Origin of the sequence: Halobacillus seohaensis, assembly GCF_042663045.1 — a bacterium.
GTDB lineage: Bacteria > Bacillota > Bacilli > Bacillales > Halobacillaceae > Halobacillus_A > Halobacillus_A seohaensis.
Window position 1 is genome coordinate 115,343 of the sequence record NZ_JBHSZV010000025.1, and the last position, 57,671, is coordinate 173,013.

General features: G+C 39.4%; 56 protein-coding genes and 1 pseudogene (1 of these 57 cut by a window edge). 8 read left to right on the plus strand and 49 right to left on the minus strand.

The genetic code is table 11. The annotated features are described in order from the left end of the window. The 14 genes from araD to ACFQIC_RS10135 form a co-directional block, all read right to left on the minus strand. On the minus strand, nucleotides 1-503 hold the 5' portion of the coding sequence (gene araD / locus ACFQIC_RS10070) for an L-ribulose-5-phosphate 4-epimerase (protein WP_204708131.1). It extends 187 nt beyond the left edge of the window; the window shows 503 of its 690 coding nt (coding positions 1-503); the start codon lies at nucleotides 501-503; its stop codon lies beyond the left edge, outside the window. Nucleotides 504-523: 20 nt separating this feature from the next. Continuing rightward, nucleotides 524-1,480: a sugar phosphate isomerase/epimerase family protein gene (locus tag ACFQIC_RS10075; protein ID WP_204708132.1), complete on the minus strand. Its 957-nt coding sequence runs from the start codon at nucleotides 1,478-1,480 to the stop codon at nucleotides 524-526. A 114-nt stretch (nucleotides 1,481-1,594) separates the two neighbouring features. Next, entirely contained in the window at nucleotides 1,595-2,659 is a 1,065-nt protein-coding gene (locus ACFQIC_RS10080; RefSeq protein ID WP_204708133.1) for an autoinducer 2 ABC transporter substrate-binding protein, read from the minus strand. A gap of 90 nt (nucleotides 2,660-2,749) precedes the next feature. Further along, a complete protein-coding gene (locus ACFQIC_RS10085) occupies nucleotides 2,750-3,718 on the minus strand; it encodes an ABC transporter permease (protein WP_204708134.1) in 969 nt (322 codons plus the stop codon). Between the two features lie 5 nt (nucleotides 3,719-3,723). Beyond that, nucleotides 3,724-4,710, minus strand: coding sequence for an ABC transporter permease (locus tag ACFQIC_RS10090; RefSeq protein WP_204708135.1), 987 nt, complete (start codon nucleotides 4,708-4,710; stop codon nucleotides 3,724-3,726). 3 nt (nucleotides 4,711-4,713) lie between these two features. After that, a complete protein-coding gene (locus ACFQIC_RS10095; RefSeq protein ID WP_204708136.1) occupies nucleotides 4,714-6,270 on the minus strand; it encodes a sugar ABC transporter ATP-binding protein in 1,557 nt (518 codons plus the stop codon). Beyond that, nucleotides 6,263-7,237, minus strand: a complete 975-nt coding sequence (gene rbsK / locus ACFQIC_RS10100) for a ribokinase (RefSeq protein ID WP_204708137.1) — start codon at nucleotides 7,235-7,237, stop codon at nucleotides 6,263-6,265. Before rbsK ends, ACFQIC_RS10095 begins: the two co-directional genes overlap by 8 nt. A gap of 20 nt (nucleotides 7,238-7,257) precedes the next feature. Next, nucleotides 7,258-7,947 (minus strand): ribulose-phosphate 3-epimerase, encoded by a 690-nt coding sequence (gene rpe / locus ACFQIC_RS10105; RefSeq protein ID WP_204708138.1) that lies wholly within the window; start codon nucleotides 7,945-7,947, stop codon nucleotides 7,258-7,260. A 212-nt stretch (nucleotides 7,948-8,159) separates the two neighbouring features. Then, nucleotides 8,160-8,963, minus strand: coding sequence for a DeoR/GlpR family DNA-binding transcription regulator (locus ACFQIC_RS10110; RefSeq protein ID WP_204708139.1), 804 nt, complete (start codon nucleotides 8,961-8,963; stop codon nucleotides 8,160-8,162). Between the two features lie 304 nt (nucleotides 8,964-9,267). Further along, complete coding sequence (locus tag ACFQIC_RS10115; protein WP_204708140.1) at nucleotides 9,268-11,334, minus strand: bifunctional aldolase/short-chain dehydrogenase; 2,067 nt, start codon at nucleotides 11,332-11,334, stop codon at nucleotides 9,268-9,270. Nucleotides 11,335-11,354: 20 nt separating this feature from the next. Next, on the minus strand, nucleotides 11,355-12,617 hold the full coding sequence (gene rhaA, locus ACFQIC_RS10120; protein WP_204708141.1) for an L-rhamnose isomerase: 1,263 nt from the start codon (nucleotides 12,615-12,617) through the stop codon (nucleotides 11,355-11,357). A 14-nt stretch (nucleotides 12,618-12,631) separates the two neighbouring features. Beyond that, nucleotides 12,632-14,047 (minus strand): rhamnulokinase, encoded by a 1,416-nt coding sequence (gene rhaB / locus ACFQIC_RS10125; RefSeq protein ID WP_204708142.1) that lies wholly within the window; start codon nucleotides 14,045-14,047, stop codon nucleotides 12,632-12,634. Between the two features lie 118 nt (nucleotides 14,048-14,165). Further along, on the minus strand, nucleotides 14,166-15,137 hold the full coding sequence (locus ACFQIC_RS10130; RefSeq protein WP_204708143.1) for an AraC family transcriptional regulator: 972 nt from the start codon (nucleotides 15,135-15,137) through the stop codon (nucleotides 14,166-14,168). Between the two features lie 354 nt (nucleotides 15,138-15,491). After that, on the minus strand, nucleotides 15,492-15,830 hold the full coding sequence (locus tag ACFQIC_RS10135) for a sugar phosphate nucleotidyltransferase (protein WP_390217069.1): 339 nt from the start codon (nucleotides 15,828-15,830) through the stop codon (nucleotides 15,492-15,494). 187 nt (nucleotides 15,831-16,017) lie between these two features. Between ACFQIC_RS10135 and ACFQIC_RS10140 the strand changes: the two genes are divergently transcribed. Continuing rightward, entirely contained in the window at nucleotides 16,018-16,944 is a 927-nt protein-coding gene (locus ACFQIC_RS10140) for a prenyltransferase (RefSeq protein ID WP_204708144.1), read from the plus strand. Nucleotides 16,945-16,949: 5 nt separating this feature from the next. Here the strand turns inward: ACFQIC_RS10140 and ACFQIC_RS10145 are convergent, their stop codons facing one another. From ACFQIC_RS10145 to ACFQIC_RS10165, 5 genes are all read right to left on the minus strand, one after another. After that, a complete protein-coding gene (locus ACFQIC_RS10145; RefSeq protein WP_204708145.1) occupies nucleotides 16,950-17,093 on the minus strand; it encodes a hypothetical protein in 144 nt (47 codons plus the stop codon). A 254-nt stretch (nucleotides 17,094-17,347) separates the two neighbouring features. Beyond that, nucleotides 17,348-18,091: a PRC-barrel domain containing protein gene (locus ACFQIC_RS10150; protein WP_204708146.1), complete on the minus strand. Its 744-nt coding sequence runs from the start codon at nucleotides 18,089-18,091 to the stop codon at nucleotides 17,348-17,350. A 109-nt stretch (nucleotides 18,092-18,200) separates the two neighbouring features. Continuing rightward, the gene (gene safA / locus ACFQIC_RS10155; RefSeq protein WP_390217070.1) at nucleotides 18,201-18,824 is read right to left on the minus strand and encodes a SafA/ExsA family spore coat assembly protein; all 624 of its coding nucleotides are present in this window, start codon (nucleotides 18,822-18,824) and stop codon (nucleotides 18,201-18,203) included. A gap of 196 nt (nucleotides 18,825-19,020) precedes the next feature. Next, a complete protein-coding gene (locus ACFQIC_RS10160) occupies nucleotides 19,021-19,320 on the minus strand; it encodes a VanZ family protein (protein ID WP_204708147.1) in 300 nt (99 codons plus the stop codon). A 265-nt stretch (nucleotides 19,321-19,585) separates the two neighbouring features. Further along, entirely contained in the window at nucleotides 19,586-20,482 is an 897-nt protein-coding gene (locus ACFQIC_RS10165) for a DUF6612 family protein (RefSeq protein ID WP_204708148.1), read from the minus strand. Between the two features lie 308 nt (nucleotides 20,483-20,790). Between ACFQIC_RS10165 and ACFQIC_RS10170 the strand changes: the two are divergent. Next, nucleotides 20,791-21,471: pseudogene (locus ACFQIC_RS10170) on the plus strand (transposase); the annotation flags it as partial. A 412-nt stretch (nucleotides 21,472-21,883) separates the two neighbouring features. On the opposite strand, the gene ACFQIC_RS10175 reads toward ACFQIC_RS10170, so the two are convergent. Beyond that, a complete protein-coding gene (locus tag ACFQIC_RS10175; protein WP_390217081.1) occupies nucleotides 21,884-22,156 on the minus strand; it encodes an endo-1,4-beta-xylanase in 273 nt (90 codons plus the stop codon). Beyond that, a complete protein-coding gene (locus tag ACFQIC_RS10180) occupies nucleotides 22,096-22,404 on the minus strand; it encodes an endo-1,4-beta-xylanase (RefSeq protein ID WP_390217071.1) in 309 nt (102 codons plus the stop codon). Before ACFQIC_RS10180 ends, ACFQIC_RS10175 begins: the two co-directional genes overlap by 61 nt. 61 nt (nucleotides 22,405-22,465) lie before the next feature. On the opposite strand from ACFQIC_RS10180, the gene ACFQIC_RS10185 reads away from it, so the two are divergent. Next, nucleotides 22,466-23,191, plus strand: a complete 726-nt coding sequence (locus tag ACFQIC_RS10185) for a metallophosphoesterase family protein (RefSeq protein WP_204708150.1) — start codon at nucleotides 22,466-22,468, stop codon at nucleotides 23,189-23,191. Nucleotides 23,192-24,689: 1,498 nt separating this feature from the next. Further along, on the plus strand, nucleotides 24,690-24,914 hold the full coding sequence (locus ACFQIC_RS10190) for a DUF3892 domain-containing protein (protein ID WP_204708151.1): 225 nt from the start codon (nucleotides 24,690-24,692) through the stop codon (nucleotides 24,912-24,914). Nucleotides 24,915-25,214: 300 nt separating this feature from the next. Here ACFQIC_RS10190 and ACFQIC_RS10195 read toward each other — a convergent pair whose 3' ends face one another. The 4 genes from ACFQIC_RS10195 to ACFQIC_RS10210 form a co-directional block, all read right to left on the minus strand. Next, a complete protein-coding gene (locus ACFQIC_RS10195) occupies nucleotides 25,215-26,432 on the minus strand; it encodes a M24 family metallopeptidase (RefSeq protein ID WP_390217072.1) in 1,218 nt (405 codons plus the stop codon). An 83-nt stretch (nucleotides 26,433-26,515) separates the two neighbouring features. Continuing rightward, nucleotides 26,516-27,226: a GntR family transcriptional regulator gene (locus ACFQIC_RS10200; RefSeq protein WP_390217082.1), complete on the minus strand. Its 711-nt coding sequence runs from the start codon at nucleotides 27,224-27,226 to the stop codon at nucleotides 26,516-26,518. 323 nt (nucleotides 27,227-27,549) lie between these two features. Then, nucleotides 27,550-27,882: a helix-turn-helix domain-containing protein gene (locus tag ACFQIC_RS10205; protein WP_390217073.1), complete on the minus strand. Its 333-nt coding sequence runs from the start codon at nucleotides 27,880-27,882 to the stop codon at nucleotides 27,550-27,552. Between the two features lie 1,016 nt (nucleotides 27,883-28,898). After that, entirely contained in the window at nucleotides 28,899-29,228 is a 330-nt protein-coding gene (locus ACFQIC_RS10210) for a helix-turn-helix domain-containing protein (protein WP_204708154.1), read from the minus strand. 405 nt (nucleotides 29,229-29,633) lie between these two features. Here ACFQIC_RS10210 and ACFQIC_RS10215 point away from each other — a divergent pair, with 405 nt between their 5' ends. Both ACFQIC_RS10215 and ACFQIC_RS10220 read left to right on the plus strand, forming a co-directional pair. Continuing rightward, nucleotides 29,634-30,356 carry a CBS domain-containing protein gene (locus ACFQIC_RS10215; protein ID WP_204708155.1) on the plus strand — a complete coding sequence of 241 codons (723 nt, stop codon included), beginning with the start codon at nucleotides 29,634-29,636 and terminating at the stop codon, nucleotides 30,354-30,356. A 57-nt stretch (nucleotides 30,357-30,413) separates the two neighbouring features. Further along, nucleotides 30,414-32,072, plus strand: coding sequence for an ABC transporter ATP-binding protein (locus ACFQIC_RS10220; protein WP_390217074.1), 1,659 nt, complete (start codon nucleotides 30,414-30,416; stop codon nucleotides 32,070-32,072). Nucleotides 32,073-32,336: 264 nt separating this feature from the next. Here the strand turns inward: ACFQIC_RS10220 and ACFQIC_RS10225 are convergent, their stop codons facing one another. The 3 genes from ACFQIC_RS10225 to ACFQIC_RS10235 form a co-directional block, all read right to left on the minus strand. Then, the gene (locus tag ACFQIC_RS10225; protein WP_204708156.1) at nucleotides 32,337-35,411 is read right to left on the minus strand and encodes an efflux RND transporter permease subunit; all 3,075 of its coding nucleotides are present in this window, start codon (nucleotides 35,409-35,411) and stop codon (nucleotides 32,337-32,339) included. Beyond that, the gene (locus tag ACFQIC_RS10230) at nucleotides 35,412-36,740 is read right to left on the minus strand and encodes an efflux RND transporter periplasmic adaptor subunit (protein ID WP_204708157.1); all 1,329 of its coding nucleotides are present in this window, start codon (nucleotides 36,738-36,740) and stop codon (nucleotides 35,412-35,414) included. Nucleotides 36,741-36,900: 160 nt separating this feature from the next. Beyond that, nucleotides 36,901-37,524: a hypothetical protein gene (locus ACFQIC_RS10235; protein ID WP_204708158.1), complete on the minus strand. Its 624-nt coding sequence runs from the start codon at nucleotides 37,522-37,524 to the stop codon at nucleotides 36,901-36,903. Between the two features lie 197 nt (nucleotides 37,525-37,721). Between ACFQIC_RS10235 and ACFQIC_RS10240 the strand changes: the two genes are divergently transcribed. Further along, nucleotides 37,722-37,907 carry a YjfB family protein gene (locus ACFQIC_RS10240; RefSeq protein WP_204708159.1) on the plus strand — a complete coding sequence of 62 codons (186 nt, stop codon included), beginning with the start codon at nucleotides 37,722-37,724 and terminating at the stop codon, nucleotides 37,905-37,907. A gap of 104 nt (nucleotides 37,908-38,011) precedes the next feature. Here the strand turns inward: ACFQIC_RS10240 and ACFQIC_RS10245 are convergent, their stop codons facing one another. The 3 genes from ACFQIC_RS10245 to fabZ form a co-directional block, all read right to left on the minus strand. Further along, on the minus strand, nucleotides 38,012-38,275 hold the full coding sequence (locus ACFQIC_RS10245; protein ID WP_204708160.1) for a hypothetical protein: 264 nt from the start codon (nucleotides 38,273-38,275) through the stop codon (nucleotides 38,012-38,014). 96 nt (nucleotides 38,276-38,371) lie between these two features. Beyond that, nucleotides 38,372-38,662: a hypothetical protein gene (locus ACFQIC_RS10250; RefSeq protein ID WP_204708161.1), complete on the minus strand. Its 291-nt coding sequence runs from the start codon at nucleotides 38,660-38,662 to the stop codon at nucleotides 38,372-38,374. 168 nt (nucleotides 38,663-38,830) lie between these two features. Beyond that, nucleotides 38,831-39,253, minus strand: coding sequence for a 3-hydroxyacyl-ACP dehydratase FabZ (fabZ, locus tag ACFQIC_RS10255; protein WP_204708162.1), 423 nt, complete (start codon nucleotides 39,251-39,253; stop codon nucleotides 38,831-38,833). Nucleotides 39,254-39,392: 139 nt separating this feature from the next. Here fabZ and ACFQIC_RS10260 point away from each other — a divergent pair, with 139 nt between their 5' ends. After that, nucleotides 39,393-39,539 carry a lmo0937 family membrane protein gene (locus ACFQIC_RS10260; RefSeq protein ID WP_204708163.1) on the plus strand — a complete coding sequence of 49 codons (147 nt, stop codon included), beginning with the start codon at nucleotides 39,393-39,395 and terminating at the stop codon, nucleotides 39,537-39,539. Nucleotides 39,540-39,739: 200 nt separating this feature from the next. Here the strand turns inward: ACFQIC_RS10260 and ACFQIC_RS10265 are convergent, their stop codons facing one another. The 18 genes from ACFQIC_RS10265 to atpF all read right to left on the minus strand — a co-directional run bounded on the left by ACFQIC_RS10265 (nucleotide 39,740) and on the right by atpF (nucleotide 57,450). Further along, on the minus strand, nucleotides 39,740-40,012 hold the full coding sequence (locus tag ACFQIC_RS10265; protein WP_204708164.1) for a DNA-directed RNA polymerase subunit beta: 273 nt from the start codon (nucleotides 40,010-40,012) through the stop codon (nucleotides 39,740-39,742). A gap of 27 nt (nucleotides 40,013-40,039) precedes the next feature. Continuing rightward, the gene (locus ACFQIC_RS10270) at nucleotides 40,040-40,858 is read right to left on the minus strand and encodes a flagellar hook-basal body protein (protein ID WP_204708165.1); all 819 of its coding nucleotides are present in this window, start codon (nucleotides 40,856-40,858) and stop codon (nucleotides 40,040-40,042) included. Nucleotides 40,859-40,873: 15 nt separating this feature from the next. Next, a complete protein-coding gene (locus ACFQIC_RS10275) occupies nucleotides 40,874-41,701 on the minus strand; it encodes a flagellar hook-basal body protein (RefSeq protein ID WP_204708166.1) in 828 nt (275 codons plus the stop codon). A gap of 15 nt (nucleotides 41,702-41,716) precedes the next feature. After that, entirely contained in the window at nucleotides 41,717-42,718 is a 1,002-nt protein-coding gene (mreB, locus tag ACFQIC_RS10280) for a rod shape-determining protein (protein ID WP_204708167.1), read from the minus strand. A gap of 174 nt (nucleotides 42,719-42,892) precedes the next feature. Next, a complete protein-coding gene (gene spoIIID / locus ACFQIC_RS10285; RefSeq protein ID WP_204708168.1) occupies nucleotides 42,893-43,171 on the minus strand; it encodes a sporulation transcriptional regulator SpoIIID in 279 nt (92 codons plus the stop codon). A 321-nt stretch (nucleotides 43,172-43,492) separates the two neighbouring features. Further along, nucleotides 43,493-44,368, minus strand: a complete 876-nt coding sequence (locus ACFQIC_RS10290; RefSeq protein WP_390217076.1) for a peptidoglycan DD-metalloendopeptidase family protein — start codon at nucleotides 44,366-44,368, stop codon at nucleotides 43,493-43,495. A 258-nt stretch (nucleotides 44,369-44,626) separates the two neighbouring features. Next, entirely contained in the window at nucleotides 44,627-45,637 is a 1,011-nt protein-coding gene (gene spoIID / locus ACFQIC_RS10295) for a stage II sporulation protein D (RefSeq protein WP_204708170.1), read from the minus strand. Nucleotides 45,638-45,806: 169 nt separating this feature from the next. After that, the gene (locus tag ACFQIC_RS10300) at nucleotides 45,807-47,108 is read right to left on the minus strand and encodes a murein hydrolase activator EnvC family protein (protein WP_204708171.1); all 1,302 of its coding nucleotides are present in this window, start codon (nucleotides 47,106-47,108) and stop codon (nucleotides 45,807-45,809) included. A gap of 31 nt (nucleotides 47,109-47,139) precedes the next feature. Next, the gene (gene ftsX / locus ACFQIC_RS10305) at nucleotides 47,140-48,033 is read right to left on the minus strand and encodes a permease-like cell division protein FtsX (RefSeq protein ID WP_204708172.1); all 894 of its coding nucleotides are present in this window, start codon (nucleotides 48,031-48,033) and stop codon (nucleotides 47,140-47,142) included. 1,126 nt (nucleotides 48,034-49,159) lie between these two features. After that, entirely contained in the window at nucleotides 49,160-50,470 is a 1,311-nt protein-coding gene (murA, locus tag ACFQIC_RS10310; RefSeq protein WP_204708173.1) for a UDP-N-acetylglucosamine 1-carboxyvinyltransferase, read from the minus strand. Nucleotides 50,471-50,504: 34 nt separating this feature from the next. Then, the gene (locus ACFQIC_RS10315) at nucleotides 50,505-51,224 is read right to left on the minus strand and encodes a YwmB family TATA-box binding protein (RefSeq protein WP_204708174.1); all 720 of its coding nucleotides are present in this window, start codon (nucleotides 51,222-51,224) and stop codon (nucleotides 50,505-50,507) included. Nucleotides 51,225-51,379: 155 nt separating this feature from the next. After that, complete coding sequence (locus tag ACFQIC_RS10320) at nucleotides 51,380-51,613, minus strand: DUF1146 family protein (protein WP_204708175.1); 234 nt, start codon at nucleotides 51,611-51,613, stop codon at nucleotides 51,380-51,382. A gap of 338 nt (nucleotides 51,614-51,951) precedes the next feature. Next, the gene (locus ACFQIC_RS10325) at nucleotides 51,952-52,356 is read right to left on the minus strand and encodes a F0F1 ATP synthase subunit epsilon (protein ID WP_204708176.1); all 405 of its coding nucleotides are present in this window, start codon (nucleotides 52,354-52,356) and stop codon (nucleotides 51,952-51,954) included. A gap of 85 nt (nucleotides 52,357-52,441) precedes the next feature. After that, nucleotides 52,442-53,854: a F0F1 ATP synthase subunit beta gene (atpD, locus tag ACFQIC_RS10330; protein WP_204708177.1), complete on the minus strand. Its 1,413-nt coding sequence runs from the start codon at nucleotides 53,852-53,854 to the stop codon at nucleotides 52,442-52,444. A gap of 40 nt (nucleotides 53,855-53,894) precedes the next feature. Continuing rightward, a complete protein-coding gene (atpG, locus tag ACFQIC_RS10335) occupies nucleotides 53,895-54,758 on the minus strand; it encodes an ATP synthase F1 subunit gamma (protein ID WP_204708178.1) in 864 nt (287 codons plus the stop codon). Nucleotides 54,759-54,859: 101 nt separating this feature from the next. Beyond that, complete coding sequence (gene atpA, locus ACFQIC_RS10340; RefSeq protein WP_204708179.1) at nucleotides 54,860-56,368, minus strand: F0F1 ATP synthase subunit alpha; 1,509 nt, start codon at nucleotides 56,366-56,368, stop codon at nucleotides 54,860-54,862. A 15-nt stretch (nucleotides 56,369-56,383) separates the two neighbouring features. After that, entirely contained in the window at nucleotides 56,384-56,932 is a 549-nt protein-coding gene (locus ACFQIC_RS10345; protein ID WP_204708180.1) for a F0F1 ATP synthase subunit delta, read from the minus strand. After that, nucleotides 56,929-57,450: a F0F1 ATP synthase subunit B gene (gene atpF, locus ACFQIC_RS10350; RefSeq protein ID WP_204708181.1), complete on the minus strand. Its 522-nt coding sequence runs from the start codon at nucleotides 57,448-57,450 to the stop codon at nucleotides 56,929-56,931. Before atpF ends, ACFQIC_RS10345 begins: the two co-directional genes overlap by 4 nt. Nucleotides 57,451-57,671 lie beyond the last annotated feature (221 nt).

Genomic DNA, 57,671 nt, shown 5'->3' on the forward strand with positions numbered 1-57,671 from the left:
TGTCCTTTTACTAATACCCCTGGAATTGTCATAGGATCTATATCAATAAACATCTCAATAATCACTTTCCCTGTTTCCCATTCGTAATCCCCATTAATTTCTTCGTCATTCATTTCACGAGTACAAGGAATCGCGCCGTAAAAATAATCAGCATGGGTGGTTCCTAGGACAGGGATTGATTTTCCCGATTGTGCCCAGCTCGTTGCCCAAGGAGAGTGAGTATGTACAATACCACCTATATCTTGAAATTTCTCATACAGGATACAATGAGTCGGAGAATCCGAGGAAGGTTTTCTTTTTCCTTCTATTATATTACCTTCCAAATCAATCACTACAAGATCATCCATTGTCATTTCTTTGTACGGGACACCACTAGGTTTAATGACAACCAAACCTGAATTTCGATCTATGGCACTAACGTTACCCCAAGTAAATGTAACGAGATTGTACTTTTCTAAAGATTGATTAGCTTCTAACACTTCTTGTTTTAAACCTTCCAGCATAATCAACACTCCTTTATCATTCAGGTACCTTCACTTTGAAGTAATTGTTTCTCTCTTTCTTTGAAATAACTAGCTGTTTGATTGACTAAGTAATTCAACTTCTCTCTGTTCGGCTTCGCATACATAGCTGGGTAAGGGTCACCACCTGGTCCTAGTGGTTCGGGTGTTACGAATTTTCCTTCTTGATTAAAGCCTATTAAATATAACGCCATAATAATGCTGTCTACGTCCATTTGACCGTCTCCAAGTGCTCCTCGATTACTATCGGCAACATGTAAATTCACTAATTGATCACCAGCCTGTAGGATAGCTTCTCCAATATGTGACTCTTCTGATTGCATATGATAAGTGTCACCATTAATATGATAAATTCCGTTATGGTTAACCGATTGTATATACTTCTGAGCTTCACTGATTGTATGAACAAAGCTAACCTCTGCTGCACGAACGGGTTCAATAGCTGCATGAATTCCTGTTTCATGAAATCTATCGCCAAGAGTACGAAGGGTCTGTACACTTCTTTCGAATTCCATTTCATCATAAGCATTAGGTCTTCCAACAGCGCCAGGGACAACTAATAAATAATTTCCACCTACTGAATGAGTGAACGCTAACTCTCGTTTAAGATAACTAATAGCCTCTTGTCTCTTTCTAGGGTCATTACTTGAAAGATCATTTTCAGCTGAAAACATCCCGCAAACTCCCGACACCTTCATTTGATGCTTTTCTAAGAGGTGCATAGTCTCGTTGACATCAGATCCTAAATCTTCGCCGTAATGGTTTCCATGTAATTCTATATAATCTATTCCTGCATTCTTTAATCGAAGAATTGAATCTTCTAAATCTTCTAAACCAAACCCCCAATTACTCCAGGATAAGTTCAATTTTTTACGAAATTTTTCAGGATTTTTTTGTTTTTCCTCGAAAAATTTTTGCTTAATTCTATTACTTTTCTGTTGATAATTTTGGTTGTTCATTAGGATCCCTCCAAGACATGTCGATGTAATTGGCCTACGTTATCCATTTAATAAAAAGAGCTCGACCAAACGAATATTTAGTTTGGCCGGCTCTTCTTAAGTTCTCACTACATATTAAAAATCAAAGTCAGCAGCATTTTCTTTCGTATAGTCCGCTGGTGGCCCCATGATGACTGTCTTACCGTCATCTTTCACAGTGATTTCTCCAACGTTCTCAATTTCTTGTCCATCTTCTGGCATTTCACCATTGGCTAACATTTGTCCCAAAGCAACAGACAAGTATCCTAGTTTATTCGGATTCCACAGAACAGCTGTATCTAGTGAGCCATCCTCAAGGAAAGGTGCAGAATCAGTTGGAAGAGCTGAACCTACAACAGAAACTTCATCTTGTAGCCCTTCTTCTTGAACAGCTTGAGCAGCGCCAAGTGGAGCAGGAGTTGAAACAGCTAGAACACCTTTCAGGTCTGGGTATGACTTAATGAGGTCTAGTGTTTTTTGATAAGCAACCTGTTGTTTCTCATCAGTTGGTATTTTCTCTGATACAATTTCGATTCCTGGATAATTTTCATCAAATTCTTTTTGTGCGGCTTCAATCCACAAGTTCAAGTTAGCTGCTGATAACCCACCAGTTAGAATAGCAATTTCACCTTCTTCAGTGCCCATTGCCTCTACTAGCTTTTGAGCCATATGACGTCCAAATTCTTCGTCATCTACTTGCTTTACAGAAAGATCAACAAGGTCTTTGTCAGCAGGCGTATCCCAGTCCATTACTGAAATACCCTCTTCTTTTGCTTTTTCAAGCACAGGCTTCACAGAAGCTGGGTCATTAGGTGCCACTGCAATTACGTCTACACTTTTAGAAATCAAATCCTCGATAACTTTTACTTGAGCAGAAGCATCAGCTTGCGTTGGACCCGTGTATTCAACATTCACACCGAGTTCTTCGCCTGCTTCTATTGCTCCAGTTTCTGAAGCATTGAAATATGGAATACCTACTAGTTTAGGTACAACAGCAATGTCTAACTCACCGCTATCCTCTGCCTCAGTGGAATCGGTGTTATCACCACCATCCCCACTTGTTTCAGAATCTGAACTACCACTATTTCCATCTGATACACAACCTGCTAGGATACCGACTACAAACAATACGGCCACTAAGCTTTTCCAAAAATTCTTCATGATTCTCCCCCTCAAAATAAATTTTATTATTATACCTAAATATCTAGGGTATAAACGAAGTCAATTGTTGCTAGTTTTCATTTAATTATGCTATGCCGCATGACCAGCACTTTTGGCATCTCGTTTTTGCTTAAACTTGTCAGAAAAGAAATTCATAGTTAATACGAGAATTAAAATACTTCCTATAACGACATCAACTAAAGATGAATGGAACCCTAACAAGTTTAATCCATTTCTAATAAATTGAAAGATAAGCACAGCGTATACGGTTCCCATTACTCTGCCATAACCACCGTGTATATTTGTTCCACCTAACACTGCAGCAGCAACGCTTTGTAATAAATAGGAAGACCCTAAGTCTACTTTCACTGAATTGTAACGAGATGTCATGATGATTGCCGAAATAGCAGCCAATAAAGCAGCATATAAATAAACTTTCATTAGCACTTTGCTATTCTTAACACCTGAGAACAATGTAGCAATATCATTACTGCCGTACATGTAAACTCTTCTACCCCAAGTTGTCTTATTAAGGAGGAGTCCCGTCAAGGCGGCAAATACTATGAAAATCACCATCGAAAAAGGGACGATCCCTAAGTAATATCCATTACCTATTAAGCTATAACTATCTGAGAATCCAGAAATGGAACTTCCACTAGTAATCGCTAATATAACTCCCTCAAATAAAACCATAGTTCCCAGTGTTACGAGAATAGGTGATACACCAATCTTCGAAATGACAAACCCATTAAATGCACCACAAGCTAAAGCAAACAGTATAGCGACAATAATTGCTGGTAAAATACCAAATCCATTTGTTAACATAAGGGCAGCGCCTACACCCGAAAGAGCAGCAATATAAGTTATTGATAGATCGATACCACCCGTAACGATGACCACCATCATTGCTATAGCTAAAAGTCCAAATTCTGGTAACTGAAACATCATACTATTAATATTTGTAGAAGATATGAAGCCAGGGGCCACTACGGTCATCAACACAAACGTTCCTAATGCGATTAGCCCCAATATGCTTTCTTTTGAGAGTTTTATGTTCATTTCCGTTATGCCTCCTCAACTTCTATTTTCGCGAGTTTATCTTGAGAACGCTTATAGCTAATTTGATCGTAGGAAACGGCAATAACAATAATGGCGCCAGTTACAACATTCTGCCAATACGTATCAATACGGGCGAGAATCATTCCATTTTGCATAATAGCTAATAAGAGTACTCCCAGTAGTGTTCCATGAATGGATCCGCGCCCACCGTGGATATTGGCTCCACCTAGAACAACAGCTGCAATAACAGTAAGTTCTAATCCTAGCATTCCGTTTGGATCCACTGCTTTGGTATAAGCAGTTTGAGCAATAGCTGCAATCCCAGCTAATACACCCATATAGGCAAAAACAAAGAGTTTAACCTTCTTATAATCAATCCCAACTCGTACGGAGGATTGAGCATTCCCTCCAATTGCTAGGACAGATCGCCCAATTAAAGTATGTTTTAAGATAAACCAAGTACCAATTGCTACTAAACCTAGCAAATATACTAAAATAGGAATACCTAATAATTCAAAGTTGGCAAACGTCATGAAAGAACTCGGGAAATTTGTGCTATTTATATAATTACCGTTCGTTATATACAACACCAAACCAGCAATAATATTTAAGGTTCCCAACGTCACGACAATTGCTGGAATTTCAATTTTTGATACCAATAAACCATTAAACAATCCCATAACCAAGCCAATTAATGGTGCAAATAAAAAGATTAATAGAACAGAAATCCAACTATCCGGTAAAAATTGAAAGAAGTATCCAATTGATACGGCTACAGCTGTTGTCACAGCGGCGACAGATACATCGATATCACTGGTAATGATAATTAACGTCATTCCGATTGCTAATATACCGATTACAGCGTTCCCTTCGATAATATCTAACCAATTTCCTACAGTTAGAAATACAGGGCTTATCGTGGAAAGAATTATACTAACTAAAATAACAATTGCTAGAATGCTCATTTCTTTCTGCTTCAAAATTGCCTTCACAATTCATACCTCCTGACCAAGCTTATCTTCCTCCGATACTTCAACATCAGGTTTGCGCTTTTGTTGCCCTTCAAGTGCATAATTCATAATTTTTTCTTGTGTAGCCTCTCCTACATTCATTTCTCCAGATATTCTGCCATTACGCATGACTACGATTCGATCACTGACGGCTAGCACCTCTGGTAACTCGGAAGAAATCATAATAACTCCTATTCCTTCGTTTGCTAACCTTCTTAACAATTTATGAATTTCTGTTTTTGCTCCGATGTCAATGCCATTAGTAGGCTCATCAATGATAAGAATTTTAGGCTGAGCCGATAACCATTTTCCAATAACAACTTTTTGTTGGTTACCTCCTGATAATTTAGAAGCTGGTAACTCTGGCAACGCAGGTCTGACATCCAAAGATTTGACATATTGGTTGGCCATTTCTACTTCTATATTTCTATCAATCAGTTTAAACTTGTTCCTTAATTTATCTATTATTGGAAGAGACATGTTATTAATTACTGATTGTCCTAAAACAAGTCCTTGGGTCTGCCTTGCTTCGGGAACATAAGCTACTCCTTTTTTAACAGCTTCCTCTGATGAATTAATATTGATTGGTTTGCCATAAAGAGCTAAGCTACCTTCATCTCGTTTGTTGATTCCAAAAATAGATTGGGCTAACTCCGTTCGTCCTGATCCTACCAACCCGGTAATGCCCAGGATCTCGCCTTCTCTCACTTGGAGTGAAATATCTTTAAAGTTCCCTTGCTTAGAAAAATCTTTTACTTCAAATATTACATCTCCAGGTTCTACTTCCGCCTCGTTCTTCTCATAAGTTACTTCACGTCCAACCATTAATTTGATCAACATCGATTCGTCGATATCTTCTATATCATAGGAACCGACGTATTTTCCATCTCGTAGCACAGTGAACCGGTCTGATACTCTGAATAGCTCTCTCAATTTATGACTAACAAAAATGATGGAAATACCTTTCGCACTTAATTTATCAACAATTTTATATAGTTTTTCGACTTCTCCAGAAGATAATGAAGAGGTAGGTTCATCCATTACAATTAGTTTTGAATCAAAGGCTAACGCCCTAGCGATTTCAATCATTTGCTGTTGAGCAATGCTTAATTGCTCTACTCTTGTATTCAGATCAATTTCTATATTCAATTCCTGTAAGGCCTTCTTAGCGGTTTCTTTAATCTTCTTCCAATTAACTTTTTTCCAAGGCATTTTCCCACTGTCATGTCCGATATAAATGTTCTCCGCTACTGTTAAATTTGGAAATAAACTTAAATCCTGATAAATGATTGATACGCCTTTTAACGTGGCATCAATTGGTTTATTGATTTCTGCCTTTTGCCCTTCAAAGTAAAATTCTGCTCCGGGATCCGGTTTATGAAGACCTGCCAGAATTTTGATCAATGTTGATTTACCGGCACCATTTTCTCCAATCAACGCATGGACTTCACCTTTTTTCACTTCTAGTTGAACTTCATCTAAAGCTTTGACACCCGGAAATGTTTTACTAATGTTTTTCATTTCTAAAATAGAATCACTCAATTTGAGAAGCCTCCTTTAGGAAGTTTGATTCTTTTGGTTGAGGATATGACAACCCTCTTTCCTTACAAAACTCTAGTACTTCAGCCTTTGTAGGAAGTCCTGATTGTGCTCCAACTTTTGTTACCTTTAATGCACCTACAATTGAAGCAAAACGAGCAGCTACTTCAATATCATGACCATCTAAAATGCTGCAGGCTAACGCGCCAGCAAATGAGTCACCAGCTCCTACTGTGTCAACGGCGTCCACAGGTATTGATTCTAAGTAAGTCCAATCTCCTTTTTGATAAACAACGGAACCTTTATCAGCCATTTTTATAATGGATTGGTCAACACCCATAGTCTCAAAGGCTCGTGCTGCCCTTAAAGCAGACTCCACATCAATTACATCTATATCCAGCATGTGTTTTGTTTCTTGCCGATTAGGTGTGATAATATCCGCATATTCCAACGCTTTTATTGTAATTCCTTCAGCAGGGGCTGGGTCTAAAATCACATACATGCCTTTCTCTTTAGCTAACTGCATCGACCGAATCACTGTTTCTTGGGGAACTTCCATTTGTACCAGCAAAACCCCACCATCATCCAGTTCTCTGAATGCGCTTTCAACATCATCCACATTTAAATCTTCATTTGCACTTTTTAGGACGAGCATTGTATTCTCAGCCGTTCGATCTATCGTAATAATTGCCGTGCCTGTAGCAAAGGAATCTGATTTTTTAACAAAGCGTGTATTTACTTTATTACTAGTTAGATTCTCAATGAGCTTATCTCCGTAATAATCACTTCCAACGGATCCAATCATATTCACTTCTTTTCCAAGCATCGCCGCTGCTGTAGCTTGATTTGCACCTTTGCCTCCAAATAAATAGTCTATTTTGTTTCCAAATTTTGTTTCTCCTCGTAATGGATAGTCATTCGTCATCGCTACGATGTCAATATTGATACTACCAACAACATTAATACTCATTTTGGGTCAACTCTTTCTTTTTAAGAATTTGTCACACGATTCGAATTAAACTCATTTAGAAAAGTATGCAGTTTTTCTGTTGACTCTTCCAACGATTCATCTTTTTTAAATAAGCAAGATGTGCCGCAAACAAGCATATCTGCTCCTCTCTCTAGTACTTTTGGTATGGTCTCGTAGCTTATGTTTCCATCTACCTGAATCTGAATGTCCAATCCTTGCTCATGAACCATATCTTTTAAACGACTAATTTTATCTAATGTCAGTGGTATAAACTTTTGTCCAGCAAACCCAGGGTTCACAGTCATTAATACTACATAGTCCATCATATCCCACACATAGTCCAAGTGGTTTAGGGAGGAGGATGGATTTAAAGCGACCCCAGCCTGTAACCCTTTATTTTTTATATTTGTTAACGTCCTTTGTAAGTGAATGGTGGATTCAGCGTGGACTGATATCATGTCAGCACCAGCATCAGCAAAGATATCAATATACCTTTCCGGTTCTTCAACCATTAAGTGTGCATCAAATGGCTTATCAGAGTGGGAACGCAAACTCCTAATCATGTCTGGCCCCATCGTAAAATTAGGTGCAAAGTTCCCATCCATGATATCGAAGTGGAAAAAATCAACATTTGATTGGTCTAATCTCACAATTGCATCCCTTAATTCTCCCATATTAGCGCACATTAATGACGGTCCAATTTGTCCCATATATATCCTCCCTCTTTTAAAAGCTCTGTGAAATCAACTTTTAAATTGTTTGTAAATAGCATAGTTCAAAGGAATGCACTTACTTTTTTAATTTTGATAATATTTAATATTTTTATTATAACAACACAAAGTCTGTTTTACAACATTATTTTTGTGGTTTACCAAAATAATGTTTGTGAAACAAAGAACAATCACACAAAAAAGACGAGAAGTCAATTTGACTTCTCGCCAACTATAGTGCGAGTACCTTTTTTATTAAGTTCATTTATTGTATTTATAGATACTTTATTATCAGTAATTAGATAATCGATGATCGACAAATCACATAAACGAAAGAGGGATTTCTCACCAAACTTACTATGGTCAACTAATAAAAATAGCTGATCAGAAATGGATAAAATTTGCTTTTTTACCAATGCTTGGTCTTCATGGATTTCACTTACACCTCTTGTTAAGTCTACTCCTAAACAAGAAAAGAAAAATTTATCTACATGATAATCCTGAACGACTCTTTCGGCAAAATTTCCTACAAGCGACATTGAACTCTCTGAAAGATACCCCCCAATTAGAATCAACCGAATATCTTGTTCATGAGCCAATTCAAGTGTAACCCCAATAGAATTAGTAATTACAGTTAAACTCTTTCCTTTTATGTACTTTGTCATTAGTACACTAGTACTACTAGCGTCAATAGCTATGATGTCTCCATCTTCTACATAAGAAGCAGCTGTGTTTGCAATCATTTCTTTTTCTAGGATATGTTTCGATTGCCGCTTCGGAAAAGGTACCTCGATTCCCTTTTCTACTCTAACAGCACCCCCATGTATTTTCTTAATTAGCTTCCGTTTTTCCAACCTTTCAAAATCTCTGCGTATTGTCTCTTCGCTCACTTTAAACTCTCTACTTAAATCTGATACGCGTACCGTTCCACTTTGATCCACCAAGGAAGCAATATTTTTTTGCCGTTCGTTTAGATTCACTAATGATCCGTTATTGTTGTTTGTATTTTCTTCCATTTTTCTCACGCGCCTTTTATTCTTGAAATTAAAAAACAGAAAAAACCAAATAAAAACATTTATTTTTGTGGTTTTACATTAAAATAATTGGTATATTTGTTGGTTAAAATTGTTGGTTACCACATTTGATTGTTTTGAAATAATGCCACACTTCCATTCTATACCATTTCAAACACCTTTGTAAGCCACTTATACAACTTTTGCTCTTTTGATAGTATATCATTCTTAGTTTCAATACAAAAAACCGCCCTTTATATAGAGTTCTATATAAAGCGACGGTTCTTTATGTTTTACATTAAAATTCTTATCTAGTAAAAGCTGCCGCAACCCCACCATCGACAGTTACCATACACCCTGTTGTTTTACTGGCTTTAGAAGAGGATAAAAATGCAATGGACTCTGCAATATCCTCAGGAAGAATATTCACATTCAAAATCGTCCGCTTACGGTAATGTTCTTCTAAGTCATCAGAATCTATTCCATAAGAAGACGCTCTTTCTTCTTTCCATTGGGAATCCCAAATTTTAGAGCCTCGAATAACAGCATCTGGAAGTACTGAATTAACTCTGATGCCATATTCTCCTCCATCAGCTGCTATTGTTCTAGCAAGATGAACTTCTGCGGCTTTCGCTGTACTATAAGCTGCTGCATTTTTACCAGCATAGATAGAGTTCTTAGAGCCTACAAACACCATATTTCCACCAATCTCTTGTGATTTCATCAGTTTGAACGCTTCTCTAGCAACTAAGAAGTATCCTGTAGCCAGTACATTCATATTTAAATTCCATTGCTCTGTCGTTGTTTCTTCAAATGGGCTAGAACTAGCTAGTCCTGCATTGTTGACAATGATATCTAATCCACCATATGTGAGTACCACATCCTTTAAGGCATCCATGACTTTCTCTTCACTCGTTACATCCATTTTTACGGCCAGTGCACGATTGGCACCATATAACTCATTGATATGGGAAGCTGTATTTCTTGCTCCTTCTTCGTTTATATCTGCTACGATAACATGGGCTCCTTCAGATACTAATCTATGACACACAGCAGTCCCAATGCCTCCAGCTCCCCCAGTTACAAAAGCAATTTTACGAGAGAATTCTGCTTCTGGTGGAGCTAGGCTTAATTTATACAACTCAAGGGGCCAGTACTCTATAGCAAATGATTCTTCTTCGCTTAACGAGACAAATTCACCTAGTACTGTTGCACCCCTCATTACAGAGATAGCACGACGATAAAGGGATTCACTTACATTAGCAGCACTCCAACTTTTTCCCGTATTTATCATTCCTATACCAGGAATTAAAATAACCCGAGGTACTGCCTCAAACATCTCATCCGCTTCATTCTTATTCTGTTCAAAATACGATTTATATTCGTTCTCAAAATCCAGCAACCCATTTTCAACCTTTTCTATTAACTCTTGTTCCCCTTCCTTCTCAGGGTTCCAATCAATAAAAAGAGGTGTTCTTTTCGTATGAACAAGGTGATCAGGACAAGCAGCTCCTACCTTTGATAGTTCTTTTCCCGCATTGCTATTTACAAATTCCAATACATTGTCCTCATCAGTATACGTAGCAATCATTCTTTTCTCAGCACTCACTTTACCTCTTATAACGGGTAATACATTCGCAAGAATATCCTTTCTATCCTGTTGAAAAATTGCTCCTACTTGTGCACCACCAAACATAGAAGTCTCAGATGCCTGCTTATTAATATAATTTTCAGCTTCCTGAATAACCGAAATCGTGTGGTCGTAGCTTTCTTTAGATGTTTCACCCCAAGTAACAAGTCCATGCTTCTCCATAATAACTAAATCAGCCTTTGGATTAGCTTCTACCCCTTCAGCTATCATTTTAGACAGCTTAAATCCTGGACGAATATAAGGAACCCAAACAAATCGGTCTCCAAATATCTGTGCAGCTATTTCTTTCCCATTTGATGCACAAGCAATGCTAATAATCGCATCAGGGTGGGTATGATCTACATGCTTGAAAGGTAAAAATGCATGTAATAAGGTTTCAATGGATGACCTAGGATGCTTCGAATCAATCATACAATGACTCAAATACTCAACCATGTCTTCGTCTGACATATTCTCTTTTTCTTTAAGGGGATGAATATCAGCGAGGTTTAGACCTGTGAAATTTCCATGTTTCATAGTAGCTAAGTCAGATCCACTGCCCTTTACCCACATGACATCAATTTCTTCCCCTTTAAAGTCTTGTTCGATGGTTTTCACTGAAGTGTTCCCGCCACCCCAATTTGCAACAGATCGATCGGAACCTAATAGATTTGAACGGTACACCAATTCATCCAACCCGTTTTTAGATCTTTCTTCATTATCATTCCATAAATTTCGGACCATAAGTCATCCTCCTCTATTTTTTAAACAGTAGTTCGCTTTAACGTAACTTCATCTTCATACTGCTTGACTTCATGTAACCAAGACTCTTGTATAGGCACACCCATTTCACTGCAGTAATGATCCCAAATTGCACCAAATGGATAAGTTTTAAATTCTTCCATTAGGGCTAACCTTTCTGTGAAATCACCGTCTTCTTGTAACTGTTTTAAATGCTCATGTGGTAAAAGCATGGCATAGAGCAATGATTTAAGCATATTACGAGTTCCTATCGTCCACGCTGCTACGCGATTAATACTAGCATCAAAGAAATCAAGACCTAGTTTAATTCGATCCAACGCCTTATTCCTGATAATTTCTAAGCCAATTTCTCTCAATTCATCATCTAAAGTCACCACATGGTCACTATCCCACCTTACAGGTCTAGAAACGTGCAAGGCTAATTGATCATGATATAGTAGCATAGATGAAAGTTTATCAGAGACTTTTTCAGTAGGATGAAAATGTCCGGTGTCTAGTAAACATAGTTTATTATTTGCTAATGAATAGTTCATATAAAATTCATGAGAACCTACAACAAATGCTTCCGATCCAATTCCGAACAACTTACTTTCAACTGCATCCAAGTTATACGAAGCTTCTGTCTCGACTTTAAAAATTTCATCTAGCGATTCCTTCAATCGTTTCCTAGGGGTAAGACGATCGCTAGGAATATCCTTATACCCATCTGGAATCCATATGTTCGTCAAAGAAGGAGTACCAAGCTCTTTACCAAAATATTCCGAAATTTTTCTTGAAGCGTTACAATGGTCAATCCAGAATTTCCTGATTTCCCTGTTTGGATGGGATAATGTAAGACCTTCTTCTGCTTTAGGATGTGAGAATAGAGTAGGGTTAAAGTCTAAGCCAAGTTCGTTCTCTTTGGCCCACTGCACCCAATTCCTAAAATGTTCCGGTTTAATTTCATCTCTTTCCACTACTTCTCCATTCGTTTCTGCATAAATGGCGTGTAAGTTCACTCGATGCTTTCCAGGAATTAAAGATAGAGCCTTTTCTAAATCCCCTCTTAATTGCTCTGGAGTTGTCGCTTTTCCGGGATAATCCCCTGTTACATCTATTCCACCTGATAACTCTTGCTGGTTCACCTCAAATCCACCAATATCATCCCCTTGCCAACAATGAATCGAAATGGACACCTTCTTCATCTGTTCTAACACATTGTCTACGTTGATATTCCACTTTTCAAAAGACTGCTTTGCTACTTCATAAACTCGATGATCTTTCATCCATTCTCTCCCCCTCACTCATTAATATTGCTTGGAGTATACGTAGTTATATCAAAAGAGTTCTTAATCATAGTTCTGGCTTCTCCCACATTCCTACACTTCCCAAGTGCAATCAGTTGAGATGCAATATTACCAATTGCCGTTGCTTCTATTGGTCCTGAATATACTGGTTTATTTGTTGTATTTGTAATTAACTGATTGATCAATTCGTTCTGGCTACCGCCTCCAATGATATTAATTTGTTTGAAGGTTTTCCCAGAAATTTCTTCAATTTGATCAATTGCCTGCCCATAGCTAAATGCTAAGCTATTAAAAATACAGCGACTTATCTCTCCCGGTGTTTGAGGCAAAGGTAGTTTGTTCTCAAGACAATAGTTTTGGACTTCTTCGATCATGCTCTCTGGTTTTAGGAATCGATCATCATTCACATTTACTTGAGAAGAAAATTCTTCTGTTGTTTTAGCCAGTTTCATTAATTCTTCGAATGAGTACTGATCGTTGTAGTTCCTTTTAACTTCTTGGATCATCCAAAGCCCCATAATATTCTTTAGAAAACGAAATCTATAGTCTAATCCGCCTTCATTCGTAAAGTTATATTTCAAAGCATCTTCATCACAATTTGGGTTATCATTCTCAGTCCCAATCAAAGACCAGGTTCCTGAACTAATATAAATCGTATCGTCCAACTCTGGAACCGATACAACAGCAGACCCTGTATCGTGAGTAGCAGGGAGAAATACTTTCATATCAAAACCGAACTCTGACACAAGTTCACCTCTTAAATTACCTACTTCATACATGGGTGGTTTAATTTCTTGAAACATACTCTCGTTAAAATCTAATGACTCAATCAAGTGTTGATCCCACTGCTTAGTGTGGGCATTAACTAGTTGAGTGGAAGTAGCATTTGTGTATTCATTAACCTTTTTACCAGTTAATAGATAATTGAAGTAATCAGGAATCATTAAAAATGATCTCGCACTAGCTAGAATTTCTGGGTTGTTTTTCTTCAAAGAGTAGAGTTGATAAAGAGTGTTAAATTTTTGAAACTGAATTCCTGTCCTTGAGTAAATTTCTTCTTTACTAATAGATTGAAAGACTTCTTCCATGACTCCGTCTGTTCGAGAATCCCGATACGAGACAGCGTCCGTTAGCAATTCATCATTTTCGTTAAGAAGAACGAAGTCAACAGCCCACGTATCAATTCCAATGCTTTCAGGCTGTAACCCTGCAGAATTACACTTCTTTATTCCATCTTTAATACCCTTAAATAATTCATCAATATTCCAACAAAAGTGATTACCTTTTTTTATCATTTGATTATCGAACCGATGAATTTGTTTTAAATGCATGTGTTCATCCTTAACATATCCAGCAAATACTCTTCCATTAGAAGCCCCAATATCGACAGCTAAATTGCACTTCCTCAAATGTTCACCTCATTTCGAAAACGCTTTCTATACTTATCATACTGCGATTCCACTCAATTCTTAATAACCAGGTTTGTTTTTTTATTGTCCTTATTTGCAATTACTACTCTAAATGTATTTATGATTTGTTATAACTTCTCCGTAAATTCTTAGGGGTATAGCCATACTTACGCTTAAAGATTCGATAAAAGTAACTAATATTTGAATAACCTACCTCCTCTATAATTGAAGCAATAGGAAGATTAGAATGGTGGAGAAGCTCTTTACTTTTGTTTAGCCTTTTATCTTGTAAAAGTTCTTTAAACGTGTGTTTGGTGGCTTGTTTAATCGCCTTGCTAAGCGAATAATGAGGCTGGTTCAATTTATCTGCTAAGTCGTATAAAGAAGCATTTTGATAATTTTGCTCAATATAGGTCAATGATTCCATTACAAATTGATAATCTATATATTGTTGACGTTGACTTTTCACTTTATCTGAATGTTTAATAAGCTCAATCATTAACAAGCCCATATACAATTTTATAGTGGATTCAGATAATACAGTAGGCTGCATGATTTCTTGAATAATTTTATGGACCCACTCTTGAATAGATTGAATCTCATCCACTACAAAGTGAAGGTATTGTCCAGCCTGAGTTTGATTAAATAAACTGCTTATGAAAAAATCTCCAATTTTATTTTCTATTGTTTCTGAAGACAAATACATGAGTACATCATCAAAAAATTGAGGATGAATGATGAAATTTATCACAAGATCTTCATTCCCACACGCCTCAATTTCATGTTCAATGTGTTGGTTTAAAAATAACAAGTCGCCTTGTTGAAGAGTTATTTTTTCTTCTCCAATCGTTTGTTTTAACTGGCCACTATATACATAGTTAATTTCAATATAGTTGTGTTTGTGGTTAGGAAAGTCAACGAACCTAGTGTGTTTTCGGACCATAATCATTTTCTCAGGACTTAAAAACTTTTCTCGTTGTATAACAAAGTCTTTTTCATCCGTATATAATCCTTTTTCAACTTTACGTCTATCTTTAAGAATCTTCTCTTCTTCTTCTGTTCGTTCCATTAATAGTTTATAAAGATCCATTTATGATCTCCTCCTTTCTTAAAACAATCTCCAATTGATTTATTTTCAATTGGAGATTGTTTTTTCACCATCATTGTATTTTTTTCGTACCCTACCATTGAACATATTTCCGTATACGTATTATAAATTATTGGAATTTCATAATAATGTTGCAACATAAGGTCATCTGACGATCTAATTATGTATTATTATAATAGATAACGCTTACACAGTATATAAAAAGCACTTCAATACTATTTCTTCAAAACTAGTAGGTTCTCTAATCTAGGGGGTTACGGACAATAGGAATATTTATAAACAATTAATGGAAATATTATTAACTTTTAAACGATATCTTTGAATGTAAAGCTAGCTTTACATGAGCCAATAATTCAATTTGAAAAATATATAGGGCAAAGGCGATAGGCCCTTAGATACTTTCAGGATAATCAATTTTATAAATGGTTCGCTAAGGGCATTTGCACTTTCAATCAATTTCTTAGTACTAATGATCAAAATCTCCTTGATACCATCAATACAGATAGAGGATAAATAAATCATAGACTTGTCAAATACAGAAAGTTTATTAACGCTGTACGTACTTGGAGATAAGCGTATACCACTGCCTCCATCGAGAATAATCCCTTGCTTACCTCTCTCCCTTAACTTTTTGAATATTATACCCCTATTACCTTTATGGTGAACCTTATTCAATTACATTTTATTTGGATGTTTAAATCTTTCTAGTTCCTATTATTTCTAATGATATCAAGCTCTCCTTTAAAATATTATTTCTCCCTGATAGATATTGATATGGCTCTTAATGTAGAATGGGTACAAAAAGGATGTTTAGATTTACATAATAATGATATTTCCATTCAGGAAAAAAGGAGTGGATAAAATGACAAACCTTGCTATTTCCAGCTTAAAGGGAAGCTGGCTGTTACTACGGTCGATCGCTGTCATTTCTTCAAGCGTGGCAACCATCGTTTCTACCGTTCTCCCCTTATATCTGTATTTACCGATTTCATCTAACGTAATAATTCCGTTGTTCCTACTGTTAGTTTTCAGTGCATTTTTGATCCATGGCGTACTTACACACATATTAAATGATTATATCGATGATTTATCAGGAACGGATACCTTTAGTCCTGCGATATTGTCAGGGGGCAGTCGAGTGATTCAAACAGGTCTTATTTCCTCATCCGCCCTTTGGCGATTTGGCAAAGGACTGATCCTTGTACTTAGTATGATTGTGCTAGTTTTTATACTTTTGGGTTACTATAAACTAGCGATCCTACTATTCATCGGATTGTGGGGAGCGATCTCATATTCGCTTCCTCCTTTCCAGCTAAGTTACCGTCCTTTCGTTGGGGAATGGTTTGCCACTTTTCCATCTGTACTTTTTCTTGGATTATCAGGTGCTTGGCTAGCGTTAGACTATATGCCTGAATGGGTTTGGCAAAATGCTGTGATCAATGCTTTATTTTGTATCGCTTGGGTGATGGTCCATCATATCCCTGATTTGGAAGCAGACAAACAAGCTGTTCCTATGAAGCAAACAAGTGTCGTGTGGGCTTCTGAAAAATTTGGAGTAGCGTTTAGTCGGTTGCCCGCGTTATTGTATTTTGGTCTAACTGGACTATGTGCTTTATGGCTAGGAATCGACCGACTGTGGGCCGCACTCGGAATGTTAACTTTAGTTAGCATAGCTACTTACTTAATCGTAATAATGCAGGTCAAGAATCATCAGCAAGTCTCTGCTTATGAAAAGGTTATTTTGATTTTAGCGATGGTTAATGCGGTTTGGCTCGGAGTTTTTATCTAAATCTTTCAGGATTCAACTTCTAATAACCAACTGTAAAATTCTCTACAATCCAAACATAGTTCCGCCCATAGCCTTTGATCCTTTGTGATCGGAACGAGTTTTAACTTATCCGTGTCTTTATTACAAAAAGCACATTTCGTTTCGATCAATTAGTTTCCTCCTCTAAAATATATGAATTCATCTTACCTGATTATCGTTTAAAAGGCGAAAAGGAGAAAATAGCTTTTCAACTATTGTTAAAGCTTAAAAAACGGAATTTATTAATCAGAAAGAGTCCCTTTCCTGATCAAATTATATGAACGTTTCCCTATAAATATGGAAAGTGGAGTTTTTCGGGATTTTCATAACTACAAATAAAAAGCAAAGCCATGAGTAGATTGAAGACTACTTGGCTTTGCTTTTTTTAAGACCAATAAGGTTCTTTACCGTAATTATGATACATTCTTTCTTCAAAATCTCGAGTGATTGGTTTTCTTTTTTGATACAGTGGACCCTTTTCGATGCCTTCCAAGGTCATATCAACATAGAATTCATCCTTCGTCCAGTTAGCGGATGTGATCCAATCAGGGGAAATAAGTGTTAATTGGTGTGTGGACCATTTCCCACAATTGATAACGAAGTAGCGAATACGCCATGTTTCTTTTTCAATAATAACATCGGCGACATAACCCATATCTCCATCTTCGGCAATAACGTTGGCGTGATTAAAAACACCTTTCATATGGTTTACACTGCGTAAATGATCCGTACGATCAGTTACAACCGAAGATGGCTTAACATCAGAAGTTGAGTTAAGAGGAGTAGCATGACGTCCCCACACTTCGTCACCGACCCAATACTGATTCCAGTTCATACTTGTCGTAAGCTCTTGTTCTCTTTGATGATTCATCTCTGATTCGTGCTTGACACCCGCCACCTCTCGCAATTCATCCTTAGTGTTATTGACCTTTATAACATTCTTCTCAAAGTCGATATGATCAATAGCGGAAGGAGATAAATAAATAATTTGGTCTGGAAACCATTTCTTAGATTCAACAGTCAAGTAACGGACCGTATAAGTCTGCTCATTAAAATAAAGATCCTTAGCTTTACCCATTTCTCCGTCCTGTGCCTTTAATGAGAATTTTTCGATAGTAGTTGCCTTCATGAACATCTTTCTTCACCTCTCCCAATAATTGACCTTTATAGGACTTTTCCCATGTAAAAATAAAAGTTAAACAAGGAATTTCCTTTGAAAGCCTTTATGAAATAGGCAACTATTTACTTATAAACATTTGTGTCCAATAGTGTCCATAACTTCCACCTTCAGAGTATCCAACTCCAATATAAGTTAAGTTAGCATCCAAAATATTTTTTCTATGTCCAGGACTATCCATCCATCCGTTAACAACTTCTTGGGCAGTGGACTGACCAGCTGCAATGTTTTCAGCTGCACGACTATAGGAAACATTAAAGTCACTCATCATTTGAAATGGGGAACCATAAGTTGGAGATTCATGTGAAAAGTATCCTTTATTTTCCATGTCTTTTGATTTATATCTAGCTACCCTTGATAATTCCCAATCCGCCCTAAGTGCAGACAATCCATTTTCAGATCGCTTTTGATTGGTTAAATCAATGACTTGCTGTTCTAAGGATTTTATTCCTTGTTTCAATGGAATGGTCACTCTATCACCTGGATAAATAAGGTCCGGATTACTTATTCCCCGGTTGGCATTAATAATTTCAGAGAGACCGATTTGATAACGCTGAGATATTTTCCATAACGTATCGCCACTTTTAACCGTATACGTATCGGTTTGTGCATGAGTAGTTTGCGGCATTTGAATAACCATAATCACCGTTAACAACAATGTTCCTAACCATATCCATAGTTTCACTAGTAAATGCTCCTTTATTGTTTTGTCTGGTATAGTTTAGACAAAAATAATTAAATAATGTATGGAAATTGGTTCTTTTTGCTGATTCGATAATATACAAAATAACTAGTTCGATAAATTCACGCAAAAAAAGCCTCGCAGAAACTACCTCACAAGGCTCTTCAAAAAATCAAATCATTTCGTTCGCATAGTTAAATCAGGCCGTACGAGTTTTAGATGTTTTAGTTTCCTTACTAAAACATATGTTATTAACGAACCACCAAACCACTAAGACACCTGTTACATCTTTCACTAAATCTATGATAGTAAATGATCTCCCAATCACGTGAAATTGGTGAATTTCGTCAACCAATCCATACGTCATTGCAATTCCAGCCGCTACGTAACTAGTGAATCTAGAAAACATATGGTTGGCTCGGAAGGCAACAATTAACAAAAGATACAGAACAGCAAATTCGACTACGTGTAAGCTCTCAAATAGAGCATTAATCGTCATTGTGCTACACCTAAGAATGTTTTAATCGCTTCTATCGAGTGGCTTGATTGAATCCAAATAAGTACCATATAAAGTATGGGCAGTGCTGTTAGTAAAATTCTTTTTAACATTGTATACCTCTCCTTTACTATCTACTTTCATTATGGAAAGATATACGATTTTTTATACTAGTTTTATAGATTTTATAATTTCAGCCACTTTAATAATGGATTAGCTCTTGTATATTGATGGTTGATTCAGCAAAATAATAACTAGATCCTATAAATTACTCTTGAAATGATTCAGCTTGTTCAACAACCTCACCAGGTACCGTAATTTCATCATACTCATTAAAGTTGCTAATAGCATACGTTGAGTTGTGGTAGGTTTTTACATCACCAAGTTCCCCTGTAGTTGTTAACTCGTATTCGGTGTTATAACCTCTCATATAATACGTGTCTTTATCAATTTTTATTTCATATGTTCCGGTGATTTCCATGTTCTCATAATGTTCTTTAAGTGAGTTTCCTAACATAGATTCGCTTGCTCCCATTACAACTGATTTGTAATCTTCATCATCTCCACTAAAGGTTAGTAGGTAATGATCGTCATTATCGATAACGTCAAATGATTTTCCAAAACTAACGTAATCTTCAAGTCGTTCATCATCAAGTACTTTGAACATTTCAAACATCTGTCCGCTATCAGAGTTCATTGGCATAGAAAACCATCGGCCTTCAGATTTAATATACACCACGTCTTCTACTAAATACATCTCCGTGTCATCGTCTGTATTAATATTTGATAACGTATTTGATTGTGCATACATTTGTGTTGATCCATCCTGAACCATTTCCATCGTTAGTTTGGTTTCGGTTTTTTCATTTTGTCCATTCGTTGTAGTGTCTTCGGTGAATTCACCCTCTGCAAGAAAGCTTGTTAAGTCTGCCATTACTTTTGCGGACTGACGTAAAATTTGTTCGGCATCACCACTGCCCGGACTGTTAGTATCCTCCGAACTTTCACTGGTCTCTTTTTCTGTTTTTTCTGCTGTTTCTTCACTCGTTTGCTCTTCTTCTAACATGGTTTCATTTTCAGTGTTGTCTTCACCTGAACTGTCACCGCTACATGCAATTAACATCATCATGAATGCCAATAAGATATAAGCTGTTAATTTTTTCACCGAGACACCACCTCTTTTTTAATAACTTATGAATGGTACTCCGTTTCATTCATAATATAAAAAGGATTCGCCTAAAGAACATAAAAAAACAGCCCGCCATAGCTTAACGGGTTCAATTCTCGGGGAGAAAACATTAATTTAGGAGTACAAATCGCAATAGCGTTTCGTACTCCTTTTTAATTGGTATAGCAACATTTTTGGCTCTACAATATTTGTTGGGGTCTTAGAAAATTAAGCATAAAAAATACACACAAGCTCCTCTATCTACTACACTTGAATTGTCGAGAAACAAGAGAGAAGGGAGTTGTGTGCACGTGAATTTTAACACGAAATTACCAGGATTAGAAGAGGTTACAGTTACAAGGATGGAGGATATGAATGATGTCTTCCGAATCTTTGTAGAGATCCCTAAACAAGTTCATACTTGTCCTGTTTGTGAAGAGCGAACATGTAGGGTACATGATTATCGCACACAAAAGGTTCAACACTTAAAACTCTTTGAACGAACGACATACCTTTACTATAGAAGACGCCGGTATGTTTGTACTTGCGGAAAGCGATTTGCCGAGTCAAACCCTATTGTTGAGCGTTATAAACGTCATACAAAGGAGTGGAATCAAGCTTTGGGACTTAGGGCCATCCAAGGTATGAACTTTAAAGATACGGCAGCGCAATTCCGTACATCACTAACGACGGCCATGCGTCGTTTTGATGAGGTTTCTGTGCCCATGTTAAAAAAGATCGATCAACTTCCTGAAGTGATCGCGTTTGATGAGTATAAAGGGGATACGAGCTGGCAAGTACCAAGTCATTATAGGAGACGAATACACGACATCTTACCTGAACGGTCCATTAAAACGGTGAAGCAGTACCTTCTGGCCAAAGGGGACAATGTTCAAATGGTAATCATGGACATGAGCCATTCATTCAAATCAGCCGTCCAAAAAGCTCTAGGAGACCCGATTATTGTGGCGGATCGCTTTCATTTCTCCCAGTAGGACTATCTTCCACTATCTGTGTTCTATTGCAATGAACCTCTCTATATCAAGGATTTTAATAGGACCGCCCGCTATCAAGATTTGCATACAAACTTAGGAATGGCTTCCTTTTCTTGAAGTGGTATCGAGACACTTATATGGTAAAGGGGCGGAGGGAAACGGGGAGACTCCTATGGGATGTGCGGGACAGCTGAGACCCCACAGGACGAAGTCCGAGGAGGCTCAGCGCCCGCCCCATGGAAAGCGAGCCGTTTCCCGCAGCCCCAAAATTCACACAAACATCTCGAATTCAAGCACAATCTCTGATTTTGTATGCTAATTTATATGTTATTTCATGTTTTGTACTCGAAAACTTAACCCACCAGCCATAGCTGAGCTGCTTTTATTGTTTTTGAAAAGTTGATCAGTCCATAATTTCCCAATAGGCAGGTTTTACATTGTAATCTGGATCAAATACAAATGGTGCATCCTTACAAGGTCCACCCTCAACATCACTCACTCGGTCATCAAGCCAAGTATGATTGTCAGCAATACCCCAGAACGTAACATTACTAATTTTGTCATCTAAATCTTCATATGACTCAAATAACTGATTGTAACGTTCTCCTTGAGTTTCTAGTAAACTATTAGGAATCTCTTCATAAGATTTATACTCACCACTTGGCGGCCATGAAATCGCACATCCATATCATTCTCTTTAGCAAATTCTACAATTTTATCAGCTTCTTCAAAATCAAACTGTCTTTCTTCTGATTGAATAGAGATAGGCTTCATTACATTCTCTGCAATAATGCTACTATAATGGTGTTTTTTACCTGTCTCTCTTGACAAATATGAGGTTGATAAGAAGTTATCAGCATGAACTGGAAGAATAAATCCAACATACAAACCTATCAATATCAAATCCCGATTAGGTTCAGACACCGGTTTTGATTCTTCTAATGAGGGGAACAATATAAAAAAAGATAGTTAAAGGAGATTATGTATGAGGTTAGCATTTATATCAGATATTCACGGAAACGCACGTGCACTTGAAGCTGTCTTAGAAGATATTGAAAAAAGAAATATCGATCAGCTCTTCGTTCTAGGTGATATTTCTTATCGAGGACTGGAACCTCAGCGATCTGTTGAAATGGTTCGCAAGCTCGATGCTAAAGTTATTAAAGGAAACGCTGATGAGTGGGTCGTTCGGGGAGTTCAGGAAGGTGAAGTTCCTGATGAAGTGATCGAGGGAATGAATGACGAAAAGGATTGGTCCACTTCGAAAATGACGGGAGAATCAGTAAGATACCTTAACGATTTACCTAAAGAAATAAATGAGGAGTTTGAAGGAGTCAACATTCACGGATTCCATGCGACACCTGGTAATTTATTTGAAGTTGTATTACCAACAGAAACTGAGGAAAGCATGAAGGAACATCTGATGGTTAATAAAATGGCTGATATTTATGTGTATGGACACATTCATAAGCCTTATATTCGCCATATTGATGGAAAAGTCGTGATCAATACAGGCAGTGTTGGCTTGCCTTTTGACGGATTGGCTCAACCATCTTACGCTATCGTAGATATTGAGGATAGTGGTGTGCAAACATCGATTGTGAGAACAAACTATGATTTAGAAAGACTAGTTGAGGATGTGAAAGCCTCTGATTATCCTCAAAAAGATCTACTAAGCAAGTTATTAATGAATGCTTCGGTATCGAAATGATAAGTTAAGGGTAGATCAAGTTACCCCTGTTTTCGGATATTGAGCTAGAGCACGGAAAATAAAACAGGCACTTTCACTTAGGTAGTTCCGATACCGTGGAGAAAATCTAAAATAACAGGTGAAATAACATACTAAAACTTTAATGCCCAAGCGTTCTTTTCTATATTTTCTTGTTAAACTAAAGTACTAGATTGTTTAATAAAAGAATGACGGTTCCGTTGCTTTTCATCGGAGAATGGGGGATGGAACGGAACCCATTTTATTAAAATCGGGGTTGCTGTGTGAATATCGCTATTGAAACGATCTACTTGTGCCATGAAATTGATCCACTTCTGCCATTAATGGGTCCTGTACTATAAATTCAGAAACGGTCTTCACAAGGAGAAGTGGTGGTAGGCATAAACACCAGGTAAGCTCCTAGCTGCCGTTTACGGCCTGAAATAAAGGACCCTTAATAGGTACACTTCATTTAAACAGACTATCACACCCGATTTTAAACAACTTTTCTAGTGACTCAATAGATCTGTATGATGGCCATATTCCCTGCTCTGCATCAAGCTTCAATTGGCGTATATATCAGATATCTCATGCTTTAATAGGGTTCAACCAACAACTATATACGCGAGTGATTTCTTCTTTAACATCAACATGTTGACTGTGATTCTCTGCCCGTGTTAAATTTAAACACTTTTTCAGCAGCCTCGAGATCGTGTAGGGTGAGGCTTTATCCTATAACATAGGAAGACGCATTCTCCTATGCCGGGGGTTCATTCATTTCCATGTCGAAAGGGGGGGATTTGAAACGACGAGACTCCCGCGGGAGAAGGAGCTAGGCAAGACCCCACAGGGAGTGCCAACGACCGAGGAGGCTTGCCAGTTCCCCGCAGGAAAGCGAGTTGTTTCAAAGCCACCCCTATACCTTATATGGTATAGAACCCCCATCATCTCGGAATCGAATCTTCAACAATCCTGCTCTGGTAGAATCTAACTGAGGGAGTTAAAGAACAATCCTTCGCAGACTCTACAATTATTTTAACATAAAATGACAATTATCTACTTAGTCTATAAAAATCAACATAACAAATAGCATACCAATTAACATAGTAATTCTCACGGAGACGACAGCTATTGTCATTATATTATTTGGGTTGCGATTTTGTATGATAATTCAAGTGTTGTTATATGCGATTCATTCTTCTAAGTAGTTGCTATTTCGTAAGTTTCTCCACCGAAACGGAACTACTTAACTTTCAATACACTTTTTTTATCTTCATATACTTCTTTCACTTTTTAAGCCGTCTCAGTATAATCGGACGGCGTTACATGACTATATAGGTGATTTTTTCTATATTGTATTTAATTCTACGTTACATTCTACTTAGCAGAATTTAGTTCACTTTAACCTACCAATTTACACACACGTTATTGTAAAAGTAATATTTCCGTATTAATCACTCGTTTCTTTTCCATACTAAAAGTACGAAAGGAGGGAGCAGTTATGGAGGAAATCTTCCAGAGTGTTCGAAAAAATGAAGATGGGGATATTGTTAGCTTTCAAACCTCTACTGGTAGGGAATTAACTTATGAACAAGCGATTGCTGCAGTTGAAGACGGAACGATTCATGGAGCGAACGTAGGAAAAGCTAGAAATGGTCGACCAGTTATTCGTGGAAATGCGGACGGCGATCCGGATAATAACCTTGATAATCTCCCGGCGTATTAAACAGTTTTTTGAGACACCTGCCTTCTTGCAGGTGTCTTTCTTATGACTAAGATGGTTAAATTATTTAAAAGGCAGAGAAATTCCAGGAGAATTTGATGGTCAAATTAATCTCTTGTGTTAACTCTATTTCAATTTATCGACAACACTCAAAATTTGATCGGACACTTTTTTCATTTAATCGGCTAAACACCAAATTCTCGGACAATTACAACTAACAGACTGCTTTCTACCCTTAACACTACACCGATAGCTAAGCATAACACTGCTCAGCTATCAGGGTTGAGTTTACTAATTCAAGAGTCATCTTCCTAGGAGTTTTTGTTCAAAAGGGAAATCAGAGAAGTTTTCTACCCCATCCTTTGTCACGAGCAACTGTTCTTCCAGCTTAACTCCTTCTTTTCCTTCTGGCGATCCAATGTAACTTTCAACCGAAAGTACCATATTCTCTTTGATTACTCCATCGTATCCTTTCTCTTCAAAGTCTTGAGGGTATACAATATAAGGATATTCTCCACTTAATCCAGTTCCATGAGCTACTGTGAAATAACGATTTGGGAAAAATTCATCTGGAATTTTCCAGCTTTTATGTGCGTATTCACGAAAAGTCATTCCGGGCTTGATCAAGTCAATATTTGTTTGAACTTGATCATAGGCTACTTGATACAAGCGCTTTTGTTCATCGGTTGGTTCACCTTCTCCGCAATAAAATGTGCGACTTATATCTGTGAAATAGCCGAAGGGGCCATTCATATCGGTATCAAAGGCAACGAGTTCGCCTTCTTGAATGACTTTATCACTGCATTCTTGAAACCACGGATTAGTACGATGACCAGAACTTAGCAACCTTGTCTCTATATAATCGCCCCCTTGGGCAATATTTGTTTGATGCAAGTAAGACCACAATTCATTTTCTGTTATTCCCGGTTTTAACGCTTGTTGCATCCGAATCATTCCTTCTTCTGCAGTACGCACAGAAATTTTCATGGCTTCAAGCTCTTGTTTATTTTTAATGCTGCGAGCATGCTCGATCGGTTCTTGTCCATCCATAACCTCTACGCCTAGTTTTGCTAATTCAATAGCACCTACAGATGGAATATAATCTACAGCAAGCTTTTTATTATCCCCTGCATGCTGTTTCATTAAATCCTCTATTTCTTTCGCCCATTGCTTCGCATTATTGTGTAGGTTGTCTCCTGAAGCAACATACGATAAAGTAATTGCCGGTCTCACTTCATCGATCGTTTCTATCCCCTCTGAAAGATGTTCACAATTTGGAAAATCAAATAAAGTAACTGGGCCTTCTGTTGGGATAAAAGCATAACGAGCAGGATTTCTTAACATAAAGACTTGCATATTCCTACTTCCAGTGGCATAACGCAAATTAACAGGGTCGAAAATTACAATTCCACCATACCCAAGTTCCTTGAGCTGTTCACGTACTCTCCCTAACCGATACTGGCGCATTCGTACTAAATCAATTTGTGTTTTATCATGCCGAATGCTTTGTAATTTTCCCATACTATTCCTCCTACTTATCCTTAAAACGCAAGAATTTAATTGCACATAAAATGTTACAACACCTTGTTACTTATTACAATAAGTTATTTGCCGATTTCTACCCGATAATTAAAAGAAGAAGGAATGTATTTCGTGCGGCTAAACTCGATGGGTACATTATCCATTCCACGTGTCGTACGTTGAATATCTATTAAAGCTTCCCCAGGAGCTATCCCTAATAGGTCCGCTTCATAGGTCGTAGCATTCGACGCGGATACTTGTTCTTTAATATTCGTGTAGTGAATATTATGTTTCCCTAAATAAGCGAATAAATCAAAAGCTTCAGACACAATATCTTTGATTTTCTCTCCAACTGGAACGGGAAAAAATGATTGTTGGTATGCGATAGGTATTCCTTCTGCTGTTCGAACTCTTTCAAATACATATACCTCGACTTCATCTGGTAAATCCAACAGACTTTTTGCAAAATAATGATAATCAGTTATTTCAGACCTTATTACTTTAACGTCCATATCAGTACCTAATTCGTGATGAATCACACCTGGATTGCTCATCTCTTCATTTGGTACTTGGCTGACTTTCGTTGCGGCTCCTCGTCGAGTTTCAAGTACACCTTTTTGCACTAAATCACGAATGGATTGCCTTACAGTCGTACGGCTTACGTTGTATTGCTCGATCAATTGACTTTCTGAAGGTATAGCTTTTCCGGACTGCCATATACCATCTTGAATATTGTGGACCATCTTATTTCTAATTTGTACATATAAAGGTAATTTCCTTTGCTTGTTAGCTATACGAACACTCCCTTACCGTCTAGACTCCTTTCCTATTTTATAAGAAAAACTATAAAAAGCCTATTAGCTATATAAGTTCAATCTATAATGTTAAGTGCAGCAAATATTAATAAGTTATTTCGGTAAACTGAGCACTCAGAATACGAATATGATAATTATGTAGTGTATTATGTCACGTTTAAAATAGTACAAACCACTCTGAACCGTTCTCTATAGTCACCATCACACCTTGATCATCTTTATTTGTACAAGACACCAGGCAAATACTTGAACTAAACATACACGTCTTAGCTACCAAGAATTTTTGAATATATATTCATTATTCAAAGTTCTTTATACTTTATATATTCGCGGAACTCTTGTTTCGATAAGCCGGAATTTATTGCTTCCGTCACAAGTGAGATCCACCCTTCATCCAAAAAACCATTCGCTTCTTCTGCGGTTCCCTGAATCAGATAGTGAACCGATACACCTAATTCCAAAGCGACACTTTCTACAAAATGGACTGATGGATTCGACTGAACCCCTCGTTCGATTGAACTAATATAAGATTTAGCGAATCCAGTTTGAACAGCTAAATCTTCCATGGACATCTTCCTTGCCTTGCGGGTTGTCTTAATCCGATCACCGATCACTTTTTCACCTTCTCCATCCATTTATTAACAAGTTAAGACCAAATCATGTAATGAAACAGGGTCTATGTAGGACTTTTTAATTATTAAAACTATATCATAGCACTTCCTAAAATCCAATATATTGAATTCATGCATATTATTGTTATATACAACGTGCGTTAGAATTTGTTATTGCTTCTAATAAAAATAAAGTGTCCTTTATAATTAGATAAAAAGTGAAAAGACTGAATTCATTTCAGATTCAGTCTTTGAAGAATTAAGATAAAAATTATAAATTGGAAATCTAACTCATCTATTAATATGTTCAGTAGGTTGCTGAGTTCGGTTAGCGAAAATTACGGTTCTCTGTCAAATGTGGTGGTGGAGAATGATCCCATCACCCTTTTGATTTAGTTACTTTCGCATAGTTTGTTGCTTATGCCACCGCAGTCTGAATACACTTAGCTTTCCGCGGGTGACCCGTGACCCTCTTTGAACTTTGACCACTGTTTCCGCAGGGAGTCCTGCTTGTTAGATGGTTTCCCAAAAATTCATCTATCCAAAACAACAATGATTAAAATCTTAAGATCTTCATTTCTTTTTGCCATAAAATCTTATTCTTTAAGCGTTCATAGCTCTTGATCCCGTAAGAGCTGCGTTTTAATACTTTATTTGTGTTATTCAAAAGGCTTGTAATATTTCTGTCTTCCATCGTTCAAATGGTTCTCTAACGCGTTCATGCCTGACGTTTTCATTTTTTCCAAACAAGTTTTTAATCCAACTCTCGCCGTTAACTTTATTATCTTTTATCCCCAGCGTCTATATGTAAAATGATTGTGTACTCGTTCTCTCTCCTTTGTCTTTTTCTCTCGTAACTTTAGACTAACAAAAGAGAGAATGGAGTGCATTTTTTATATTCTCTTGAGTCCTTGATGTATCAAGAATAACCACCACATTCATTATAGAGCCTAAATTACTAAGGTTTTACAGTTTTCCTTTTTGAATAAATTTCCCATTAAAAAAATCACTACATATGTTATGAGTGATTTTAGTATTTTTTAGTTTTTACGGTTCGTTCTCCACTTATTGAATTCTAAGTATTCTCGAAACTGTTCTTTAGAAACACCAGAGTTTTGAGCATCTTGTACGATTTCAAGCCAATCGTCATCTAAATTTGTATCTTTCTCGGCAGACTCACCGTGAAGGAGATAATTCATGGAGACATCAAGTTCTTTAGAAATTTTTTCTAAAAATTGAATCGAGGGATTTGATTGTAGGTTTCTTTCAATGGAGCTCAAATAGGATTTGGCGACCCCTGCTCGTTCGGCGAGTTCTGATAAGGATAATTGTCGATTTTTTCGTATTTGTTGGATGCGATTACCGATCATCCTACCACCTTCTTTCATTATATGGTTTTATTGTAGCATAATTTGTCGTTACGTTCTATTTAAAGCACAAGTTTTCTTTAGGAAATTGTAATCATTTTTCAGGTTTGGTTTACGAAGGTGTGAGTTTGTGAAGTTTTAGTTATACTAGTTATGAGTTGTTTTTTTAACTAGTTCTAGGATTTGCATTAAGCTCCTTTAATATCGAGAGCGGGGAGCGTTTAGCTATATGGTCCATTGAAATGAGGTCAGTCTTCTACCAAATAGACATTTAAATGGTTGTTACGTGGAGAGACCCTACTCTTGATATTTCTTTAATACTTTTTTCTAGTGACCAATCAGTGGCCGCAACTCCAGTCTATATAGTTTTCTATCTAATTATAATAGTTCTTTAAAAGAGGTGGACGTATGAGGGAGTTAGTCGAACGTTTTGAATTAGCGTTTAACCAAATTCATCAAAGGTTAAAAGAGATGCATAGTTTCCCAAAGAACGATAATTTCGTAGAGTTATTGAATCGTTCACAGGATCGTAGTGTTGTAAAGGAACATTTTGATACATTAAGGCAATATGCCAAATTGCGTAATGCAATGGTTCATGAGCGAGTGCGTGAGGATTTTTATATTGCGACGCCTCATATTGAGGTTGTGGAAGAGCTAGAAGTTATTAATCAAACGCTTGACCAACCTCCGTTAGCCCTTGATATTGCTACAAAACCGGTGATGTTTTTTTATGAAGAATCTCCGTTATTAGATGTGATGGATGCCTTTCGTAAACATGAGGTTTCGCAGTTTCCAATTTATGATGGTGTTGGTGGAGAGTTTATTGGTCTGTTGACGGATACGGTCATTGTTCATTGGATGAGTCTGCAATTGAAGGAAGGTGTAATCGACGTAACTGATGTTAAGGTAAGCAACTTGTTGAAAAATAAAGCAGAATATAATGTGAAGTTTATGCCTGAGGATGCTACAGTGTTTGGTGTCGAGGACATATATGAACATAGTCATGTTGAGGGGCGTAAGCTAAAATCTGTGATTATAACGAATGATGGAAAACATGGTAGCTCGCCGCTCGGTATCATAACCGCATGGGATTTAATAAAGGTCAATGCCGAGGATCCTGTTGATGAGTGAACAGCGAAGGTCGCTCATGGATTTTCTTAGGTATGTTAAAGCAGGATTACCTTCAAGATGGCTCGTGGGTGTGGACTTGTACTTAGTCTAATGGAAACTGCCGCAAGTCTAGTCGTTCCGCTGTTTGCTAGAGATTTAGTGGATCAATTATCAGAAGGCGGATTAAGTACAGGATTAATTGTTTTTCTCGGGGGCACATTTCTGATTCAAACCGTATCGGGTGGATTTTCCTACTATATACTAGCTTATATTGGAGAAAATATCGTCGCCCATATTCGTGAACAGTTATGGACTCATATTTTACGACTGCCTGTCTCCTATTTTGACGAACATGAGTCCGGGGAAACGATGAGTCGGATCACACAGGATACAACGACAGTGAAAAATTTAATTACCAATCATTTGGTCTCATTTGTTACGGGTGTGATTACGATCGTTGGGGCTGTGGTGATCTTGTTAACGATTGATTGGCGAATGACATTGATTATGGTGTCATCGGTTCCAGTCGCATTATTTGTGTTAATGCCGCTTGGCCGGATGATGTATAAAGTATCGCGTCGCTTGCAGGATGAAATGGCGGATTTTAGCGCCAATTTAGGTAGAGTGTTAAGTGAGATTCGTTTGGTGAAATCGTCTAATGCTGAAGAGTCTGAGAGTGATAAAGGTACACGAGGTATTGGACAGTTGTTTACATATGGTATGAAAGAAGCTCGTATTCAGGCAGTTATCTCTCCATTCGTGACTATGATTATTATGGTCGTGCTCGTAGTGCTAATTGGTTACGGTGGAGTTCGGGTAGCTTCTGGTGCGCTTAGTGCTGGATCGCTAGTCGCAGTGATTATTTACGTGTTTCAAATCATTGTTCCATTCAGTCAGATGGCGACATTCTTCACCTCCTTTCAAAAAGCGATGGGAGCGACGGAACGGATCCAATTTTTGCACGAGATTCCTGTGGAAGAGGATAAAGTGAAGGCATATATTACCACTGAACGTTTAACTTTTCAAGATGTATCATTTGGTTATGAGAGATCGGAGCGGATAGTTTTGAAAGGGGTGAGCTTCTCAGTGACTACTGGACAAACGGTAGCGCTTGTTGGTCCAAGTGGGGCCGGAAAAACGACGGTATTTTCCTTAATTGAGCGTTTTTACCGTCCTTCGGCTGGGGTGATTAAGGTGGGCGGAATTGATTTACAGTCGATCGGTCTTGAAGATTGGCGCCGCTCCATCGGTTATGTTTCCCAGGACAGTCCGGTAATGTCAGGAACGATACGCGATAATATCGGTTACGGACTTCAGTATATGGTCGCTGATGAACAAGTCGAGATTGCGCTTCGTCAGGCCAATGCCTATGATTTTGTAATGAAGTTTGAAGATGGATTAAGTACGTGGGTTGGCGAGAGAGGAATTAAGCTGTCTGGTGGTCAGCGGCAGCGGATCTCTATAGCTCGAGCTTTGCTGCGCGATCCTTCAATATTGTTGTTAGACGAAGCGACGTCGAATTTAGATTCGGAATCTGAAGCAGCGGTGCAAGAGGCGCTTCGGACATTAATGGAAGGACGAACAACGCTTGTAATCGCCCATCGGTTATCAACGGTTGTTGATGCCGATCAGCTATTAATGCTTGAGGATGGGATGATTACGGGGCACGGTCGCCATGCGGAATTATATCGCGAGAATGTGCGATATCGTGAATTGGTCGATCAGCAGATGTTGTAGTAACTTTTCTTACTTTTGATAGGATAGTTGTTTTACTCAGTGTTAGATTGTCTCCTAAGTCTAAAATGATTTATTTTCATTGAAAAATATTCCTTAGGGGGTTTGTGGGAGATCTGGTTTTGATGGAGGGTTTTTTCCCTTTTTGATGTTAATGAAAATTTGAAGTTTGTCGAAACTATCATATATTTCCCTGGAAATAATCGAAATATGTCTGGAAATGAAACAACCTCACCGTTAAACGGTGAGGTTGTTTTTGGTTTAGGTTTAGGCTTCGTCTTTTCCTTTGCGGAAGATGCCTGTGATTTTATTAGATAGGTCGTCAAAATAAGTGTAAACGACTGGGATTAAAATTAATGTGAAGAAGCTCGATACTGTAAGGCCGAAAATGATAGTAACAGCTAATGGTTGCTGGGCTTCTGCACCTTGGCCGATTCCGATGGCAAGCGGCACCATTCCTAAGACTGTTGTGAGGGTGGTCATTAAGATCGGACGCAGTCGGCTTGGGCCTGCTTCGAGTATCGCTTCGGTTCGGTCGTATTCTTTGCTTCGTAATATATTAATATAGTCAACGAGAACGATAGCGTTGTTGACGACAATGCCTGCGAGCATGATGATGCCGACAAAGGCTGGTAAGCTAAACGGTAAGCCGGTTATGAACAATCCTGAAGTAATTCCAACCACTGTTGCAGGCAATGAGAACATGATGATGAATGGGAATAGGAAATTCTCGAACTGGATTGCCATGACGGCGTACACTAGAAAGATTGAGAAGATGAGCGCAAGACCAAGGTCTCCAAAGGCTTCTTCCATGTCTTGGGCTTGTCCTCCGATTTCGTAGGAATAGCCGTCTGGGAAATTGAGTTCTTCAAGTTGGGCACGTACATCATCGGTAGTGCTGCCGAGATCACGGTCGATAACATTGGATTCGACGTTTACTTGCGGCTGCTGATCTTCTCGCAATAACGATACAGGACCTTGTACTTGTTCCAGGTCAGCGATCGTAGCGAGCGGGATGACACTGCCGGTTGGTGTTTGCACGGACATACCTTCTAAATCAGCGATCGTTTCCCGTTGATCTTCTGGTAAAATCATTTGCACGTCGATTTCTTCTCCTGCTTCACGATAGCGGGTAGCGATTTGTCCGGTAAAGGCGGTTTGTACTTGGGTGATTACTTCTTGATCGCTCAATCCATATTCAGCTGCCTTTTCTCTGTTGACTTCAATTTGCATTTCCGGACGGCCTTCTTCTGTAGAAGAGGTTGGCTCACTGACGCCTTCTACATCTTCCATGACGTAGACGACTTGCTGTGATAATTCATCAAGGACTTCGTATTCCGTCCCGTTCAACTGAATTTGCAATGGGGCTCCTGTTCCTAAGCCTGCGTCGAGTTCGCTGACCGCGATGTCCGCTCCGGCAATTCCGCGAAGTTCCTCATCAATATCTTTTACGACAGCCTGAGTGGAAGATTTACGCTGATCAGGGTCGACTAGTTGAATGGTGTATGAGGCACTGTCAGAAGTGCCTCCTCCGATCCCTCCCATACTTCCCCCGCCAATTGTGAGGTACCTCACTTTAATGACATCGCTGAACGTTTTCAATTGGGCGTCGACTTTGTCTGTCGCTTCTTGTGTGCCTTCAAGTGAAGTGGCTGCAGGCATATCGACATTAATTTGAATTTGTCCCTGATCCGAAGGTGGAATAAATTCTGTGCCAATGCTTGGGATTAAGGCCACACTTCCAACGATGCTTGCGAGAGTTAAAGCGATTGTTGTCTTTCTCCATCGCAACACAATCCTTAAGAGCGAGCGATATCTATCATTTACTTTTGCTAAAAACCGATCAAACCAATAGCGGCGTCCACTCGTTTGTAATGGCTTTGTCAATAATTTGGATGACAACATCGGTATGAGCGTCACCGAAACGGCCAAGGCTGTGATCAAAGCAAAAGAAATCGTGAGCGCGAGCGGTGTGAACAGTTCAGAGGCAATTCCTTCTACAAAAATGATCGGCAGGAACACGACAAGTGTCGTCGTCGCTGATGCAATGACGGCGGGAGCGAGTTCGGATGCCCCTTCTTTAGCGGATTCTACCATTGAATACCCACGTTGCCGATAGCTGACAATATTCTCTAAAATGACAATTGAGCTGTCGACCATCATCCCAATTCCAAGGGCTAGTCCACCCATTGTAAGGACGTTTAACGTTTCACCTGTGAAATACATTAAGGTAAACGTAGAAATAATCGCAATCGGGATCGCGATGCCAATGACGAGAGTAGCACGGAAACTTTTTAAAAATAGCATGAGAACGATTATCGAGAAAATTCCACCTAAGATAATGTTGAGAAAGACACTATTAATAGAAGTTTTAATAAACTCACTTGTATCAAGGACAACTTCTGTGTTGGTATTGACTGGCAGGTCATCTTCGACTTCCGTTATGGAAGAACGTACGTTGTCGGCAGTCTGAACTGTGTTAGCGTCGGACTTTTTCAAGATTGACAAGACAACGGCTGGTTGCCCACCCACTTCAGAAACGGTACTTGATTCGTATTTCTCTTCAATGTCAGCAATCTGACTGAGGGTAACGCGTGCGCCTGAGGAAGACTGGATAATCGTGTCTTTAATGTCCTCAATCGAATCAAACTCACCGTCAATTCTGATTTGTAAGTCTTGATCACCTTTTTGAATTGAACCGGCTGAGGCAGCTTGGTTTGATGCATTCAGAGTTTGCATAATCGTTTGCGTATTTAGATCATACTGGGCCATTTGCGAACGACTAATCAATACTTCGACTTCGCGGGTTTTGCCTCCTTCGATATCAACAGAGGCTACTCCTCCCTGACGTTCGATTTGCGGGATTAATTGGTCTTCGGCAACTTGCTGCAATTTTTCAGGAGAGTCTCCTGATAATCCAATCGTCATAATCGGCAGCTGTTGCGGATCAAAACGCAGCACGTTTGGCTCTCCTGCTCCTTCAGGCAACGCTTGGTTCACTTGATCAACGCTCTCGCGAACTTCAAGTAACGTACTGTCGAGATCGGTCCCTGTGCTAAATTGCATAAAGATGAGAGAAGCACCTGCTTGAGATTGGGATTGCAAAACTTCCAGACCTTCAATGGCGCTTACTGCGGATTCAACGGGTTGACTGACGAGTCGTTCCACTTCTTGAGGTGCCGCATCTTCATAGGTTGTGGAAACAACAGCAATTGGTAAATCAATATCTGGATACAAATCAATCGTTAAGGATCGTAAAGAAACAAAGCCTAGGGCCAAAATCGCAGCGACGACCATGATAACGCCAACAGGACGTCTAACGGATAGGTTGACGAGCTTCATTTAGTCGTCCTCCTTCATCACTTCGACTTTCGCTCCGTCCGTTAACGTAAGTTGGCCGCTGGTGACGACTTCAGCACCACTGGTAAGATCACCACGAATCGCGGTACGATCGGATTGGGCTTCAACTACTTCGATGTCGATCCGTTCGACTTCATCTTCCACTAATTGATAAACGTAAGATTCCGTTCCTTGTTGAACAACGGCATCTGTCGGCACAATTAACGTATCTTCCACGACGGTTTCCGGAAGCAGAAATGAAGCCATCATGCCTGGTTTAATGGCTTCCTCATCATTATTGACGGTCGCTTCGACGGGATACAAGTTCGTATCATTAGGAACAGAGGGAACATAGTCGATCGTAGCTGTCACGGTTTCCTCTAAAGTGGAAACCTCAACCTCAAGTTCTTTCCCCTTTTCAAAAAGAGACAGCTGTTGATCGGTTACCGATGCCGTAATCGTCATCGGGTTTAAACGGACAATCGTGGCAAAGGGCTGCTGATTGCTGACATTGTCGCCTTCGCTGAATTCAACGGAAGCCACTTCTCCAGATTTTGGCGCGATAACCGCTTCGTTTTCTCTTTGCTCTTGGGCGTTGGCTAATTGAATTTGAGCCTGTTCGAGTCCTAGTTCGGCTTGTTCAACGGCAGATTCAGTTTCTGCCACTGCTTGCTCCGCTTGTTCTACTTGTGCTTCCGATTCGGCGACAGCTGTTGATGATATTCCGCCTTGGTCGGACGTTTGATTAAACTGTTTCTGTGCTTGATCGGCGCGGGCTTGCGCTTCTTCGTACATCGATTGTGGGATCGTTCCTTCTTCGGCAAGCTCTTTGGATTGTTTCGCAATCAGCTGAGCGGATTCAAGCTGATCACGCGCAGCTTCCATCGCTTGCTCCGTTTCTGCGTTGATCCCTTGACGGGCGATGTTGACTTGTTCTTCGGCAGTTTTGACACCTTCGACGGCCTGATCATATTGAGTGCGAGCGTTTTCGAGCTGGGACTGGGCTTGACGGACGGCGACTTGCTGGAGCTCTACTTGGTTTCCTTGGTCGCCGGGGTCCACGACGCCGACAGTCTCCCCTGCTTCGACACGGTCTCCCTTAGCTACGTTTAATGTCACTAATTCTCCGGGTGTGCTCGGTAGGACGGGAGTGGGTAGATCTGTGGTCGCCCTCCCTACTATTTTTCTATCGATAATGAAGTTATCTTGTTGAACTTGGGCGGTTTCGACGGGTGTTCTGCGCTGATCGGCTGGTGTGGTGTCTTCTTGGCTGTTGCAGGCTGTAAGGGTGGCGGTGATGATGAGTAGGAGGGTGATTAGGATCCGTTTCATATGTATGTCTTCCTCTCTTATATGTGTGACTACATGGTCATAATTATGGATAATGTTACTAGAATATGGGAGGTTATGCAAGGTTTTGTCGAGGGAGTGAATATGCGCGGATTCCAGAAAAAAACCGTCGTCCCTAGTGTAGAGTCGACGGTTATGTAGCTTATTGCATACTGTTACCGAGTTGTCCGATGATAAACTCTAATTTTTTCACTTCCGGGAGTTGATCATGGTCGGGAAATTTGTCGTTGAAGTGCTCGATGAGTGGTTTAATGGCTTCGTCGTCGAGCAGTTCTTTGTACGTATTGAATGTGTGTTGGTATTGTCCGATGTAGCGCTTCATCTTCTTGTCAAATCCGGATAGGTGATAGGTGGAGGAAAAGTCAAATGCCTTTGCGATATCGCTATCATAGGATGGAAATTCCGGATTGATGGCGTGAAGCATGGCAGCGGCGAGTGGGAACTGCATCGTCGGATTACCTTTATGATTTTTAATATTGTATAAGTTTTTTGTGATGTGGACGATGTTTGGGCGTTCTTCGTCACGCTGTTCTTCCATCAGTTTAAAGTATTTTTCTTCGAATTCGTTCGTCAAGCTTGGGTTGTCCAATTTGAAGAAGTGACGAAAGACAAACTGGTAGATGGTATCGTCTGGAAGATAGGTGTTGTCAAAATTCTCGTTGAGATAGGAGTATACGTCTACTTTTTCTCGTGGAATTTGATTGACAAATTTTTCTTCTTCGTCGAGTAATAATATTTTTAGATCTTGAGCCGTTCTGTATTTCATCGGATATCACCTCTCGTTCCCCTATTCCACATATTGGCTTATGGAAAACTTATTTTCAAGAAAATTAATGTTGGATTTTTTCGGGGGGATTTTCTTTTATTCTATCGCATGTGACCTGGGAAATGCCAATGGTTCTTATGAATAACTTGAAATTTCGTGTAAATGGTCGATGATATGAGGGAGAGGAGAGTGATCAAATGGATGTAGCGGCCGCTTCTATTGCTATGAGCCAAACGAGTTTAAAGCAACAAACGAGTGTGGCTCTAATGGATCAGGTGAAAAGTGATGCTGAAACAAAGGGTAATCAAATGGTAGAGATGCTCTCTGATTCGGCTACGGTTTCACACCCTACGAAAGGAAGTCAAATTGACTTGAAAGGGTAAATCGATCGATACTAGGTGGCGCTCCAATACTGAAGCTGCCTAGTATTCTTTTAAATGGGGCAGAAAAAAAGCCGCTTCCTTGGAGTAGGGCGGCCTTACACAGATTATTCGTCTTCTAAAAGGTCCTCGTTTGTACCTTTATTCCCATTGCCATCATTTCCGCCCATACCATCTTGCATTCGATCTTCCATGTCGTTCTCTTCAACGTCAACATTTTCTTCTATGTCTTCGCTTTCTTCTGTCCCGTCGCCCTCTTCCATCTCATTGTTCTCTTGTTCAGGTGGTGTCTCTTCCTCCGTTGCACAAGCACTTAGAGCTGCCACAATGGCTAGCATAGCGATTAATAATTTGAGTAGATTGCTCTTCATTAGGTATTCCTCCTTCAAATTCTTCTATGTTTCACAAGATTTGTTTGGATGGAGAAGAAAAAGGCCGCTTCTTTGATTAAGAGCGGCATGTTTAAATTATTCTTCTTCGTCTTCATTCATAGTGTCTTCGTTTGTAGCATCGTCACCATTATTGCCTTCGCCTTCTCCGTTATCATCATCGCCGCCCATATCCTCTTCACCTTCGCCATCATCACCCATGCCGTCATCCATTTCACCATCGTCTCCAGTATCACCGTTTTCTCCATTACCACCATTTTCCTCTGTACCACCATCTTCTTCAGCAGGTGGTTCCTCTTCCGTTGCACACGCACCTAGAGCTGAAATAGCTAGCATGGTGATAAATAGTTTGAGTAGACCGTTTTTCATTTGGTATTCCTCCTTCAAATGTTGTTTACGACTGCTAGCTTATCCATTTTTTGTATGGGATATACATGGCGAGATATGGGAATGGTTGCAGTTTGAGTACATTTTATAAGATATTGACTATTTAGAGAGAAAAAGAAGCCGTCCGGAATTGGACGGCTTCTTTTTCCATTATTTAAGTGCGAACATAATTTCAGCTTCACAGGCAACTTCACCATCAACAGTGGCTGTCGCTTTACCTTTGCCTACTGGTCCTTTGAGTCGGACAATTTCCACTTCAAGTTTGAGTCGGTCACCTGGTTTCACTTGGCGCTTGAAGCGGCATTTGTCAATCCCTGTGAAAAAGGCGAGTTTACCTTGATTTTCTTCTTTTTTCAACATTGCAACGGCACCCATTTGGGCAAGCGCTTCGGTAATGAGCACGCCTGGCATTACAGGGTAATCTGGAAAGTGGCCCTGAAAAAATGGTTCATTGGCTGTTACGTTTTTGTATCCAACGGCACGTTTCCCTTCTTCAAGTTCTTCAACTTGGTCGATCAGAAGAAAGGGATAACGATGAGGGATAATTTCTTTGATTGCTTGAATATCTAGCATAGAAAAGCTCCTTTCCGTACAAACTATTCTTATTATAAAGGTATCGACTGATGAGAACAAAATTTTTCGGAAAATGTTTTAGGGAAATGATATAAAGGAAATCTACCCTTGAGATAGTTTTTCAATAGGAGGATAATTCATGCTTTGGACCATTGTTGGTATTATATTAGCTGTTTGGCTATTAGGTCTTGTTTTTGATTTAGCAGGCGGCCTCATTAATGTGTTACTAATTGTTGCCGTCATTGTCATCATTGTAAAAGTGGTGCGTGGCCGGAAGAAGCCTTAACGATGCCATATTAATCAATCCGTATTGGTGTTTACCATTACGGATTTTTAATGTTCAGATGTTTGCTTGGTGGTCTTTTGGCTTAATTGTGAACGTGAATAACTTTTTGCGAATGGTTCAGCCCATATTACGAGCAATTATAAAAAGCACGGCTCTTCTACGAGAGTCTCGTGCTTTCATATCTATTAGAAAGGAAACTTTCAGCCGGATTCACCTATTACAACATCGATAATCTGCTGCCATGTTGACCATTTAAGTGCATCTAGCGGATCACCTTCACCAACCACACCGTAGCCAATCATAAGTCCAACGGAAAGCGCTATAATAATGAGTAGAAGAACGATGATGATTCTAAGCCAGATAGGAAGAATCCGTCGGCGAGGCTGTTTTGCTCGTTTTTCCTTTGGTTTCTTTTTTTCTTTATGCTGTTTTCTTAGTTGCTTTTTATCTGGATTCTTTTCTTCTGTTGCCATGAAACACAATCCCCTTACCATTAAAAATTAAGATCTGAGTTGATTTATTAGTCCCATCATTTCGTCCCCCGTAGAGATGGAACGAGAGTTGAATTCATAGGATCGTTGTGCTGTTTGAATATCTGTCATTTGTTTAGCCATATCAACATTAGATGATTCGAGTCTTCCTGTTCGTACTTGAGCGTCAGCACCGATAATGATTTCATCTGCTGGTAATTCTACATCATTTGGTACTCGAAAGCGGTTGTCACCAGTAGCTTCGAGCGTACGTGGGCGAACAGCCTCAACAATACCAAGTTGACCCTCAACAGCTTCTTGCCCGTCACGGCTCACCATAATTGATCCATCTTCACGAATACTCAAGTCTTCCATATTATCTACAAACGTTAGTGCTTCCTCATTTTCGTCAAGAACCGGACGTCCGTTTGAGCTGGTCAGCATTACTTCTCCATTTTCTACAGGGCTTAAATAGAAGTTACCTGCACGAGTGTACTGTGTTTCGGGTCCGTTTTCTGTGTCCTCTTGTAATTGAAACAAGTGATTGTCCTCCTGCAACGCAACGTCTAAGCCTCTATCGGTTGCCTGCATCGTACCTTGAGACAAATCTATATTCGTATGAGCGAGCCTCGCGCCAGAACCTACGCGTATACCGGTTGGTGTGAGCCGATTGACTTCTGCTTCCTCATGTGACTGATTGTTAACTTGTTGGACAAGTAATGAGGCAAAATCAGCTTGTCTACTTTTATAACCGGTTGTATTTGCATTTGCCATATTATTCCCTATTAAATCAAGCTTATGCTGCAACTGCCCCATCGTATTTGATGCTTGTATCATTGATAGATTCATGGACTCTTCCCCCTATTACCCTAGTTTACCAATATCGTTCACCGCTTTTTGCATACTTTGATCATATGCCTTAAGGGCGCGCTGGTTCATTTCAAACGTGCGATATGTATTCATCATCTCAGTCATCGTTCTTGATGGATCAACATTGGAACCTTCAAGAACATTTTGTTGGATTTCAAAGTTCACACCATCGTTCCCACGTGCGTTTTCTAGAGGGTCAGCATCTTCTCCGGGTGTGAAAAGTCCGCTTCCTTCTTTTACCATATCCGGCGCGTTCGCTGTGTAAGATAGGCCTAGTTGGACTTCCGCCTCACCAATTTCCAATGTCCCGTTATCTCGAACGTTAAATTCCATACCATCTGTTTGGATCGGTTGTCCCGCATCGTCATGTACGTAGTAACCTTGATTCGTCGTTAAAAAACCTTCTCCGTCCACGGTAAAATTCCCGTTACGCGTCTGGCGCACGTCTCCGTTTTCATTTTGAACATTAAAAAATAGGAATCCTTCATCGTCAGGTAAATCACCATTTAAGAGAGCCAGGTCCGTCGTATTGCCTGTCTCCCTTAAATCGCCCTGAGAAAATTTAGGTACGGCTTCCTGCATATAAACTCCTGTATTTAGGGAACCCAGTTCATTTTGTGTTGGAAGGGTTAACCCTCCATTGCGAGTTGGGACAGTCGTTCCTCCCATTTCTTCAATGAGTAACTCCGGGAACGCTCTCAAGGTACCTTGATCGGCTTTATATCCTGGCGTGTTTGAATTCGCTATATTATTTGATAGAGTTTCCTGCATGCGTTGGTTGGCAATCATTCCTGATGCCGCCGTATAAAATCCTCTCAGCAAGACGATTCTCTCCTTTTAACCAATTTTATTCTTAGTTATTTTATCAATATTTTCAAGCATAATACCAGTTCCTTTAGCTACACAATCCATTGGGTCTTCCGCAATAAAAACAGGAACTTTTAACTCTTCAGCTAACAGTTGATCAATTCCATGCAAAAGCGCGCCTCCACCTGTCATAATAATTCCGCGATCAATAATATCAGCGGAAAGTTCAGGCGGTGTGCGCTCAAGTACTTGCTTAGCAGCTTGCGTGATGCTTTGAACGGACTCTCTAAGCGATACTTCAATTTCCTCTGAATTCACAGTGATCGTGCGTGGCAATCCGGAAACCATATCACGGCCGCGAATCTCAATCTCTTCATTGCGGGACCCTTTGAATACGGTTGCCACTTGTACTTTAATATTTTCAGATGTTCGCTCACCAATGAGCAATTTGTAAGCTTTCTTAATATACTGAAGAATTTCCGCATCAAATTTATCACCAGCCATTTTAATAGAAGCTGCTGTTACAATATCTCCCATTGAAAGTACCGCAACATCCGTCGTTCCACCACCGATATCAACGACCATGTTTCCACTAGGCTGAAAAATTTCCATACCCGCTCCTATTGCAGCAACCTTTGGCTCTTCTTCTAAATAAATTTTCTTTCCACCTGATTTCTCCGCCGCTTCTCTAATGGCTTTTTGTTCTACTTTTGTAATGTTCGTAGGACAACAAATCAACATTCGCGGCTTCGAAAGAAAACCTTTCACATTTGTTTTTTGGATAAAATGTCGTAGCATGGCTTCTGTGACGTCAAAATCTGCAATGACGCCATCTTTTAGTGGACGAATAGCCTCAATATTACCTGGCGTACGACCAACCATCTTACGGGCAGCGTCTCCTACTTCAAGAACTTTCCCAGTATTCCGGTCCATCGCTACAACAGATGGCTCGTTTAATACAATACCTTTACCTTTTACATGAATAAGTACGTTAGCGGTTCCTAAATCAATTCCTATATCTCTTGCAAACATCTTGAGTAGATCCTCCCTATTTATCAGAAAAACTATTCGAATTATTTATTTTAAATTAATACACATCTAATTTTATATTCTATCACAAAGTTACATGGATCGTCTTATTTCTCAAGAAAAAAGTTCCATATAGAATCTTGGGGTGAAAATTTTTATCGGGAGGTTGGAAATTCGCTAAAGGGTAGGCTCTGCAGGTGTATCTTTTCCAATTGTGCTATATTTCATTCGTGTCGCTTCCCCTCCTCTTAAATGTCTAATTTCCTTATGATGATCGAGGATTTTTTTTACTTCTTTTGCAAGAGGAGCATTGATTTCAGGTAGCCGTTCAGTTAAGTCTTTGTGAACTGTACTCTTTGAAACTCCGAATTCCTTAGCAATAACGCGTACCGTCTTTTTCGTCTCGATAATGTACTCACCAGTCTTGATTGTCCGTTCTTTGATGTAGTCATGCACATCTCTCGCCTCCTGTGATTGACTATCCAAGGGGGTTGGGTGAGACGGGATTAGGGTTACAGGATCTATGTTAGTAGTAAAGCTCTGGTTGGGTCACCCTGGATGGTACCGAATCTTCGGTTATGTTCATTCTATTATTAAAAGTTGGGAGTTATGCTCTATTTAAAGCGTTTGTCGTGCGGGGAGAGTCATTTTGTTGAATTGTGTGGTACCAGGTACCATACAATTCTGTTTACGTACCTAGGTACCACACAATTTAAACACAAAAAAATGGAGACCGAATCAGCCTCCATTTTTAGCACGTGGGTATTGCCTATTGATTTAGGATTGAGTTGTTGAGCTTGATGAAGAACTTTCTTCATCAATGATTGGTTCATCAGTGTCATCTGTTTCACCGGATTCATCGGACTCTGCTTCACCTTCGTCTTCAGGAGCAGGTTCATCTTGTTCTGGTGCAGGTTGGATACCTGATTCAGATGGCTCTTCTTCAAGTGTTGGTTCGTCTGATGGTTCTGTTGTTTCAGATACTTCTTCTTCTGTTGTTGCAGCAGATTCAATGGAACTCACTGCCTGACCGAAAAAGTTTTCTGGATTCACTGGCTCACCATCTTTACGAACTTCAAAATGTGCATGTACGCCGTTGGACTGTCCAAAAGAGTTTTGACCAGCTTGACCAATAACATCTCCCTGTTCAATTTCATCTCCTGATTGGATTTCAACTTCAGCTAAACTAGAATAAACTGTAGTTACATCGTCATCGTGAGTCAATTCAACAACATTGCCATAGAGCGGATCTTCTTTCACTTCAGTTACAGTTCCTGATAAAGCTGCAGTGACCGCAAATTCTTCACCTTCACCTTTTGCGATATCGATTCCTTTACTCTGGTAATACTTATTGTTGTAGAGGACTAGTGCACTTTCCTGTTCTTCATCTGTTGCATCATAGTCGAAGTACTTTGTAACGATGGTTGCTTCATCTTGATTGGCTACCGGCATTTCTAAATTTTCACCTTGACTAGTGACTGGTACTGCTTCCTCATCATCCTGACCAATAAATACCTCGTCTTCTACATTCTGATTTTCCTCATTTAACTGATCAGCTACATCATTTGAACTTGACTGATACCAAAAGACTCCAACCAAAACCATAGCTGCTACTGCTAAATATAAAGCTGGGTACAACCACTTCTTGCGCATCAAGCGTTTAAACTTTAATTTAGTAACGCTCTTCTTTCCTTCCTCTCTCATGTTCATCACCTCAACAGTCATTCTGAACTCTTTTCTGGAAATATATACATGACTATAAAAATTTTTATTGGGGACAGGTAATCGTAGTTACAAAAAGAGGTGAAAAAGTGTTACAAATATAAAAAAAGCCACCCGAAAATGGGTAGCTTAAAAAGAGTGAATTTTCTAATCGTTCAGTACCAGGTACCACACAACTTAACCACCCATTCAACGGGACGCGGTTTGCTTGGTGACGGGTGTAATTTCTGTGTTTTGGTAGTAATGTTGGATGATTTCTTTGTAGGTTTTGCCGTTTTCCGCCATTCCATTGGCACCATATTGGCTCATACCTACTCCGTGTCCGTAGCCTCTTGTTGTAAAGATAATGTGTTGTTCTTTCTGTTCAATCGTAAAGTCGCTCGATTGCAATTCTAATTTCTCTCGAATTTCTCGACCAGTAAATTTCTTATCCCCAACGGAAAGTTCAGCTACTCGCCCACCTGGGGTTTTGGCTAGATTGAAATTCTTTAACCCTGGCTCAATATTAACGTTTAACGCCGCTTCTAAACTGGATAGAGTTACGATTTTTTGATCAAAAAACTTTGGAGAATCTTCATCCCACGGACTTTCTACACTTTTTAAATAAGGAATCTCATTTTCCCAGTAGTCCTCGGAATTCTCAGTGTACCCATTACTCGTCGAGAAAAAAGCAGCGGTGATTGGTTCTTCTTCATATGTGATAATTTCTCCAGCTGTTTCTTTAACCGCCTGATTGATCCGTCCTATATTTTGATTGTAGTGATCCTTCCATTGTTCCCGCAGTTCATCATCATTTTTGTATACTTGGTGCTGGGTAGTATCTGAAACATCCGCCTGTTCCGAGTATGGTGTTCCTTCTGTAAGCTGTTGGGTGATGTATGTTCTTGCGGCTAATGCTTGTGCTTTTAAAGCTTCGATTTCGAAATTTGCCGGCATTTCAGATGCAACGACACGAGCTACATAATCTTCGAGTGGCACGTTCTCAATTTTTTCACTAGTGGTCCTCATCACATTAATGGAAAAGGGAGAGAGGCTCGCCGGGATTTCCGTATCTGATACTGGTTGGTTCGGATTGGTTTCCGACACAGTGGATGTGTCATTTTTACCAATAAATGGTACGACGATGAGTGCGGGAATAATTAAAATTCCCAAAAATACACTAATCATTGTAATGATCCCTATTCGATGATTTTTTTTCATATCTCGTCCTCCTGCATCATTAGTAGACCTCTCTACTAAAATGTATCCACCAAGAGTCACTGATAGAACTAAATATTCTTGTCATTCTTGTGACAAAATAGCAACGAATAAAAAAACGACAAACATATAAGTTGTTTGTCGTTTTTTATGTAGTTTATTAACGGTTCAATTAAGGTAAATACTGAAGGGGGTTAACGGCATTTGATTTACTTCCATTCCATGACCCTTTATGAAGTTCGAAGTGTAGGTGTTGCCCTCTCGATCGCCCTGTATTTCCCATATTCCCTAAGAATGTACCTGCGGAAACCGACTGTCCTGTTGATACAGAGGGAGTTGATCTCATATGAGCATACAAAGTAGTATATGTTTGACCATTAATATAGTGACTAATGTAGACGACATTTCCATAACTAGAAGATTTATAAGCACGAATGACTGTCCCATCTGCTGCAGCCCGGATAGGTACTGTACCTGCTTTCGCTATATCAATACCTGCGTGAAAGCTTCCCCCACGCTGTCCGATCCCCGAAGTTAGTACTCCCGCAGAAGGCCAGTTAAATGTAGAGCCGCTAGCATTAGCTTGTCCAGTCGACGTAGATCCAGAAGAATCACTTTGTGACGTCTGATTGACCTGGGAGTTAGACTGTTCTTGATTAGATTTACGTTTTCTAGCTAATTCCTCTTGACGCTCTCTTTCTTTTTGGCGTTCAAGCTCTTTTTGCCTTTCAATTTCTTCCTTAATGGCCACTTCTTGAGCCCTTAACGTTTCCTGCTCCTCTTCTAGTTCCATTGTATGATTGTGAAGTTCCTTTTCTTCTTTCTCAAGTAAACTCATATATTCATCTTGTTCTGACTTTTTATTATTTAATTCTGATTGTAAACTTTCAAGTTCTTCCTTTTTTTGCTCTAGAGCTTGTAACTGTTCCTCAACTTCTTGTTTCTTTTGGTCTACTTCCTTTTTATCATTCTGGTGTTCAGTTAGAATTTCTTGGTCTTGTTCTGCAATTGTATTTAGTGACATAACCCTTTCTAACAAATCACCAAAATTTTGCGCTCCCATCAAAACGTCTAAATAATCAATACTTCCCCCATTTTGATGCATTGATTTCACTCGTTCTTTTAAGAGACTGTCTCTTTCAGCAATACGTTCTTCTATTACAGTAATCTCCTCTTTAAGTTTCTCAATATCAGAAGTAGTTTGTGAGATTTCATCTTCTTTCACCTGTATGTTTGAAGATGTCTCTTCTATCTCTTGTTCTATTTTTTTTATTTTGTCATCTACCGTTTCTTGTTTTTGTTGAATTTTATTGATTTCATTAAGTTTTTCTTGCTTTTCACTAGCTTTTTCTTCTTGTTGTTTTTTCACATCATTTAATTTTTCCTCGTTACTTTCAGCTGAAATCTGAGAAGTTAATAAACCGCTCGCTAAGAAAAAAACGAATAAAACTGAAACTATCAATTTTGCTTTCAAATTTTCTTCCTCCCCTGTGTATATCTCTTTTTTATGTTTTTAAGAACTTGCGCATCGAAGTCATACTTCCCCACAACCCAATTAATGTGCCCATTAATAATAAAATAGCCCCTAATTGGAATATGAATGGATATACTGGCAATAAATCAATAAAAAGCGTTGGATATCTAGCAGTAAAATCTTCATATAAGTATCTGTATCCAAAGATTAATAGAGTTATTGGCAATACTGAGCCAAGTACACCTATTAGAATTCCTTCTATAAAGAAAGGCCACCTAATAAACCAATTGGTTGCACCTACTAATTTCATAATCCCTATTTCTTTTTTTCTTGCAACGATCGTAATTTTAATAGTATTTGCAATTAGAAACATCGCTGTAAAGAGTAGACCGAAAATTAATCCTACTCCAATATTCCTGACAATGTCCATTACGTTGAATAGTCTTTCTACTGTTTCTTGTGCATACTCTACCTTTTCAACACTCTGCAATCCTTTAATCTCACTTGCAACTTCTGTAGTAGATTGCGGTTGATCCGTTTTTACAATATACACATCATTTAAGGGATTTTCTTCTTTAAGTGATGCAAAAGCATCACCCTCTTCACCTAAACTGTCAATGAGTTGATCTAAGCCTTCCTCTTTTGACTGAAATGTTACAGATTGAACTTTAGGTATACTAGCAATCTCATCTTCTAGACTATTTTGATCTTCTATTTCGACAGACCTTTCAATAAATACACGGATTTCAACATCCTCTTCTATCTGTGAACCTATTTCATTAAGGTTAAACAATAAAGCTGCGAACACACCTACTAGAAGTAAAGTAACAGTGACAGCAGATATAGAGGCAAATGACATCCATCCATTTCTAACTAGATTCTTTACTCCTTCCTTCATATGACGATTGATTGTATTAATCTTCATAAACATAAAAACCTCTCAATTTATATAAACAATCCAGTTTTAAAAACTTATAGTAAGTCATTTCGGTCACTTCCTAGTAAAAATTCTTGATTGTATTGTCGATTTCTCAGAAAATATGCATCTTTTTCTGCCAAATACTATTATAACAAACTTCCTTTACTAGATAAGTATTTTTTTAGTTACATTTTCATTTCATAGATTACAATTATGTAACATGGATATATAATTCATTTCGGCTTTTGTGAAACTCACACATTTCCATCCTTTCATAGGTCAAAATTCTCTTCTTCATGTAACTGCTAACTAGTTTGATGAAGCGGAAGATGAAGAGTTGTGCTTTATTTGATCCCGCACATTCTAACTTAGCTCATAATCTAAAATGGGCGTCTTCCATGGTTCTAGTGGTTTTCGTACGCTCTTGAAAGTAGAAGCGAAGGGCAGCTGCCTGGCTACTATTAATCAATGTGTCTAGGAATGCTTCTCACTTTTATAAGTTGTTTGTTCATAAAGATCTAAGAACCATTTTTTCAAGAAATCATCTCTGGGGATTTTTCTGATATTTTTCTTGTCTTTGATACCGTCTTTACTTAAGTCGAGAAGGTCGATTAAGTAACACGAATCGTCCCCATTTCAAACCTTTGATTTGTCCGTTGTGTGATTTTCTTACCTGTTCAATTCCTATCGAGGGGTCTTCCCTCATCTCCGATATGCCTTCCACAGCACACTACCGCCGTACGTGCGGATCCGTAAACCCATGCGTGATGCCAAGAGCGCAAGAAGGAGGGAAAGGCTACTGGCGATCTCCATAGCCTTTTCTTGTGTTTATTCATTCAAAAACTTTGGCTTCGAGACACCTAATGCCCTCAGTTATTGATTCTTGTCTTTAGCCTTTTCTATTATTTACATCGAATCATTCGTAGCCTTGTTCTCAACCGTTCCATCATTTTCTTGAAGAGTTATGGAGTTTCTACCAACTTAAGATAGTTGCGGCCACCTCATGTGGGTTTCCCCAACACCTCCACGGGTAAGCACATAACTCCCTATCACGCACTCGTCTCATTGGACATAACAAAAAGCAATCCTCATTAGCTATTAATGAGAATTGCTTTTGGCAGTCATAATAATCTTATAAGGTTGATACAGATTCACTAGGTTCAACTGCTTCTGCATAGGATCCTTCTTCATTAATACGTTCGACATCTGCACCGAGCAACTTTAATTTCTCCGCAAACTCAACATATCCTCTATCCAAGTGTTTCAGTTCAGTAACCCTTGTAAATCCATCGGCTACAAGCCCTGCAAGAATTAAAGCGGCTCCCGCTCTCAAGTCCGTTGCTTGAACTTCAGCCCCTTGTAAATTTGATGGTCCTTCAATAATCACACTACGACCTTCAATCTTCATCTTTGCATTCATTCGTCGGAATTCTTCTACATGCATGAAACGATTTTCAAAAACAGTTTCTGTGATCACACTTGTGCCTTTTGCACTAAGCATAAGTGCCATCATTTGAGATTGCATGTCTGTTGGGAAGCCTGGGTGTGGCTGTGTTTTTATATCCGTTGCTTTAAGGTGTTCAGGTCCGATCACGCGCAAACCATCTTCTTCTTCTTCGATCTTCACGCCCATTTCTTCCATCTTGGCCACTAGTGAGCTTAAGTGCTCATGCAATGCTCCTTGTACTAAGACATTTCCACCGGTGATTGCTGCTGCTACCATAAAGGTCCCTGCTTCAATGCGGTCTGGAATAATGTTATGAGTCGTGCCGTAAAGCTTATCGACACCTTCGATTCGGATGGTTTCTGTACCTGCACCAACAATGCGAGCACCCATTTTATTTAAGTAGTTAGCTAGGTCAACAATCTCCGGTTCTTTCGCACAATTTTCAAGAATGGTTTTTCCTTCAGCTAGTGCTGCTGCCATAATAATATTTTCAGTAGCACCTACACTAGGAACATCCAAATAAATCTTTGCGCCTTGTAGACGCCCATTTACGTTTGCTTCGATCGTACCGTTGCCTACTGTGATTTCTGCACCCATTGCTTCGAAACCTTTGAGATGCTGGTCAAGTGGGCGTGAGCCGATAGCACAGCCACCTGGAAGGGCAACTTTTGCATGGCCATAGCGGGCCAATAATGGTCCCAACACAAGCACAGAAGCCCTCATTTTGCGTACATATTCTATAGGAGCTTCTGTTAATAAATCACTAGAAGCATCGATTGTAACAGTTCTTCCTTCCATATGAACATCTGCATTCATATGTCTGATTACTTCATTGATGGTGTAGACGTCAGCTAAAGCTGGTACGTCGTGTAATACACTTTTTCCTTCGCTTGCAATTATACTTGCTGCGATGACAGGCAGTACGGCATTCTTTGCACCTTCAGCTCTTACAGTGCCTGCAAGCTGCCTTCCACCACGGACGATGATTTTATCCAAGGTTCATTCTCCTCCGCGTCCATATTCATTATTATTAATATTCAACAGTTAGTATGGGTGTGCCAATTGTAATGTTCGTTTGATTGCCCAAATTCCTTGTAGCAAACTGGACATTCATCGCCCCACTTGGTAATTCGATGGCTTTAGCCCATCTTGAAGTATAGCCAGATCTGCTCGTCCAGTTTTCTTCGATGGATTCTTCGATAGTATCTATACCGAATGATTGTTTAAATTTTTGATAGAATAAAACTTGATTAAGAATACCACTTTCTTCAGATTTAATAAATGAGTAATTAGTGACATTTTCTCTGAAAATTCGAGTTTGAATTCTATCAGCTTTTTGTTCCATCATTTGTGCTGACAGTGATTTTCTACCCTCAGAAGTTACCGTGTAAACTATATCAAAAGAGCTACTTTCTCTCGTTGGTATGATTACGATAAACCTTTCGACAAAATCATGATTTTTATGACCGTCATGATAAATGTATTTAGTGGCTTCTGAAGTGATTTCTTTAGTTATTTCAGTATTGTATAAATAATGTTTAATTTTTTCCTCTGTTTCTTTTAAATTTTCCAATTTCATAGATTCTTTTAGAGTAATATTCAGCTGTTTTACTGTTAGCTGTTCATCCTCAGCGAACGCTGCCAATTCAATTAATGGAGAGACTTCACTCCACCCCTCAGCTGTTCCTTGAGGATGAACACCAGAACCTATTACAATCGCTGCTATTAAAACCATTGCTAGAACTTTCATATGTAATCTCTCCCCGTTAACTTTATACCACTAAGTTTGAACGGAGAACTAGATTTTCATACGAAACAAATGATGACATCTTTAGACAACCTAACAAAACTCTTACTATTAAGAAGGGGTACAATACGTCAATAAACCCAGCATTAACTCATGTTTTAAAATAAATATGCGATGCTACTTGACCATGTAATTAAATCTAAGAAAAAATTACTTACTGATGTAGCGATGGCAATGGTGATCAGTATCATTAAAACTCTTATTTCGAACACACGTCCTTTTTGGAAAAATGCATCAAGATTCACTGCCTGTAAAACTTTCCACGTAATAATAATGAAAATAATATGAGAAGTCATACTAAGAAGTGCATCTTCTACGAAATATTGATCCATGTTTATACACCTCGCTAACTTATCTATTTAAGATTCACATGGTTACGTTTTTTTGTCAACCTTACACCCTTCGTTGTTCACGCTTTCATTGTGTCAGTTTTGTGAACAACATAAAGTGTCAAAATAAACATTTTTTGCGTAATCTGTTTTATTTCCTGGGGAATAATAATGTTTAAGTCGAAACATGTTTAGTTTTTGGTGTCTCATATAAATCATTCAGCTATCGAAGCTCGTTAGTTTTCTGAATTGTGTGGTACCTGGTACGTTGGGTGAATTGTATGGTACCTGGTACCATACAATTCCACAAAAAAGCTGCTTTCCAGAAGAAAGCAGCTTTTTTAGAAGTTATTGTCTTTTACGTCTAAACGGTTAATGGCCCGTTTCAGTGCCATTTCAGCTCTTCTGAAGTCGATATCTGATTGTTTGTTGTTCATGCGCTGTTCAGCACGTTCTTTTGCTTTACGGGCACGATCGATATCAATATCCGAAGGCTTTTCAGCAGATTGCGCCAAGATAGTTACTTTCTCTGGGCGAACTTCGAGGAACCCACCACTTACTGCGATGCGATCAGATCCTCCCTCACCTTTAAGGCGAATGGCGCTAATTGTTAATGGTGCTACCATAGGGATGTGGCCGGGTAGAATCCCAAGTTCCCCGCTTTCCGCCTTACAGCTAACCATTTCATAGGCGTCTTCTAAAATCGGGCCATCAGGAGTGACAACACTCACCGTTAGTGTGCTCATAGCTATTCCTCCTAAGGCAGATCATAAGCGCCGGTGTCAGGTGCTCTAGTATAAAAACACCTGAGTGACACTTGCAATGATATGCTTATTGCATTTCTTTTGCTTTTTCGACGACTTCTTCGATGCGGCCGACTAGGCGGAAGGCATCTTCAGGGATATCATCGTGTTTACCTTCTAGAATCTCTTTAAATCCTTTGACTGTTTCGGACACTGGGACGTATGAGCCTTTTTGTCCGGTGAACTGCTCAGCTACGTGGAAGTTTTGAGATAGGAAGAATTGGACACGACGTGCACGGGAAACTGTTAACTTATCTTCGTCAGATAACTCATCCATTCCCAAGATTGCAATGATGTCTTGTAATTCTTTATATCGTTGTAGAATTTGTTGAACATCCCGAGCAATCTCGTAATGTTCGTCTCCTACGATTTCTGGGTCAAGAGCTCTTGAAGTAGAAGCCAGTGGATCCACAGCTGGGTAAATTCCTTGTTCTGATAATTTACGTTCAAGGTTGGTTGTTGCATCTAAGTGGGCGAACGTTGTTGCAGGTGCAGGGTCTGTATAATCATCGGCAGGTACATAAATCGCCTGAATGGATGTTACAGATCCTTTATCTGTTGATGTAATACGTTCTTGTAATTGACCCATCTCCGTAGCCAAGGTTGGTTGGTAACCTACGGCTGACGGCATGCGACCAAGTAATGCAGATACTTCTAGACCACCTTGTGTGAAACGGAAAATGTTGTCGATGAAGAATAGAACGTCTTGTCCTTGTTCGTCACGGAAGTATTCAGCCATTGTAAGACCTGTTAAAGCTACACGCATACGAGCACCTGGTGGTTCGTTCATTTGTCCGAATACCATGGCTGTGTTTTTAATTACTCCTGAATCTTTCATTTCATAGTAAAGGTCGTTACCTTCACGTGTACGCTCGCCAACACCTGCGAAAACGGAAATACCACCGTGTTCTAGTGCAATGTTGTTGATAAGCTCCTGGATTAATACTGTTTTACCTACTCCAGCACCACCGAATAAACCGATTTTACCACCTTTTACATAAGGGGCTAACAAGTCTACTACTTTAATTCCTGTTTCAAGAATCTCTGTATCCGTAGCCAAGTTTTCAAATACTGGTGCTAAACGGTGAATTGGGTCGCGACGAACATCACTTGGCAGTGGTTCGTCAAGATCGATATTGTCACCAAGTACGCTGAATACACGTCCTAGTGTCACGTCACCTACAGGTACAGTGATCGGTCCACCTGTATCGGTTACTTTTGTTCCTCGTTGTACACCTTCAGTTGAAGACATCGCAACGGTACGAACAGAGTTATCCCCTAGATGAAGGGCCACTTCTAGTGTAAGGTCAACGTTTGTTTCATTTTCAGATTGTGCAACGTAGCTTACGTGCACGGCGTTATTTATCTCAGGGAGTTGACCGTCGTCGAATGCTACGTCAACTACCGGTCCCATGATTTGGGTTACACGTCCAGTACTCATCGATTTCCCTCCTTACTAACTTTTCAAAAAAATAAACAATCTACTCGAGGGCAGCGGCACCGCCAACGATTTCGGTAATCTCTTGGGTGATGGCTGCTTGGCGGGCACGGTTGTATGAAAGTGATAGATCTCCAATTAAATCATCAGCATTATCTGTTGCACTCTTCATAGCTGTCATACGAGAAGCGTGCTCACTAGCTTTTCCATCAAGCAATGCGCCAAAGATGATACTTTCAGCGTATTGCGGGAGCAAAACTTCCAAAATATCTTCTTGGTTAGGCTCGTACTCATAAGAGCTTGTAGCAGCTTTGCCTTCTTTATTAATATCTGTTAATGGAAGCACCTTTTTCTCTGTTACTTCTTGTGTCATGGCACTTACATAGTGGTTGTAATAAATGTTTAACTGATCGATTTCACCGTCTGTAAAAAGTTGAACCGTTTCAGATGCGATATCTTTAATATCTGCAAAATCTGGCTGATCAGCTAGTCCAGTGATATCACGATCAACCGGCATATTACGTTTACGGAAAAAGTCTCGCCCGACACGTCCCATCGTAATCAATGCATACTCATCTGCTGATGTATGGTGCTGATGAATTTGCTGATACACTTTACGCAAAACACTGCTGTTATAAGCTCCAGCTAATCCTCGATCCGATGTAATGACTAAATATCCAGTTCGCTTCACTTCACGGGCTTCGAGCATCGGATGACTTGCATCACCACCACCTGCTGCGATACTTGCAACGACTTCTTGGATTTTTTCACTATACGGAATGAAGTTTTGTGAGTTTTGTTCGGCACGGTTCAATTTGGAGGCGGAAACCATCTCCATAGCTTTCGTAATTTGCTTTGTTTTTTTCGTTGAAGTAATCCGTCCTTTAATATCTCTAAGGGATGCCACGCTGTTTCACCACCCTTTCTAGCTATTTAAAGCATTTAGAGTTCTGCACCTTCACTTTTTAAACCTAGCTTCAACACCCTATTTCCAAGGTGCTTCGGCTTTTATTCTGAGATGGCAAAATTTTTCTTAAATGCTTCTACAGCTTCATTCATATCTTCTGCTTCAGCCAATTTACCTGTTTGACGAATTTGAGAGAGAAGATCTTTACGGTTGTTATCCAACCACATGTGTAGTTCGCTTTCGAAGCGAGTAATGTCTTCTACTGAGATATCATCTAAATAACCTTTCGTAAGTGCGTAAATAGTCATAACCTGCTTTTCAACTGACAGTGGTTGGTGAAGTCCTTGTTTCAGTACTTCTACCGTACGCGCACCACGATTAAGTTTCGCTTGTGTTGATTTATCAAGATCTGATCCGAACTGGGCAAATGCTTCTAGTTCACGATAAGACGCTAAATCTAGACGCAACGTTCCGGCTACCTTCTTCATCGCTTTAATCTGTGCAGAACCACCTACACGAGACACGGAAAGTCCGGCGTTAATAGCTGGACGTACACCTGAGAAGAACAAGTCGGATTGCAAGAAAATTTGACCATCGGTAATTGAGATTACGTTTGTAGGAATATAAGCAGAAATGTCACCAGCTTGTGTTTCAACGAATGGAAGAGCCGTTAATGATCCTCCACCTTTGTCGTCACTAAGCTTAGCAGCACGCTCTAATAAACGAGAGTGCAGATAGAATACATCTCCTGGGAATGCTTCACGACCCGGAGGACGACGTAATAGCAAGGAAAGCTCACGGTAAGCTGCCGCTTGCTTCGACAAGTCATCATACACAACAAGTACGTGTTTGCCATTGTACATAAAATCTTCACCAAGTGTAACACCTGCATATGGAGCAAGGTAAAGAAGTGGTGCAGGTTGAGATGCACTCGCTGTAACAACGATCGTGTAATCAAGCGCTCCGTGGCGACGTAACGTTTCTACTGTAGCACGTACTGTTGATTCTTTTTGTCCGATGGCTACATAAATACAAACCATATCCTGGTCATGTTGGTTTATAATCGCATCGATCGCAACAGAAGTTTTACCTGTTTGGCGGTCACCAATGATTAGCTCACGCTGTCCACGACCAATCGGAACTAGGGCGTCGATCGCTTTAATTCCAGTTTGAAGTGGTTCATCTACCGATTTACGATCCATTACTCCAGGTGCTGGTGATTCAATCGGACGACTTCTCGTTGTTTCAATTGGACCATGACCATCAACGGGTTGTCCAAGTGGGTTAACGACACGTCCAAGCATGTTCTCCCCTGTAGGAATTTCCATGATACGACCTGTACGACGAACTTCATCGCCTTCTTTAATATCTGTAAATGGTCCAAGAATGACAAGACCAACGTTACTTTCTTCTAAGTTTTGCGCCATTCCCATGACACCATTAGAAAATTCAACAAGCTCTCCAGCCATGCAGTTATCAAGACCATGTGCACGTGCAATACCGTCACCAACTTGAATAACTGTACCTACATCGTTGACTTCAATATCTGATTCGTAGTTTTCAATTTGCTGCTTGATCAGCGAACTGATTTCTTCAGCTTTGATGCTCATGCCATTTCACCCCTATCATCTATTATTCGGAGAAACTAACTCACGTTCCATTCGGTTAAGTTTCCCTCTGACAGAACCATCAAAAATGCGATTTCCGACACGAAGACGGATACCTCCAAGAATGGAAGATTCAACAACATTTGTAAGGTTAAGTGATTTTTTGCCCATTTTCGGAGCAAATTTTTCTGAAATACGCTGTTTTTCTTTATCTGAAAGTGGACTGACAGAATAAACAGTTGCATCTGCAATTCCTTTAAGATCGTTCGTTTTTAGAATGAAGTGATCTACCATATCAAGGATAATCTCTTCTCGGTGACGATCAACTAACAGCATAAGAGTGTTAAACGTTTCTTTTGAAAATCCTTTTAACGAATTATTCAATAATTCCTTTTTTTGACTCGTCGATAAACGAGGATGCTTCAGGAATTTCTCGAGTTCTTTGTTATTCTGAAAGATGTCTCTCAATGTACGTAATTCTGTTTCGATCTGATCTATATTGGATTGTTCTTGTCCGAGTTGAAAAAGAGCGGTAGCGTAACGTTTGGCAATGATCGTTTCACTCATCGCTCTTCCCCTGCCTCGTCAATATATTGGTTAATGAGTTCTTGCTGATCTTTTTCAGAAAGTTCTTTTTCAATGACTTTCGATGCGATCATAACAGACATCGAAGCTACCTGATCTTTAAGAAGTTGAACGGCTTTATCGCGTTCTTGTTCAATATCCTGACGGGCAGAAACCTTAGTGCGTTCTGCTTCCTTTCGAGCCGACTCTACAATGTCACGCTCTTGTTGAGTAGCAGTCTTGCGTGCTTCCTCAATAATACTCTGTGCGTCTTGACGCGTCTTTTTCAATTCTTCAGTAGCTTCACGATGTTGAATCGCGGCTTCTTCACGACTTTTTTCAGCTGTTTGTATTTCATTTGCGATATAATCTTCACGTTCTTTCATCATGTTCATCAATGGACCCCACGCGAACTTTCTCAAAAGTACGAGTAGTACAATGAAGAACAATAACTGAATGAGCATATCGCCTATAGCAAATCCTGTAGCACCCAGGACTAGATTTGAAGTTAATCCTTGCACAGTTGTCACTCCTTTCCAACCTATTAAAAAAAGCGGAGGTGTCCGGTTTAGGTCCGAACTGCATAAGCAAGCAATAGTGAAATGTTCTTCCTTCACGCAAGCGATCGACTTATGACCTCAAGCGGCTAAGCGCCGCAGCTAGACACTAAGAAAAGTGGAGAGCTTTGTACAGCACTCCAATAGTAAACGGCATAGCGCCGAAGTTTTTTATATTAAAAACA

Excerpts from the sequence above, each read along its gene's own strand:
- ACFQIC_RS10210 (WP_204708154.1), bottom strand. The coding sequence starts at position 29,228 with ATGATCGGTAATCGCATCCAACAAATACGAAAAAATCGACAATTATCC.
- ACFQIC_RS10080 (WP_204708133.1), bottom strand. The coding sequence starts at position 2,659 with ATGAAGAATTTTTGGAAAAGCTTAGTGGCCGTATTGTTTGTAGTCGGT.
- ACFQIC_RS10315 (WP_204708174.1), bottom strand. The coding sequence starts at position 51,224 with ATGAAAGTTCTAGCAATGGTTTTAATAGCAGCGATTGTAATAGGTTCT.
- ACFQIC_RS10140 (WP_204708144.1), top strand. The coding sequence starts at position 16,018 with ATGACAAACCTTGCTATTTCCAGCTTAAAGGGAAGCTGGCTGTTACTA.
- ACFQIC_RS10130 (WP_204708143.1), bottom strand. The coding sequence starts at position 15,137 with ATGGATCTTTATAAACTATTAATGGAACGAACAGAAGAAGAAGAGAAG.
- rpe (WP_204708138.1), bottom strand. The coding sequence starts at position 7,947 with ATGGGACAAATTGGACCGTCATTAATGTGCGCTAATATGGGAGAATTA.
- ACFQIC_RS10265 (WP_204708164.1), bottom strand. The coding sequence starts at position 40,012 with ATGGCAACAGAAGAAAAGAATCCAGATAAAAAGCAACTAAGAAAACAG.
- fabZ (WP_204708162.1), bottom strand. The coding sequence starts at position 39,253 with ATGCTAGATATTCAAGCAATCAAAGAAATTATCCCTCATCGTTATCCC.
- rbsK (WP_204708137.1), bottom strand. The coding sequence starts at position 7,237 with ATGAGTATTAATGTTGTTGGTAGTATCAATATTGACATCGTAGCGATG.
- ACFQIC_RS10085 (WP_204708134.1), bottom strand. The coding sequence starts at position 3,718 with ATGAACATAAAACTCTCAAAAGAAAGCATATTGGGGCTAATCGCATTA.
- atpD (WP_204708177.1), bottom strand. The coding sequence starts at position 53,854 with ATGAGTACTGGACGTGTAACCCAAATCATGGGACCGGTAGTTGACGTA.
- ACFQIC_RS10150 (WP_204708146.1), bottom strand. The coding sequence starts at position 18,091 with ATGAAGGCAACTACTATCGAAAAATTCTCATTAAAGGCACAGGACGGA.
- ACFQIC_RS10110 (WP_204708139.1), bottom strand. The coding sequence starts at position 8,963 with ATGGAAGAAAATACAAACAACAATAACGGATCATTAGTGAATCTAAAC.
- ACFQIC_RS10235 (WP_204708158.1), bottom strand. The coding sequence starts at position 37,524 with ATGAAATACAGAACGGCTCAAGATCTAAAAATATTATTACTCGACGAA.
- ACFQIC_RS10205 (WP_390217073.1), bottom strand. The coding sequence starts at position 27,882 with ATGGATGGAGAAGGTGAAAAAGTGATCGGTGATCGGATTAAGACAACC.
- ACFQIC_RS10185 (WP_204708150.1), top strand. The coding sequence starts at position 22,466 with ATGAGGTTAGCATTTATATCAGATATTCACGGAAACGCACGTGCACTT.
- ACFQIC_RS10115 (WP_204708140.1), bottom strand. The coding sequence starts at position 11,334 with ATGGTCCGAAATTTATGGAATGATAATGAAGAAAGATCTAAAAACGGG.
- ACFQIC_RS10325 (WP_204708176.1), bottom strand. The coding sequence starts at position 52,356 with ATGAGCACACTAACGGTGAGTGTTGTCACTCCTGATGGCCCGATTTTA.
- ACFQIC_RS10250 (WP_204708161.1), bottom strand. The coding sequence starts at position 38,662 with ATGAAAAACGGTCTACTCAAACTATTTATCACCATGCTAGCTATTTCA.
- ACFQIC_RS10220 (WP_390217074.1), top strand. The coding sequence starts at position 30,414 with ATGGCTCGTGGGTGTGGACTTGTACTTAGTCTAATGGAAACTGCCGCA.
- ACFQIC_RS10195 (WP_390217072.1), bottom strand. The coding sequence starts at position 26,432 with ATGGGAAAATTACAAAGCATTCGGCATGATAAAACACAAATTGATTTA.
- mreB (WP_204708167.1), bottom strand. The coding sequence starts at position 42,718 with ATGTTTGCAAGAGATATAGGAATTGATTTAGGAACCGCTAACGTACTT.
- ACFQIC_RS10215 (WP_204708155.1), top strand. The coding sequence starts at position 29,634 with ATGAGGGAGTTAGTCGAACGTTTTGAATTAGCGTTTAACCAAATTCAT.
- ACFQIC_RS10245 (WP_204708160.1), bottom strand. The coding sequence starts at position 38,275 with ATGAAGAGCAATCTACTCAAATTATTAATCGCTATGCTAGCCATTGTG.
- ACFQIC_RS10190 (WP_204708151.1), top strand. The coding sequence starts at position 24,690 with ATGGAGGAAATCTTCCAGAGTGTTCGAAAAAATGAAGATGGGGATATT.
- spoIID (WP_204708170.1), bottom strand. The coding sequence starts at position 45,637 with ATGAAAAAAAATCATCGAATAGGGATCATTACAATGATTAGTGTATTT.
- ACFQIC_RS10345 (WP_204708180.1), bottom strand. The coding sequence starts at position 56,932 with ATGAGTGAAACGATCATTGCCAAACGTTACGCTACCGCTCTTTTTCAA.
- rhaA (WP_204708141.1), bottom strand. The coding sequence starts at position 12,617 with ATGAAAGATCATCGAGTTTATGAAGTAGCAAAGCAGTCTTTTGAAAAG.
- ACFQIC_RS10320 (WP_204708175.1), bottom strand. The coding sequence starts at position 51,613 with ATGGATCAATATTTCGTAGAAGATGCACTTCTTAGTATGACTTCTCAT.
- atpA (WP_204708179.1), bottom strand. The coding sequence starts at position 56,368 with ATGAGCATCAAAGCTGAAGAAATCAGTTCGCTGATCAAGCAGCAAATT.
- ACFQIC_RS10160 (WP_204708147.1), bottom strand. The coding sequence starts at position 19,320 with ATGACGATTAATGCTCTATTTGAGAGCTTACACGTAGTCGAATTTGCT.
- ACFQIC_RS10270 (WP_204708165.1), bottom strand. The coding sequence starts at position 40,858 with ATGAATCTATCAATGATACAAGCATCAAATACGATGGGGCAGTTGCAG.
- ftsX (WP_204708172.1), bottom strand. The coding sequence starts at position 48,033 with ATGAAGATTAATACAATCAATCGTCATATGAAGGAAGGAGTAAAGAAT.
- ACFQIC_RS10290 (WP_390217076.1), bottom strand. The coding sequence starts at position 44,368 with ATGCGCAAGAAGTGGTTGTACCCAGCTTTATATTTAGCAGTAGCAGCT.
- ACFQIC_RS10260 (WP_204708163.1), top strand. The coding sequence starts at position 39,393 with ATGCTTTGGACCATTGTTGGTATTATATTAGCTGTTTGGCTATTAGGT.
- ACFQIC_RS10240 (WP_204708159.1), top strand. The coding sequence starts at position 37,722 with ATGGATGTAGCGGCCGCTTCTATTGCTATGAGCCAAACGAGTTTAAAG.
- ACFQIC_RS10230 (WP_204708157.1), bottom strand. The coding sequence starts at position 36,740 with ATGAAACGGATCCTAATCACCCTCCTACTCATCATCACCGCCACCCTT.
- ACFQIC_RS10225 (WP_204708156.1), bottom strand. The coding sequence starts at position 35,411 with ATGAAGCTCGTCAACCTATCCGTTAGACGTCCTGTTGGCGTTATCATG.
- ACFQIC_RS10075 (WP_204708132.1), bottom strand. The coding sequence starts at position 1,480 with ATGAACAACCAAAATTATCAACAGAAAAGTAATAGAATTAAGCAAAAA.